This window comes from Amycolatopsis sp. WAC 04182 (assembly GCF_003947465.1).
Taxonomy (GTDB): domain Bacteria; phylum Actinomycetota; class Actinomycetes; order Mycobacteriales; family Pseudonocardiaceae; genus Amycolatopsis.
Window position 1 is genome coordinate 1,234,598 of record NZ_QHJJ01000001.1, and the last position, 55,479, is coordinate 1,290,076.

57 protein-coding genes, 1 tRNA gene and 1 riboswitch (2 of these 59 only partly in view) are annotated in these 55,479 nt (G+C 68.3%); of the genes, 26 read left to right on the forward strand and 32 right to left on the reverse strand.

Going from position 1 to position 55,479, the window contains the following annotated elements; translation table 11 throughout:
- The 5 genes from DMH01_RS06200 to DMH01_RS06220 form a co-directional block, all read right to left on the reverse strand.
- Window positions 1-91, reverse strand: partial view of a lytic transglycosylase domain-containing protein gene (locus tag DMH01_RS06200; RefSeq protein WP_125674100.1) — the beginning only. 1,064 nt of this gene lie to the left of the window's left edge; only the first 91 of its 1,155 coding nucleotides appear in the window; it begins with the start codon at window positions 89-91; the stop codon falls past the left edge of the window.
- A 183-nt stretch (window positions 92-274) separates the two neighbouring features.
- The gene (locus DMH01_RS06205; RefSeq protein WP_034305945.1) at window positions 275-784 is read right to left on the reverse strand and encodes a DUF501 domain-containing protein; all 510 of its coding nucleotides are present in this window, start codon (window positions 782-784) and stop codon (window positions 275-277) included.
- Window positions 785-808: 24 nt separating this feature from the next.
- Window positions 809-1,171: a septum formation initiator family protein gene (locus DMH01_RS06210; RefSeq protein ID WP_125674101.1), complete on the reverse strand. Its 363-nt coding sequence runs from the start codon at window positions 1,169-1,171 to the stop codon at window positions 809-811.
- A 186-nt stretch (window positions 1,172-1,357) separates the two neighbouring features.
- Window positions 1,358-2,644: a phosphopyruvate hydratase gene (gene eno / locus DMH01_RS06215; RefSeq protein WP_038508280.1), complete on the reverse strand. Its 1,287-nt coding sequence runs from the start codon at window positions 2,642-2,644 to the stop codon at window positions 1,358-1,360.
- A gap of 103 nt (window positions 2,645-2,747) precedes the next feature.
- Window positions 2,748-3,224 (reverse strand): glyoxalase/bleomycin resistance/extradiol dioxygenase family protein, encoded by a 477-nt coding sequence (locus DMH01_RS06220; protein ID WP_125674102.1) that lies wholly within the window; start codon window positions 3,222-3,224, stop codon window positions 2,748-2,750.
- Window positions 3,225-3,296: 72 nt separating this feature from the next.
- Here DMH01_RS06220 and DMH01_RS06225 point away from each other — a divergent pair, with 72 nt between their 5' ends.
- The gene (locus tag DMH01_RS06225) at window positions 3,297-3,710 is read left to right on the forward strand and encodes a tetratricopeptide repeat protein (RefSeq protein WP_125674103.1); all 414 of its coding nucleotides are present in this window, start codon (window positions 3,297-3,299) and stop codon (window positions 3,708-3,710) included.
- 30 nt (window positions 3,711-3,740) lie between these two features.
- On the opposite strand, the gene DMH01_RS06230 is transcribed toward DMH01_RS06225, so the two are convergent.
- Complete coding sequence (locus DMH01_RS06230) at window positions 3,741-4,310, reverse strand: helix-turn-helix domain-containing protein (protein WP_125674104.1); 570 nt, start codon at window positions 4,308-4,310, stop codon at window positions 3,741-3,743.
- A 55-nt stretch (window positions 4,311-4,365) separates the two neighbouring features.
- Between DMH01_RS06230 and DMH01_RS06235 the strand changes: the two genes are divergently transcribed.
- A complete protein-coding gene (locus DMH01_RS06235; protein WP_125674105.1) occupies window positions 4,366-5,286 on the forward strand; it encodes an NAD(P)/FAD-dependent oxidoreductase in 921 nt (306 codons plus the stop codon).
- Here the strand turns inward: DMH01_RS06235 and DMH01_RS06240 are convergent.
- The gene (locus DMH01_RS06240) at window positions 5,259-5,963 is read right to left on the reverse strand and encodes a murein transglycosylase (RefSeq protein WP_125674106.1); all 705 of its coding nucleotides are present in this window, start codon (window positions 5,961-5,963) and stop codon (window positions 5,259-5,261) included. The two genes, DMH01_RS06235 and DMH01_RS06240, sit on opposite strands and share 28 nt — an antisense overlap.
- Before the next feature lie 145 nt (window positions 5,964-6,108).
- Between DMH01_RS06240 and DMH01_RS06245 the strand changes: the two genes are divergently transcribed.
- Window positions 6,109-6,519: a PPOX class F420-dependent oxidoreductase gene (locus DMH01_RS06245; protein WP_125674107.1), complete on the forward strand. Its 411-nt coding sequence runs from the start codon at window positions 6,109-6,111 to the stop codon at window positions 6,517-6,519.
- A gap of 61 nt (window positions 6,520-6,580) precedes the next feature.
- On the opposite strand, the gene DMH01_RS06250 is transcribed toward DMH01_RS06245, so the two are convergent.
- From DMH01_RS06250 to DMH01_RS06290, 9 genes are all read right to left on the reverse strand, one after another.
- Window positions 6,581-7,141 carry a hypothetical protein gene (locus tag DMH01_RS06250; RefSeq protein ID WP_125674108.1) on the reverse strand — a complete coding sequence of 187 codons (561 nt, stop codon included), beginning with the start codon at window positions 7,139-7,141 and terminating at the stop codon, window positions 6,581-6,583.
- An 8-nt stretch (window positions 7,142-7,149) separates the two neighbouring features.
- Window positions 7,150-8,523: a hypothetical protein gene (locus DMH01_RS06255; RefSeq protein WP_125674109.1), complete on the reverse strand. Its 1,374-nt coding sequence runs from the start codon at window positions 8,521-8,523 to the stop codon at window positions 7,150-7,152.
- Window positions 8,520-9,323 (reverse strand): ABC transporter ATP-binding protein, encoded by an 804-nt coding sequence (locus DMH01_RS06260; protein ID WP_125674388.1) that lies wholly within the window; start codon window positions 9,321-9,323, stop codon window positions 8,520-8,522. The genes DMH01_RS06255 and DMH01_RS06260 overlap by 4 nt, the downstream gene beginning before the upstream one ends.
- Before the next feature lie 17 nt (window positions 9,324-9,340).
- A complete protein-coding gene (locus tag DMH01_RS06265) occupies window positions 9,341-10,156 on the reverse strand; it encodes a zf-HC2 domain-containing protein (protein ID WP_125674110.1) in 816 nt (271 codons plus the stop codon).
- Complete coding sequence (locus DMH01_RS06270) at window positions 10,153-10,695, reverse strand: RNA polymerase sigma factor (RefSeq protein ID WP_125674390.1); 543 nt, start codon at window positions 10,693-10,695, stop codon at window positions 10,153-10,155. The genes DMH01_RS06265 and DMH01_RS06270 overlap by 4 nt, the downstream gene beginning before the upstream one ends.
- An 80-nt stretch (window positions 10,696-10,775) precedes the next feature.
- Window positions 10,776-11,699 (reverse strand): MazG family protein, encoded by a 924-nt coding sequence (locus tag DMH01_RS06275; protein ID WP_125674111.1) that lies wholly within the window; start codon window positions 11,697-11,699, stop codon window positions 10,776-10,778.
- Window positions 11,696-12,700, reverse strand: coding sequence for a hypothetical protein (locus DMH01_RS06280; RefSeq protein ID WP_125674112.1), 1,005 nt, complete (start codon window positions 12,698-12,700; stop codon window positions 11,696-11,698). Before DMH01_RS06280 ends, DMH01_RS06275 begins: the two co-directional genes overlap by 4 nt.
- A gap of 155 nt (window positions 12,701-12,855) precedes the next feature.
- The gene (gene mfd / locus DMH01_RS06285) at window positions 12,856-16,410 is read right to left on the reverse strand and encodes a transcription-repair coupling factor (RefSeq protein WP_125674392.1); all 3,555 of its coding nucleotides are present in this window, start codon (window positions 16,408-16,410) and stop codon (window positions 12,856-12,858) included.
- A gap of 56 nt (window positions 16,411-16,466) precedes the next feature.
- Window positions 16,467-17,381 (reverse strand): LLM class flavin-dependent oxidoreductase, encoded by a 915-nt coding sequence (locus DMH01_RS06290; RefSeq protein WP_125674113.1) that lies wholly within the window; start codon window positions 17,379-17,381, stop codon window positions 16,467-16,469.
- Window positions 17,382-17,467: 86 nt separating this feature from the next.
- On the opposite strand from DMH01_RS06290, the gene DMH01_RS06295 reads away from it, so the two are divergent.
- Both DMH01_RS06295 and DMH01_RS06300 read left to right on the forward strand, forming a co-directional pair.
- Complete coding sequence (locus DMH01_RS06295) at window positions 17,468-18,232, forward strand: helix-turn-helix transcriptional regulator (RefSeq protein ID WP_125674114.1); 765 nt, start codon at window positions 17,468-17,470, stop codon at window positions 18,230-18,232.
- Between the two features lie 47 nt (window positions 18,233-18,279).
- Entirely contained in the window at window positions 18,280-19,464 is a 1,185-nt protein-coding gene (locus DMH01_RS06300) for a sorbosone dehydrogenase family protein (protein ID WP_125674115.1), read from the forward strand.
- On the opposite strand, the gene DMH01_RS06305 is transcribed toward DMH01_RS06300, so the two are convergent.
- Window positions 19,461-20,186: an SDR family NAD(P)-dependent oxidoreductase gene (locus DMH01_RS06305; protein WP_125674116.1), complete on the reverse strand. Its 726-nt coding sequence runs from the start codon at window positions 20,184-20,186 to the stop codon at window positions 19,461-19,463. The two genes, DMH01_RS06300 and DMH01_RS06305, sit on opposite strands and share 4 nt — an antisense overlap.
- Window positions 20,187-20,218: 32 nt before the next feature.
- Here DMH01_RS06305 and DMH01_RS06310 point away from each other — a divergent pair, with 32 nt between their 5' ends.
- Window positions 20,219-20,740 carry an isochorismatase family protein gene (locus DMH01_RS06310; RefSeq protein ID WP_125674117.1) on the forward strand — a complete coding sequence of 174 codons (522 nt, stop codon included), beginning with the start codon at window positions 20,219-20,221 and terminating at the stop codon, window positions 20,738-20,740.
- Window positions 20,741-20,743: 3 nt separating this feature from the next.
- Window positions 20,744-21,136 carry an NUDIX domain-containing protein gene (locus DMH01_RS06315; protein ID WP_125674118.1) on the forward strand — a complete coding sequence of 131 codons (393 nt, stop codon included), beginning with the start codon at window positions 20,744-20,746 and terminating at the stop codon, window positions 21,134-21,136.
- Between the two features lie 4 nt (window positions 21,137-21,140).
- On the opposite strand, the gene DMH01_RS06320 is transcribed toward DMH01_RS06315, so the two are convergent.
- From DMH01_RS06320 to DMH01_RS06330, 3 genes are all read right to left on the reverse strand, one after another.
- On the reverse strand, window positions 21,141-21,776 hold the full coding sequence (locus DMH01_RS06320) for a hypothetical protein (protein ID WP_125674119.1): 636 nt from the start codon (window positions 21,774-21,776) through the stop codon (window positions 21,141-21,143).
- A gap of 81 nt (window positions 21,777-21,857) precedes the next feature.
- The gene (locus DMH01_RS06325) at window positions 21,858-22,451 is read right to left on the reverse strand and encodes a TetR/AcrR family transcriptional regulator (protein ID WP_037318732.1); all 594 of its coding nucleotides are present in this window, start codon (window positions 22,449-22,451) and stop codon (window positions 21,858-21,860) included.
- Between the two features lie 98 nt (window positions 22,452-22,549).
- Window positions 22,550-23,500, reverse strand: a complete 951-nt coding sequence (locus DMH01_RS06330; protein WP_125674120.1) for an acyl-CoA desaturase — start codon at window positions 23,498-23,500, stop codon at window positions 22,550-22,552.
- A 173-nt stretch (window positions 23,501-23,673) separates the two neighbouring features.
- Here DMH01_RS06330 and DMH01_RS06335 point away from each other — a divergent pair.
- The 5 genes from DMH01_RS06335 (at window position 23,674) to DMH01_RS06355 (ending at window position 29,050) form a co-directional block, all read left to right on the forward strand.
- A tRNA-Gln gene (locus tag DMH01_RS06335) sits at window positions 23,674-23,745 on the forward strand.
- A gap of 43 nt (window positions 23,746-23,788) precedes the next feature.
- Window positions 23,789-25,537: a diguanylate cyclase gene (locus DMH01_RS06340; RefSeq protein WP_125674121.1), complete on the forward strand. Its 1,749-nt coding sequence runs from the start codon at window positions 23,789-23,791 to the stop codon at window positions 25,535-25,537.
- 44 nt (window positions 25,538-25,581) lie between these two features.
- Window positions 25,582-27,069, forward strand: coding sequence for a bifunctional UDP-N-acetylglucosamine diphosphorylase/glucosamine-1-phosphate N-acetyltransferase GlmU (gene glmU / locus DMH01_RS06345; protein WP_125674122.1), 1,488 nt, complete (start codon window positions 25,582-25,584; stop codon window positions 27,067-27,069).
- On the forward strand, window positions 27,066-28,046 hold the full coding sequence (locus tag DMH01_RS06350) for a ribose-phosphate diphosphokinase (protein WP_005155717.1): 981 nt from the start codon (window positions 27,066-27,068) through the stop codon (window positions 28,044-28,046). The genes glmU and DMH01_RS06350 overlap by 4 nt, the downstream gene beginning before the upstream one ends.
- Window positions 28,047-28,174: 128 nt before the next feature.
- Complete coding sequence (locus DMH01_RS06355) at window positions 28,175-29,050, forward strand: TIGR03621 family F420-dependent LLM class oxidoreductase (protein ID WP_125674123.1); 876 nt, start codon at window positions 28,175-28,177, stop codon at window positions 29,048-29,050.
- Here DMH01_RS06355 and DMH01_RS06360 read toward each other — a convergent pair.
- Together DMH01_RS06360 and DMH01_RS06365 are read right to left on the reverse strand one after the other, a co-directional pair.
- The gene (locus tag DMH01_RS06360) at window positions 29,044-29,661 is read right to left on the reverse strand and encodes an NAD(P)-dependent oxidoreductase (protein WP_125674124.1); all 618 of its coding nucleotides are present in this window, start codon (window positions 29,659-29,661) and stop codon (window positions 29,044-29,046) included. The two genes, DMH01_RS06355 and DMH01_RS06360, sit on opposite strands and share 7 nt — an antisense overlap.
- A gap of 96 nt (window positions 29,662-29,757) precedes the next feature.
- Entirely contained in the window at window positions 29,758-30,879 is a 1,122-nt protein-coding gene (locus DMH01_RS06365; RefSeq protein ID WP_125674125.1) for a hypothetical protein, read from the reverse strand.
- 340 nt (window positions 30,880-31,219) lie between these two features.
- Here DMH01_RS06365 and DMH01_RS06370 point away from each other — a divergent pair, with 340 nt between their 5' ends.
- The 4 genes from DMH01_RS06370 to DMH01_RS06385 all read left to right on the forward strand — a co-directional run bounded on the left by DMH01_RS06370 (window position 31,220) and on the right by DMH01_RS06385 (window position 33,286).
- On the forward strand, window positions 31,220-31,831 hold the full coding sequence (locus DMH01_RS06370) for a 50S ribosomal protein L25/general stress protein Ctc (protein ID WP_125674126.1): 612 nt from the start codon (window positions 31,220-31,222) through the stop codon (window positions 31,829-31,831).
- 10 nt (window positions 31,832-31,841) lie between these two features.
- Window positions 31,842-32,438: an aminoacyl-tRNA hydrolase gene (gene pth, locus DMH01_RS06375; RefSeq protein WP_125674127.1), complete on the forward strand. Its 597-nt coding sequence runs from the start codon at window positions 31,842-31,844 to the stop codon at window positions 32,436-32,438.
- Between the two features lie 159 nt (window positions 32,439-32,597).
- Window positions 32,598-32,957, forward strand: a complete 360-nt coding sequence (locus tag DMH01_RS06380; RefSeq protein WP_125674128.1) for a DivIVA domain-containing protein — start codon at window positions 32,598-32,600, stop codon at window positions 32,955-32,957.
- On the forward strand, window positions 32,957-33,286 hold the full coding sequence (locus DMH01_RS06385) for a DivIVA domain-containing protein (protein ID WP_125674129.1): 330 nt from the start codon (window positions 32,957-32,959) through the stop codon (window positions 33,284-33,286). The genes DMH01_RS06380 and DMH01_RS06385 overlap by 1 nt, the downstream gene beginning before the upstream one ends.
- A gap of 61 nt (window positions 33,287-33,347) precedes the next feature.
- On the opposite strand, the gene DMH01_RS06390 is transcribed toward DMH01_RS06385, so the two are convergent.
- The 5 genes from DMH01_RS06390 to rsmA form a co-directional block, all read right to left on the reverse strand.
- Window positions 33,348-35,039, reverse strand: a complete 1,692-nt coding sequence (locus tag DMH01_RS06390) for a fatty acyl-AMP ligase (protein WP_125674130.1) — start codon at window positions 35,037-35,039, stop codon at window positions 33,348-33,350.
- A gap of 51 nt (window positions 35,040-35,090) precedes the next feature.
- Window positions 35,091-36,863 (reverse strand): ABC-F family ATP-binding cassette domain-containing protein, encoded by a 1,773-nt coding sequence (locus tag DMH01_RS06395; RefSeq protein ID WP_125674131.1) that lies wholly within the window; start codon window positions 36,861-36,863, stop codon window positions 35,091-35,093.
- A gap of 67 nt (window positions 36,864-36,930) precedes the next feature.
- Window positions 36,931-37,896, reverse strand: a complete 966-nt coding sequence (locus DMH01_RS06400; RefSeq protein WP_125674132.1) for a 4-(cytidine 5'-diphospho)-2-C-methyl-D-erythritol kinase — start codon at window positions 37,894-37,896, stop codon at window positions 36,931-36,933.
- A 120-nt stretch (window positions 37,897-38,016) separates the two neighbouring features.
- Entirely contained in the window at window positions 38,017-39,027 is a 1,011-nt protein-coding gene (locus tag DMH01_RS06405; protein WP_034305962.1) for a methionine ABC transporter ATP-binding protein, read from the reverse strand.
- A gap of 212 nt (window positions 39,028-39,239) precedes the next feature.
- Window positions 39,240-39,330: riboswitch (SAM riboswitch) on the reverse strand.
- A 244-nt stretch (window positions 39,331-39,574) separates the two neighbouring features.
- The gene (rsmA, locus tag DMH01_RS06410) at window positions 39,575-40,411 is read right to left on the reverse strand and encodes a 16S rRNA (adenine(1518)-N(6)/adenine(1519)-N(6))-dimethyltransferase RsmA (RefSeq protein ID WP_125674133.1); all 837 of its coding nucleotides are present in this window, start codon (window positions 40,409-40,411) and stop codon (window positions 39,575-39,577) included.
- A gap of 40 nt (window positions 40,412-40,451) precedes the next feature.
- Here rsmA and DMH01_RS06415 point away from each other — a divergent pair, with 40 nt between their 5' ends.
- A complete protein-coding gene (locus tag DMH01_RS06415) occupies window positions 40,452-41,036 on the forward strand; it encodes a GNAT family N-acetyltransferase (protein WP_125674134.1) in 585 nt (194 codons plus the stop codon).
- A 145-nt stretch (window positions 41,037-41,181) separates the two neighbouring features.
- Window positions 41,182-42,189: a DUF222 domain-containing protein gene (locus DMH01_RS06420; protein ID WP_125674135.1), complete on the forward strand. Its 1,008-nt coding sequence runs from the start codon at window positions 41,182-41,184 to the stop codon at window positions 42,187-42,189.
- Window positions 42,190-42,247: 58 nt separating this feature from the next.
- On the opposite strand, the gene DMH01_RS06425 is transcribed toward DMH01_RS06420, so the two are convergent.
- The 3 genes from DMH01_RS06425 to metG form a co-directional block, all read right to left on the reverse strand.
- Complete coding sequence (locus DMH01_RS06425) at window positions 42,248-43,627, reverse strand: resuscitation-promoting factor (RefSeq protein ID WP_125674394.1); 1,380 nt, start codon at window positions 43,625-43,627, stop codon at window positions 42,248-42,250.
- A gap of 413 nt (window positions 43,628-44,040) precedes the next feature.
- Window positions 44,041-44,877 carry a TatD family hydrolase gene (locus DMH01_RS06430; protein WP_125674136.1) on the reverse strand — a complete coding sequence of 279 codons (837 nt, stop codon included), beginning with the start codon at window positions 44,875-44,877 and terminating at the stop codon, window positions 44,041-44,043.
- A 7-nt stretch (window positions 44,878-44,884) separates the two neighbouring features.
- On the reverse strand, window positions 44,885-46,678 hold the full coding sequence (metG, locus tag DMH01_RS06435; RefSeq protein WP_199745372.1) for a methionine--tRNA ligase: 1,794 nt from the start codon (window positions 46,676-46,678) through the stop codon (window positions 44,885-44,887).
- A gap of 62 nt (window positions 46,679-46,740) precedes the next feature.
- Here metG and DMH01_RS06440 point away from each other — a divergent pair, with 62 nt between their 5' ends.
- The 5 genes from DMH01_RS06440 to DMH01_RS06460 all read left to right on the forward strand — a co-directional run bounded on the left by DMH01_RS06440 (window position 46,741) and on the right by DMH01_RS06460 (window position 51,280).
- Window positions 46,741-47,334 (forward strand): PadR family transcriptional regulator, encoded by a 594-nt coding sequence (locus tag DMH01_RS06440; protein WP_125674137.1) that lies wholly within the window; start codon window positions 46,741-46,743, stop codon window positions 47,332-47,334.
- 87 nt (window positions 47,335-47,421) lie between these two features.
- Window positions 47,422-48,432 carry an ATP-binding cassette domain-containing protein gene (locus tag DMH01_RS06445; RefSeq protein ID WP_125674138.1) on the forward strand — a complete coding sequence of 337 codons (1,011 nt, stop codon included), beginning with the start codon at window positions 47,422-47,424 and terminating at the stop codon, window positions 48,430-48,432.
- Entirely contained in the window at window positions 48,422-49,186 is a 765-nt protein-coding gene (locus DMH01_RS06450; protein WP_125674139.1) for an ABC transporter permease, read from the forward strand. Before DMH01_RS06445 ends, DMH01_RS06450 begins: the two co-directional genes overlap by 11 nt.
- 86 nt (window positions 49,187-49,272) lie before the next feature.
- Entirely contained in the window at window positions 49,273-49,893 is a 621-nt protein-coding gene (locus DMH01_RS06455) for a glycoside hydrolase family 25 protein (RefSeq protein ID WP_125674140.1), read from the forward strand.
- A gap of 109 nt (window positions 49,894-50,002) precedes the next feature.
- Window positions 50,003-51,280: an aminodeoxychorismate synthase component I gene (locus DMH01_RS06460; protein WP_125674141.1), complete on the forward strand. Its 1,278-nt coding sequence runs from the start codon at window positions 50,003-50,005 to the stop codon at window positions 51,278-51,280.
- Window positions 51,281-51,290: 10 nt separating this feature from the next.
- On the opposite strand, the gene DMH01_RS06465 is transcribed toward DMH01_RS06460, so the two are convergent.
- The gene (locus DMH01_RS06465) at window positions 51,291-52,250 is read right to left on the reverse strand and encodes a zinc-binding dehydrogenase (RefSeq protein WP_125674142.1); all 960 of its coding nucleotides are present in this window, start codon (window positions 52,248-52,250) and stop codon (window positions 51,291-51,293) included.
- 179 nt (window positions 52,251-52,429) lie between these two features.
- Between DMH01_RS06465 and DMH01_RS06470 the strand changes: the two genes are divergently transcribed.
- Window positions 52,430-52,906, forward strand: coding sequence for a QsdR family transcriptional regulator (locus tag DMH01_RS06470; RefSeq protein WP_233621434.1), 477 nt, complete (start codon window positions 52,430-52,432; stop codon window positions 52,904-52,906).
- On the opposite strand, the gene rsmI is transcribed toward DMH01_RS06470, so the two are convergent.
- Window positions 52,903-53,739: a 16S rRNA (cytidine(1402)-2'-O)-methyltransferase gene (gene rsmI / locus DMH01_RS06475; RefSeq protein WP_125674144.1), complete on the reverse strand. Its 837-nt coding sequence runs from the start codon at window positions 53,737-53,739 to the stop codon at window positions 52,903-52,905. The genes DMH01_RS06470 and rsmI overlap by 4 nt on opposite strands.
- Window positions 53,740-53,807: 68 nt before the next feature.
- Here rsmI and DMH01_RS06480 point away from each other — a divergent pair, with 68 nt between their 5' ends.
- Together DMH01_RS06480 and DMH01_RS06485 are read left to right on the forward strand one after the other, a co-directional pair.
- Window positions 53,808-55,379 carry a dolichyl-phosphate-mannose--protein mannosyltransferase gene (locus tag DMH01_RS06480; protein WP_125674145.1) on the forward strand — a complete coding sequence of 524 codons (1,572 nt, stop codon included), beginning with the start codon at window positions 53,808-53,810 and terminating at the stop codon, window positions 55,377-55,379.
- 84 nt (window positions 55,380-55,463) lie between these two features.
- Window positions 55,464-55,479, forward strand: partial view of a hypothetical protein gene (locus tag DMH01_RS06485; protein WP_125674146.1) — the beginning only. The gene runs 1,028 nt beyond the window's last position; only the first 16 of its 1,044 coding nucleotides appear in the window; it begins with the start codon at window positions 55,464-55,466; the stop codon falls past the right edge of the window.

Genomic DNA, 55,479 nt, shown 5'->3' on the forward strand with positions numbered 1-55,479 from the left:
CCCCTCCGGCCACCGCGGCTAGCGTGCGGTGCCGGAGACAGAGTCTCCGCACATGACCGGTCACCGCGCCTGGCACGTGCCTCACGCGCATACCTCAGAACCCTCCCGGCGGATCACGACTCGGCGATCCGGTACTTGCCCACCCCGTCAACCCTCGGCTGTGCCCAGCCTGCCGCATACGGTGACCGGTTTCACCCCATAGCGGAGGACCAGTTGGCCGACATCGGGTGAATTAACCCACCTGGAGGAACTATCTGTATAGCGCGGGCGGGTGTTACCCCTGGCAGTCGCCGGACGGCCAGCCGTTCGCCTTGAGCAACTCGAGCGTTTCGTCCCCGAACGGGTTCACCCCGGGCCCGACGGCCAGCGTGTGCGCCAGGTGGACGTGCAGGCATTTGACGCGGCCGGGCATCCCGCCCGCGCTGACCTCGTGGCCGAGCGAATCGATGGCGTCGCGTTCGGCGAGATAGCTTTCGTGGGTCCGCTGGTAGGCGGCCGCCAGCTCGGGGTCCTCCGCGAGCCGGTCGGTCATCTCCTTCATCAGCCCGGACGCCTCGAGCGTGCCGACCATCGACGTCAGCTTCGGGCAGGTCAAGTAGTAGAGCGTCGGGAACGGCGTGCCGTCGTCGAGGCGCGGGCTGGTCTGCACGACCGACGGGTGGCCGCTCGGGCAGCGCGCGGCGACGGCGCGCAGCGCACGGGGGGCCCGGCCGAGCTGTTCCGCGATGATCTCGCGGTCGGCGTCGGTCACCGGTTCAAAAGAAGACTTTTCCGTGCTGTTCACACCCGTAAGGCTAAAGGGCGCACTTCAGCCGCCCGCGACCTGATCCCACAGCTTCTCGTACCAGGAGCCCGCGGGCACCGGCTGCTGACCTTGCGGCTGCCCCTGCTCGGGCGCCTTGTCTTCGGGGAGCTGCACGATGTACGGCGTCTCGCCGGGCTTCACGAAACCGAACCGCTTACGCGCCTCCGCCTCGATCTGCGCCGGGTCGCTCAGCTCGGCCTTACGGCCTTCCAGCTGGGAGACGCTCCGCTGCAGTTCCGACTGCAACTGCTGCTGCTCGGTCACCTCGGACTTCTGGCTGAGGTACGTGCGCAGCGGGACGGCGATGGTGAACGCGAGCGCGCACACCACGATCGCCACCACCGCGGCCCGGCGGGTGGTGGACATGCCGAGCACCTTCGCGGCACCCGATGCCCGTTTCGCCGCCAGGCTGCGGCGCAGCCGGGTTCGGGCGCGGACCTCCGTCGTCGTCGTGCGACGGGCACGCTCCGGCCGGCGGCCCCTGCCGGAGCCACCTCCGTCCGCGCGCCCGCTACGACGGGTCCGCGCCCTCCCCCGGTCCGCCATAGTTCGTTATCCCTCGGCGCTGAACCGCGGGAACGCGAGGTCGCCGGCGTAGCGCGCCGCGTCGGCGAGGGTCTCCTCGATGCGGAGCAGCTGGTTGTACTTGGCGATCCGCTCGCCGCGTGCCGGGGCGCCGGTCTTGATCTGGCCGACACCGGTCGCGACGGCGAGGTCGGCGATGAAGGTGTCCTCGGTCTCGCCGGACCGGTGGCTCATCATCGACTTGTAGCCGTACGAGGTGGCCAGCGAGATCGCGTCGAGGGTCTCCGACAGGGTGCCGATTTGGTTGACCTTCACCAGCAGCGCGTTGGCGGCGCGGCGGGTGATGCCCTCTTCGAGACGGTCCGGGTTGGTGACGAACAGGTCGTCGCCGACCAGCTGGACCTTCTCGCCGATCTCGGTGGTCAGCTGGACCCAGCCGTCCCAGTCGTCCTCGCTCAGCGGGTCCTCGATGGACACGAGCGGGTAGTCGCGGACGAGCTCGCCGTAGTAGGCCGACATCTGCTCGGCGCTCTTCTTCGCGCCTTCGAAGGTGTACGCGCCGTCGGAGAAGAACTCCGTCGCGGCGACGTCGAGCGCGAGCGCGACGTCGCGGCCCGGGGCGTACCCGGCCTTCTCGATCGCCTGAAGGATCAGGTCGAGCGCCTCGCGGTTGTTCTTCAGGCTGGGCGCGAAGCCGCCTTCGTCACCGAGGCCGGTGGCCAGGCCGCGGCCCTTCAGGACCGACTTCAGCGAGTGGTAGACCTCAGTGCCCCAGCGCAGGGCCTCGCGGAACGACTCGGCGCCGATCGGCGCGATCATGAATTCCTGGATGTCGACATCGGTGTCGGCGTGCGCGCCACCGTTGAGGATGTTCAGCATCGGCACCGGCAGCACGTGCGCGTTCGGCCCGCCGAGGTAGCGGAACAGCTCCAGCTCGGCCGACTCCGCGGCGGCCTTCGCGACGGCGAGCGAAACACCGAGAATGGCGTTCGCGCCGAGGCGGGACTTCGCCGGCGTGCCGTCGAGGTCGACCAGCTTCTGGTCGACGATGCGCTGGTCGACGGCGTCGGTGCCGACCAGGTCCGGGCCGATCTCGTCCAGGACGGCCGCGACCGCGCGCTCGACACCCTTGCCGTTGTACCGGCCGGTGTCGCCGTCACGCAGCTCGACGGCTTCGTGTTCGCCGGTGGACGCACCCGAGGGGACTGCGGCCCGCGCCAGCGTGCCGTCGTCGAGAGCCACCTCCACTTCGACCGTCGGGTTGCCTCGCGAGTCCAGAATCTCGCGAGCGCCTACCTGCTCGATGAGCGCCACGCCATGCTCCTCATGTGGGTTGTGCCTGCGGTGACCGCGCCCAGCCTAGCCGTCACCGCAGTTCACCCGTTGGAGGCACGCGCCACATCAGCCGTCGACCGGGCTATTCCTCGGCCGGTTCGTCCGCCCGGACTTCCTTCCAGCCCGACGGAAGCTCGACGGTGTCGGAGAACTGCTGCCAGAAGGTCCAGCTGTTGCCACCGATGTCGGAGACGGTGAACACCCGGGCGCCGTAGGGCTGGTCCTGGGGCGCGTCGAGGTCGGCGTCGTCGCCGAGCGCGGCGCGGACGCGCTCGTACTGCGCGTCGACGTCGGGGACGTACACGATGTTCAGCTGCCCGACCGGGCCGTCGACGCCTTTCGCCTGCCAGTACTCGGGGCCGACCCCGGCCAGCTGGATCTTGGCCGGGCCGGCGCACAGAGTGGCCTGGAACACCTCTCCGGAGGCGTCGGCGAAGCGCACTTCCTCGGTGAACCCGAACACTCTGACCAGCCACGCGACCGCCTCGGTGGCGTCGGTGTAGTAGAGGTACGGCGCCAGACCGAGGTAGCCGGGCTCGCATTCTTCGGCACTGCTCATGGCAGGACAGTCCACCATGACCGTTTCAGCTCCTCGTGAACGACCCTGCCCAGGCGTATCGTGGAGCGGACCATGATGGATGCCGAACCCGCCCCAGAACCCGGTGAGGACTCGTCCGGTGAGTCTCGGTTCCGCGCCTTCCGACAGGCGGAGGCGCTGGTCGAAAGCCGCAGGCCGCTCGACGCCCTCAAGGCCCTCGAGCCCTTACTGGAAGACGAAACCGACAAACCGAGTGTTCAGTTGCTGGCAGGCCGCGCGTACTTCCACTCCGCACAGTTGCGGCGGGCCGAACGCGCCTTCACCCGGGTGCTGGAGCTGGACCCCACCGATCATTACGCGCGGTTCGTGCTCGGGCGGACCCTTCAGCGCCTCGGCCGGTTGACCGAGGCGCTCGCGCAGATGCGGATAGCGTCGGCGATGCACCCGATCCCGGAGTATCTGGAAGCGATCAGCGAGGTCAGCGCGCGGATCGCGTTGCGCGACTGACCCGGCGGCGGGAGCAAGGGACCTTTGCTCTCACTTCGACCTGGCACGCAGGTGGGCCCGCTCGCCCTGCTTGCCGAACAGCACCAGCAGCTCCACCGGCCCCGGCCCCGCGCTGCCGAACCAGTGCGGCACCCGCGTGTCGAACTCCGCGGCCTCGCCGGGCCCCATCGTGAAGTCGCGGTCGCCGAGCAGCGCCCGCAGCCGTCCGCTGAGGACGTACATCCACTCGTAGCCCTCGTGCGTGCGCTGCACGGGCTCGACGTCTTCGACCGGGATCAACAGTTTGAACGCCTGCGGCTGGCCCGGCTGCGCGGTCAGCGCCCACGCGGTGAACCTGCCGAATTTCTGCGCCTTCATCCGGACTCGCGGGTCGGCGGGTTCGGGTTCGCCGACCAGTTCGTCGAGCGGCACCTGATGCGCCGCCGACAACGTGAGCAACAGCTCCAGCGTGGCCTTCCGGGTGCCCGATTCGAGCCGCGAGAGCGTGCTGGCGGAGATCCCCGTCGCCTCCGAGAGCGCGGAGAGGGTGGTGCCACGTTCCTTGCGGAGCTGCTTGAGCTTCGGGCCGACCTCGGCGAGCCGCCGTTCGATGTCCTGCATGGCTCCCAGTTTGCCAAATCGGCAATGAACTTTGCCAACTTTCGCGAAAATCCGGATGCTCGGCAGCATGAACAACGAATTCGACGTGGTGATCATCGGTGGTGGCGTCGCGGGTCTCAGCGCGGCCCTGGTACTGGGCAGGGCGCGGCGCCGGGTCGTCGTGATCGACGGCGGCACCCCGCGCAACGCGCCCGCCGCGCACGCCCACGGTTTCCTGACCAGGGACGGCATTCCGCCCAAAGAACTGCTGGAAATAGGTCGTGACGAAGTCCGGGGCTACGGCGTCGAGATCGTCGAGGACGTCGTCCACCGGCTACGGCACGACAAGGCGGTGGAACTGGCGAGCGGCCGGGTCATCCGCGGTCGCCGGATCGTGGTGACCACCGGGCTGGCCGACGAACTGCCGGACGTCCCCGGCGTCGCGGAGCGCTTCGGCGCCGATGTCCTGCACTGTCCGTATTGCCACGGCTGGGAGGTCCGCGATCAGCGTTTCGGAGTGCTCGCCACCTCCGAGAAGTCGGTCCACCAGGCGCTGATCGTCTGGCAGTGGAGCAAGGACCTGACCTTCTTCACGCATACGCAGCAGCTCTCGGCCGAAGACCGGGCGAAGCTGACCGGGCTGGGCATCCGGATCGTCGACGGGAAGGTGTCCGAACTCGCCGTCGAAGACGACCGGCTGACCGGCGTCCGGCTCGTCGACGGGGAATTCGTCGAACGCGATGTCGTGTTCGTCGGCCCGAAGTTCGTCCCGCACGACCGGCTTCTCGCCCAGATCGGCTGCGCGCGCACCGAAACCGGCTCGATCGCGGTGGACGCGCAGGGCCGCACGAACGTGGACGGTGTCTGGGCGGCGGGGAACGTCGTCGATCCGATGGCGCAGCTGGTCGTCGCCGCGGGCGACGCCTACCGGATGGCGTCGGCGCTCAACTTCGACCTGGTGCTCGAGGATCAGGGCGCGACGCTGGCGTCCGCGTAGGTGTCGGCCGCGCTGAAGACCTCCTGGACGTAGGGCACCGACGGGTTGAACACCCGCATCGACTTCCACCAGCCGTCCGGGGTGGCGACGTCGTCGCCGGCGGCGCACAGGTAGCGGGCGGTGGCGAAGGCGGCGTCGTCGAGGTCCTTCGGATCCGGTTGCTTCCCGTCGCTCCTGGCCCGGGCGGAGTGCTTGGCCCAGACGTCGGCGGGGAGCGTGATCGGGCCGGGCCTGCCCTGCGCCGTTTCGACGTGGGAGATCCCGGCGAGGGTCGCCCACGAGAGGTGGCAACCCGGCTTCTGCCGCCGGAGCCACATCTCGGCCCGGCCGTAGGCGGACAGGTCGGCGAAGGAGAGCCGCGTCTTCGCCGCCACCCGTTTCGCCCAGGTCTCGAGTTCGGCCGCGTCGGAAACGGTGGGCCGGTCGGGCGGCGCGGCGAGCCCCGCACGCGGAGTCGCCACCCCCGGCTGGGGCTTCTGGTCGGGAACCGCGAGCGCGGGCTGGGGCTGGGCCGGCGGAGGGGGCTCCTCGCCTCCCGGCCGGTTCACCCCGACGGTCATGATCAGCACCACGCCCGTGAGCACGAGCCCGCCCGCGAAAGCGAGCCTGGGCACGTACGGCGGCAGAGGGCGGGCAGCATGCTCCGGGGCTTCGGTGCTCTGGGCGGTTTCGGCCACCCGGTCAGGTTACTTCGCCACACTTCCGGGCGATGCCCCAATCGGCTTACGACCCCGACTGACGGTAGAACCGATCGGCGACCGGCAGCTCGAAGCGGGATTACCTCTTGACCTCCAGTCAAGTGGAGATCACACACTGATTCCCATGTTCAGTGAAGCGGAACTCGACTACCTCGCCACCCAAGGTCTCGGGCGGCTCGCGACGGCGCAGCCGGACGGCACGCTGCAGGTCAGCCCCGTCGGTTACGCCTACAACACCGAGACCCGGACGATCGACATCACCGGCTACGAACTGGCGAAGAGCAAGAAGTTCCGGAACGTGGCCGCCAACGGGCAGGCCGCGTTCGTGGTGGACGACATGCCCTCGCAGGACCCGCCGAGGATCCGCTGCCTCGAGATCCGCGGCCGGGCCGAGGCGCTGACCGGCGCCCGCACCCCCGACGGCCATCTCGACGGCGCGGTGATCCGGATCCACCCGTCGCGGATCATCAGCCTCGGTGTCGACGACCCGGACCACGACCCGCTCGATCTCGTTCCGCACAACCGAAACGTCTGACCGGGGAAAGAAAGGGTCGTTCCTGACGAAAAACGTCGGGAACGACCCTTTCATGACACTTTCAGCGACGGGCACCGTAGACCGCGTAGGTCCCCAAACCGGCCACGGCGAGCACCACGGCGGTCCACGTGGCTTCGGCCACGCCGACGGGCTGGAACGGCCAGGTGATCACCAGGTGCACGGACTCCGTACCCGACGTGGTGGCCCAGACCACGAAGGCGACCGCGAACCCTGCCAGCGGCAACGTCCACCCGAAGACCCCGCCGAACAGCACCGCGGCGATCCCGGCGAGACCGAGCAGGCCACCCGCGTTCCGCACGATGATCTCCACCGGAACCCGCTCCGCTTCCCACAGCCGCGGCAGCAGCACGGCACCGATGCCGAGGCCGCCGATCAGCAGGAGATGCACGACGCGGCGAGGCGCCCAGCGGATCGCGGCGGTCCGGTCGAGATCGACGTCCTGCCCGCTGAGTCCGATGGCGGTCACCGCGATCGCGACGAGGAGCGCCAGGGAAACCGGGATCTCCGACCAGCGGTCCCGCGCCAGGAACCAGATCACCGCCATGCTCGCCGCCACCGCCGCGAACGACGCGGGCATGGCGCGCGAGCGCGCGTACAGCACCGCCCACCTCATCGGGCGCCGCCGAGGAGGATGTCGAGCTGGTTGCCCTGGCAGGTCAGGCCCGCCTGCCGCTGCGCGATGATCCGCTCTCGCTGCACGTCGGGCGGCAGGGCACGGAAGGTCTCCCAGCTCCGGAGGACCTCGTTCTTCTTGTCGTCGCTCAGCCACGACCCCCTGAGCATCTCCCACTCGCCGAGGAACCAGCTCGACGTGATCGACCGCGCGGTGAGTTCGTCCATGAACGACCTGTCGACACCATGAAGGCTGTAACAGGTCGGCGTCCCGGCGCCGGCGACCAGCGTCCGAGTCATGTCGTCCGAATTCAGGACCGAACGGATCGACCAGTCCACCAGGTCCACGTAGACGGTGTCGGCGGCGCGCGGCGGCATCTCGTCGTAGCCCAGCCGCCGGTCCAGTACCGCGACCTTGACCGGCGCGTCCGGCAGTGTTCCCAACAGCCGCAACGCCTCCTTGCCGGGCCCGGCGAGACGGGCGAGTTCGGATTCGAGCATGCGGGGGACGCAGACCGGGCCGTCGCAGACCATCTCCGTCGCGTTCGGGTCGGCGACCTTGGCTTCGGCCGTGCTGCCGGGCAGCACGGGCAAGGCGATCGCGGCCGCCACCAGCGCGGGAACGACGGCGAGCCCTTTCGCCCGCTTGGAGCGGCCCGCCAGCAGGAGGATTCCGGTCGCGGCCAGTCCGGCGAGCCAGATCCCCTGGCCAAGATCCATCCGGCCCGCGGTGGTGTCGAACGGATCCCGCACGACGTCCAAGGCGGGTGAGAGCAAGGAGACCCGGAACGGCACGATCCCGGCCAGCGCGCTGCCCTCCGACCCGGCGAACTGGAACAGGAGCACGGCCACGAACGCGGCGACGGCCACCGCGGGCGCGGTCAGCGGATGTGGCAGCAACCGGCCGATCCCGAGCCCGATCCAGGCGCCCGCGAGCATCGCGAGCACACCGACCACGACGATCGGCAGCCAGCCGAAGGTGAAGAACCCGCCGTTGAGCGCGGCCTGAACGGCGCCGACGGCGAAGATCAGCAGGTAGCCCAGCACCAGCAGGCCCCCCAGCGCACCGGCGAGTTTCGCGGCCCGCTGCCAGCCGGGACGCGGCATGGTGGTCATGAGTTCGGCCGTGCCGGACCGGCTGTCGCGCATCCCTTGGACGACCCCGGCGCCGACCGCGATCGGCCACAGGAACACCAGCAGGAACCGGCTCCACTCCGCGGCGTGCGTCCAGTGTTCGTCCCAGGCGATCGGCGCCTTCGACCACGGACCGCTGAACGAATACAGGAACCCGAACGCGACCACGAGAATGGCGAGCGTCGCCCAGGGGGCGATGGAACGGCGGAGTTCGGTCCGCAGGATACGAGTGTTCACCAGTTCCCCCTCCCTGGCTCGTGCCCGAGCAGCGCCGAGTAACCGCGCTCGATCGGGCTGTCGCCGACGTACTCCTCGGTCCCAGCCGCGGCCAACTCGTCCGGCGTCCCCTGGAAGACGAGTTTCCCGTTTTCGAACAGGACGACGTCGGTGCAGGCCGTCGCGACGTCCTCGACGAGATGCGTCGAGACGACGACGCAGGCGTCTCGGCCGATTTCCTGAAGGAGATCGCGGAACCGCACACGCTGTGCCGGGTCGAGCCCGGCGGTCGGCTCGTCCAGCAGGAGGATGTCCGGATCGTTCACGATCGCCTGTGCGATCCCGACCCGGCGCACCATGCCACCGGACAGCGTCTTCATCCGGTCGTCGGCCCGATCGGCGAGGCCGACCCGTTCGATCGACCGCTGCACCGCGGCCGGGATGTCCTGTTTGGACATCTCCTTCAGCCAGGCGATGTACTCGACGAACTCGCGGACGGTGAACCGCTTGTAGAAACCGAAGTTCTGCGGCAGATAGCCGATACGGCGGCGCAGGCGGCGCTGATCGGTGAACCCCCCGACGGATTCACCGAGCAGCGCCAGCCCTCCCTCCGCCGGCCGGAGCACCGTCGCCAGTGCCCGGATCAGCGTGGTCTTCCCGGCCCCGTTCGGGCCGAGCAGACCGTGCACCCCCGTGCCGAGTTCCAGGTCGAGCCCGTTCACGGCGAACTTGCGTTTGCCGACCCGGACCTTCAGTCCCTCCGCCTTGATCTGCCACGCGTAGATCGTGGGTGCGACCTCCGCGGCCCCGACAGCACGCATCATGTTCTCCCCTTCGTTCATCGTTCGGATCCGGTGAGCAGGCCGAAGACGCTCCGCCGGAGCACCACCACGACCGCGGTCAGCGCGAAGATCGCGCCCCACACCGGGAGAAGCCGGGGTTCGAGCGCGGTGGCGCGCCCTTGCGAAGCCACCGCGGGCGCCAAGATCACCGCCATCCAGACCCCGGTGAGGACATAGGCCGCCCGCACCACCCCGATCACGCCGCCGAGCGCGAGCGTCCCGGTGGTGAAGGCCAGGCTCGGCAGGAGACCGAGCCCGAATCCGCCGCCGCCGAGCCAGCTCGAAAAGCCCTGTATCGGCAACACGACCGCGAGGACCGCGGTCGTCCGGCGCAGCAGCAGGTAGAGCCCGGCCCTCGGCGTGGAAGTGACGAGTTCGTACGCGGGATCGAGCCCCTTCGCCCACGACACCGCGACACCGAGCACCGGCAGCACCGGCGAGAAGAGCTGGACGAACGAGTAGCCCTTGGACCCGGTGAACCCGAGCGAATCCAGCAGGAAGCCCAGTGCCGGGATCAGGACGATCATCACCAGCCACGGCAGCATCACCGGCGTCACCCAGGTGTGCAGCCGTCCGGCCCACCGGCTCCGCATCGGGCTCGGCCCCGCTTCGGCGAGCTTCGGCCCCAGCCCGGCCCAGACGTCGTCCACCAGCACAGATACCGTCGGCAGGCTGAGCGCGGACAGTCTTCCCCGGCATTCCGCGCACGCTTCGAGATGGGCTTCGACCGCCCAGACCTCGTCACCGGCCAAGCCGTCGTCCCCGCGGACGTAACCGGCGAGGAGCTGTTCGGACACGTGTTCCTTGTTCACGACAGCGCCTCCCGCATCGCGATCCGAGCCCGCCTGGCGCGGGTTTTGACGGTTCCTTCCGGCAGGCCGAGCAGGACCGCGGTCTCACGGACGGTCAGCCCGTCGAGCACCATGGCCTGTAGGACTTGACGGAGTTCGGGAGCGAGGCGGCGCAGCGCGTCGCCGACGTGGTCGCCGACCGCACCGGCCAGCGCCTCCTCCTCGGCGGCGGGCGCGACGGTGGTTTCCGCGACCGGCAAAGGCTGCGCGTGCCGCGCCCGGCGGCGGAAGGCGTCGACCAGCCGCCGCGCGGCGATCGTCCACAGCCAGCCCACGGCGCTCCCGCCGACGGCGGAACCGGCGAACGCGCCGGCGGCGCGCCACACCGCGAGGTAGGTCTCCTGCATCACCTCGGCGACGATCTGATCGTCGGCGCAGCGACGGCGCAGGCGCACGGCCAGCCACGGCGACGTGCGGCGGTAGAGCTCCTCGAACGCCGCGCGGTCACCTCGGGCCGTGCGGCGGACGAGCTGCTCTTCGTCCGGTTCCGTTCCTTTCACATCCGGCAAGACGCCGAGATCATCGAAACGGTTCTCATCCGATTGTGTCCCGCGTCACAGCGTCTTGATGGAGGCTTCGCTCAGGAACCCGGCCAGAACTTGCGCCAGCCGTCGGCCTCGAGCGTCGTCGGCTCCAGACCGGCGTCGCGTGCGGCCTGCTCGGCGGCCCGGATATCGCGGGCGAACTGCTTCGCGACGGCGCGGAGCTCGCCTTCGGGATCGATCCCCGCGCGGCGGGCGGTCGCGGCCACCCGGAACAGCTGGGCGGCCGCTTCGGAACCGTCGGGGAACAGGTCGAGCGGGATCCCGGCCCGGCCGCTGCGCTGGCCGAGCTTGCCGGCGAGCGCCACGGCGGGCTGGCCGAGCGCGACACCATCCACAATGGACTGGCGGCTCTTCTCGGCCTGTTTCAGTTCTTCCCATTTGAGGTTCTGGTCGCTGACGGTCTCGACCCGGGGGGCGTCGGCGAAGACATGCGGATGACGTCCGACGAGTTTCGCGACCAATTCCGAAGCGACCTCGTCGATCCCGAACGGATCGTCCGCGTCCTCGACCGCGACGCGCGCGTGGAACAGCACCTGGAGCAGGACGTCGCCGAGTTCCTCACGCAAGGCGACGCGGTCGCCCTCTTCGATCGCGTCGAGCAGCTCGTAGGTCTCCTCGACCAGATATTGACGCAGCGACTCGTGCGTCTGGACGGCGTCCCACGGGCAGCCACCCGGCGAGCGGAGCCGGTCCATCACCTCGGCGGCCTCGACCAGCGGCGGAACGGGCGCTTCGATCACGCGCGCGCCCGACCTGATCAGCGCCGCGGCCTTCGGTTCCCTTCGCGAACCGGCGATGAGCACGAGGTCGCGCGCCTGCGTGTCACCGAGCGCGGGCACCCCGACGACCTCGGGATCGACATCGGAAGCCGCGTACACGGCCGCGCTGGTGCGCAAGATCGGGAGTGCCGCGGCGGGCAGTGTCGCCCCGCGGGCGATCACGACGACGGCAGCGGTCACGGGTTTTGCGGGGCGGCACCGTGCACAGGCAGCACGATGCCCTTCTTCGAAGCTTCGTTGGGCGCGAGGTCCATCTCGACAACATCCCACACGCCGTAGCGCGGGTTCACCTTGAGGTCGACCTGGCCGAGGTCCGGCTGGAGGAGCCGGACACCGATCTTGGCCAGCTGCTGGGCGGTGGGCTGCGCGGCCTGATCCGACGCGACGGGCTTGTCCGCGGTCCGCTCACGCATCACGACGACGACCCAAAGCGGCTGCTGCGGTGTCGGCTTGAAGGCGGCGACGGTGTTGGGCTGGAGACCGAACAGGACGGTGGCCGCGGTCGCGGGCGACTGCATGGCGGGCAGCTTCTGGCCGGTGCCCGCCTGGGTGTCGGAGGTCTGCTGGTCCTGCGCGATCAGTTCGGCGGCCGCGTTCGGCGAGGCGGCGAAGCGGCGGGCCTTCTCGATCGCCTGCTCGCGCAGCTTGTCCGAGTCGGCGCCGGTGGCGTCGGTCGAGGAGACCGAGCTGAAGTCGAACGTGACGCTGAGCTTGTCCATGTACTTCATCGCGAGCTGAGTCTGCAGCGCCGCGTCGATCAGCGCCTCGCGGTGGTCCCGCACCCGCGCCACGAGCTGCTCGACACTGAGCTCGGGATCGTCCTGCGGGTTGGCCTCCATCGGCTTCGCCAGCGGATCGTTCCGCAACGCGTTCACCACGAGGGACTCGTCGACCCCGATGCCTTCCCGCTGAGCGGCACGCTTGGTGAGGTCGTGCAGGATCTCCTGGCGGACGATCTCGCGGCCGACGAGGTCGAGCTTGTGCTCCTTGGCGAGCTGCTGTCCGTACGGGTGCTCACGAACGGCCTTGTCGATCAGCTGCTGCACGCGATCCACCGAAACGGTCCTGCCGTCGACGATCACCGCCGCACCGACCTGCCCGGGTCCGGCGTTGCATCCGGCGAGAAGGAGAGAACCGGCAAGAACCCCGACCAGCGCGCGACGGCGCCCCATGATCCGCATCACAGGGCCTACCCTCTCATACCGGCCCCGGCGAGAGAACCAGGTCGTAAGTCGCGATTCGGGCTCGGCCCATCACGCGAGTCACGCCTCCAAGCACGCGAGTTCTGCTTCCCATCACGCGAGTTACGCCTCCGATCACGCGAGTTCGGAGTTCCTCACGCGACGGGCGCCGGCGACTTCATCAGATTCGTCAGCAGCTTCGCGCACCAGTCCAGCAGTTCCTCGTCTCGCAGCGCCGGGGCGCCCATCCGCCCGCCCGCCGGGCCCTCCGTCGGCTTCGGCACGGAAACCGTGTTCGTCACCGCCTTGTAGAGAGCCTTGGGGTACAAGCGCTTCAGCCGCACCATCTGCGAATCCGCCAGCGGCAGCGGCGCGAACCGGATCGACGTGCCCTGGGCGGAGACCTCGGTGACCCCGGCCGCGCGGCAGGTGTGCCGGAACGCGGCGACCGCGAGCAGCCTCCGCACCGGGGCGGGCGGCTGGCCGTAGCGGTCGACCAGTTCCTCGCGGACGGCGTCGAGCCCGGCCTGGTCGGGCGCGGCCGCGATCTTGCGGTACGCCTCCAGCCGCAGCCGCTCGCCCGGCACGTAGTCGTGCGGGATATGCGCGTCCACCGGGAGATCGACGCGGACGTCGGCGAGTTCTTCCTCCTCCGCCGTGTCCGCGCCCGCGTGCCGGCGGAACGCGTCGACCGCTTCGCCGACGAGCCGCACGTACAGATCGAAACCGACGCCCGCGATGTGCCCGGACTGCTCCGCTCCGAGGATGTTGCCCGCGCCGCGGATCTCCAGGTCCTTCATCGCGACGGCCATGCCCGCGCCCAGTTCGGTGTTCTGCGCGATGGTCGCCAGCCGGTCGTGCGCCGTCTCGGTGAGCGGGGCCTCCGGCGGGTACAGGAAGTACGCGTACCCGCGCTCCCGCCCACGCCCGACGCGGCCACGCAACTGGTGCAGCTGCGCGAGCCCCAGCAGGTCACCGCGTTCCACCAGCAGCGTGTTGGCGTTCGAGATGTCCAGCCCGGTTTCGACGATCGTGGTGCAGACGAGCACGTCGTACTCGTTCTCCCAGAAACCCTGGATGATCTTCTCGAGTTTGTCCTCGTTCATCTGCCCGTGCGCGGTGACGACACGCGCCTCGGGCACCAGCTCGCGAATACGCTTCGCGGCCTTCTCGATCGAGGAAACCCTGTTGTGCACGTAGAAGACCTGGCCGTCGCGCAGCAGCTCACGCCGGATCGCGGCACCGACCTGCTTGTCGTCGTACGCGCCGACGTAGGTCAGGATCGGGTGCCGGTCCTCGGGCGGGGTCAGGATCGTGGACATCTCACGGATCCCGGCGAGCGACATCTCCAGCGTCCGCGGGATCGGCGTCGCCGACATGGTCAGCACGTCGACGTGGGTCCGCAGCGCCTTGATGTGTTCCTTGTGCTCGACACCGAACCGCTGTTCCTCGTCGACGATCACCAGGCCGAGGTCCTTGTACCGGATCCCGGTCTGCAACAGGCGATGCGTGCCGATCACGATGTCGACGTCACCCGAGGCGAGCTGTTCGAGAATCGCGTCGGACTCGGGCTTGTTCGTGAACCGCGAGAGCCCCCTGATCTTGACCGGGAACGAACTCATCCGTTCGGTGAAGGTGTTGAGGTGCTGCTGCGCGAGCAGTGTCGTGGGCACCAGCACCGCGACCTGCTTGCCGTCCTGCACGGCCTTGAACGCCGCGCGGACCGCGATCTCGGTCTTGCCGTAGCCGACGTCGCCGCAGATGACGCGGTCCATCGGGACACCGCGTTCCATGTCCGCCTTGACCTCGTCGATCGCGGCGAGCTGGTCGTTGGTCTCGGTGAACGGGAAGGCGTCCTCGAGTTCGCCCTGCCACGGGGTGTCCTGCCCGAACGCGTGCCCGGGAGCGGCCTGCCGCGCCGCGTAGAGCTGCACGAGTTCGGCGGCGATCTCCTTGACCGCCTTCTTCGCCTTGGCCTTGGTGTTCTTCCAGTCCGACCCGCCGAGTTTGTTCAGCGTCGGCAGCTCGCCGCCGACGTAGCGGGAGACCTCGTCGAGCTGGTCGGTCGGGACGAACAGCCGGTCCCCCGGGTGCCCGCGTTTGGAGGAGGCGTACTCCAGCAGCAGGTACTCGCGGGTCGCGCCGGCGACGGTGCGCTGCACCATCTCGACGAACCGGCCGATGCCGTGCTGGTCGTGCACCACGTAGTCGCCCGCCTTGAGGGCGAGCGGATCGACGGCGTTGCGGCGCCGCGAAGGCATCTTGGTGCTGAAGTCCTTTGTGGACGTCCCGGCGCCGGAACCGCGACCGGTGAGGTCCGATTCGGACAGCACCACGAGGGCTCGCTCCGGCGAGACGAAACCGTCCGAAAGACCGCCGCACGTCACCGTCACGACGCCTGGCGTCAACGGACCGGTGATGCCTTCGGCGAGCGACGCGGGCACGTCCCCCGCCGACAGCTGCTCGACGGCGCGGGCCGCGGTGCCGTGCCCGGCGACGACGAGGACGGCCGTCCCGCCCGCGGCCGTGTGCGCGCGCAGGTCCGTCGTCGCGCGCTCGACCTCGCCGCGGTAGTTCGGCGCGGCTTCGATCGAGACGCGGTAGACGTCGGGATCGTCGCTGGCCAGCTGCGTCAGCGTCCACCAAGGGCGCTTCGTCTCCTGAGCGTGCTTCGCGACCCCCGCGAGGTCCCGGTACGCGGAAGCGCCGAGGTCGATCGGGGCCTGACCGCCCGCGGCGGCCGTGGTCCAGGACGCTTCGAGGAACTCCTGCCCGGTGCGGACCAGGTCGGCCGCGCGGGCCCGGATCTTCTCCGGATCGGCCAGGAGCACGTGCGTGCCCTGGGGCATCGCGTCGGTCAGCAGCTCCAGCTCGCCCTCGCACAGGACGGGGATGAGCGCCTCCATGCCCTCGACGGGGACCCCGCCGGAGAGCTTGGTGAGCATCTCGGTGAGCTGGGCGTCCGCCTCGTACGTCGTCGCCAGCTCGGCGGCCTTCGCGCGCACCGGCTCGGTGAGCAGCAGCTCACGGCACGGCGGCGCGCTGACGTGCCGGATCTCCCCCGGCAGCGACCGCTGATCCGACACCGCGAACGCGCGGATCTCGCTGACCTCGTCGCCCCAGAACTCGATCCGCACCGGATGCTGCGCCGTCGGCCCGAACAGGTCGAGGATGCCGCCGCGCACGGCGAACTCGCCGCGCTTCTCGACCATGTCCACCCGCGTGTAGGCGAGCTCGACCAGCCGCTCGAGCAGCCCTTCGAAACTCTGCTCCTCGCCGACCACCAGGTCGATCGGCGCGAGCGAACCGAGCCCGGGCGCCATCGGCTGGATGAGGCTGCGGACGGTCGCGACGACGACGCGCAGATCGTCGGCCCCCGTCTTGAGCCGGTGGAGCACCTCCAGCCGCCGCCCGACGGTGTCCGCCCGGGGCGACAGCCGCTCGTGCGGCAGCGTCTCCCAGGACGGGAAGTCGGCGACGGCGCCTTCGCCGAGGAAGGACTTCAGCGAAGCGGTCAACTCGTCGGCCTCGCGGCCGGTCGCGGTCACCGCGAGCACGGGGCGGCCGGCGCCCTCGTCCGCGGCGAGGGCGCCCACGACCAGCTGGCGGGTGGCGATCGCGCCCTGGAGTTCGAGCACCGGGGCACCGGCCCGCTCCACGACCCCGCGCAGGGCCGGATCGGGAAGGATGGAATGAAGGAGTCCGGACAATGGAGCGTTTGTCACCGTCACAGCCTACGTGGGGGCACCGACAGTCCGCCGCGCGATTACCGGGGCAAGGCGTCGGCGAGCTTCGGAAGCTGTTCGTCGAACTCGGCTGGTTCCTGGGTCGCGATCCTGATCAGCACGTGTTCGGCGCCCGCGTCCCGGTATTCGCGCACCCTGTCGGCGACCTGCGCCGGAGTGCCCGTGATGTACACCTGGATCTTCTCGACGAAGTCCAGCGGAACGCCGTAATTCCGCTGTGCGTAGTCCTCCAGCCGCTCGCGGGCCCGGACCGGGTCCTCCTCGATGAGCACTGTCGCGAACAACGCGGGCGTCACGGGGCGTACGGCCGCTTCGCGGATCTTCGCGAGCCCGTCGGCGTAGTCCGCGACGTCGGGCGGGTACGGCAGCCACCCGTCGTAAAGCCGTCCCACTCGCTTGAGCGCGCCCGGCGTGTACGCGGCCAGCCACACCGGCGGACCACCCGGACGGTGGGGTTCCGGGTACTCCGGAAGGGTGTCGTAGTGCAGCACCTCGCCGTGGAACGGGCCGCCGTTCCCGCTCCAAACGTGCCGCCACAGCGCGACGATGTCGTCGAGCCGGGCGCGACGGCGTTCCCACGGAACACGGGTGAAGGCGAACTCGGGTTCGCTGCGGCCGGCGAACCCCGCGCCGACGCCGAGCGTGATCCGGCCCTGGCTGAGCAGGTCGAGCGAGAGGATCGTGTTCGCGGAAAGCAGCGGATCCCGCAACGCCGGAAGCAGCGCGGCGGTGCCGAGGGTGATCCGCTCGGTTCTGGCGGCGAACGCGCCGAGCAACGTCAACGGATCGATGGGCGCCTGCGCGAGGGTGTCGCCGACCCAGACCGAATCGAAGCCGAGGCGTTCGGCTTCGACGGCGATCGCGACCATTTCCGGCGCGGTGCGCCCGGCGTCGAGGATGGACCGATAAGTGGGGACGACCAGACCGAATTTCATGCCGGAAGCATCCGCGCGGCGGGGAATCGTCTCAATTCCTTCGAGGGAATGGCGGCGCCGCGCGCGACTCGGCCAAGATGACGACCATGGTTTCCGGATTCGGTCCCGCCCTGCGGGGCTGGCGTGAGCGGCGGCGGCTGTCCCAGCTGGAACTGGCGCTCCGGGCCGGGACCACCCAACGGCATGTGAGTTTCTTGGAAGGCGGCCGGTCGATCCCCGGCCGCGGCCTGGTGCTGCGGGTCGCCGAGTCGCTCGAACTCCCGCTCCGGGAGCGCAACGGCCTCCTGCTCGCGGCCGGGTTCGCCCCCGGTTTCCCCGAAACGGAACTGGACGATCCCAGGCTGAAGCCGGTCCTCGACGGTATGCGGCGGCTGCTCGACGGGCACCGGCCGTACCCGGCCATCGTCGTCGACCGCTACGGCGTGCTCGTCGCCCGCAACGACGCGCTCGACCTGCTCTTCGAGGACGTGGCGCCCGAACTGCTCGAGGAACCGGTCAACACGCTGCGGCTCGCGCTGCATCCGAAGGGGATGGCGCCGCGGGTGCTGAACCTCGCGGATTGGGCGCGGCACATCCTGGAACGGTTGACGCAGGAGATCGCGCACGCGCCCGACGAGCGGCTCACCGCGCTGCTGGCCGAACTCGAAGGTTACGTTCCGGAGCCGGGGCCGCCCGGCCCGGACCACCTCGGGTTCGCCGTGCCGATGCGCCTGTCCACTTCGGCGGGTGAGCTGCGGCTGATCACGGCCATCACGACGTTCGCGACCGCGGCCGACGTCACGGTGTCGGAATTGAAACTGGAGACGTTCCTTCCCGCCGACGCCGAGACGGCCGCGATCCTGACGCGCTGACCGGTTCGTCCCTAGTGGGCGGTCGAGCACGGTGGCATGCTGAGGTCATGCGCACTTCCGCCGTCGTCGTGTTCGCTTCCCTGTCCTTGCTGGTCACGGCCTGTTCAGGGGCGTCGAGCGAGACGGTGCAGAGCGCACCACCGGTCACTTCGAAACCCGCCGTTTCGGCGCTGAAGGTCGAGCAGGTGACGGCCGGGCTCGAACACGGCTGGGACGTCGGATTCCTGCCGGACGGGAAGATCCTCGTCACCCAGCGTCCCGGGAAGCTGGCCCTGGTCGAGGGCGGCACGAAACGCGACGTCGCCGCCGACTTCTCCGACGTGCACGTCCGCGGCGAAGGCGGCCTGATGGGGATGGTGATCAGCAAGGACTTCGCGACGTCGCGCGAGTTCATCACCTGCCAGACCCACAAGGAGGGCGACACCGCCGTCGACATCCGGCTGGTCACCTGGCGGCTGTCGGACGACGGCGCGAGCGCCACGAAGGTCAAGGACCTGCTGACCGGGCTGCCGGTGAACCCCAGCGGCAGGCACTCCGGCTGCCGTCCCGCGTTCGGCGCGGACGGCGCCCTGCTCGTCGGCACCGGCGACACCGCCCGCCCGCAGCATCCGCAGGACCGGACGAGTCTCGGTGGCAAGGTGCTCCGTGTCGACGCGAAGACCGGGAGGGCGTTGCCGGACAACCCGTTCATCAAGTCGGCGAACCCGAACGAACAGCGTGTGTTCACCTACGGGCACCGCAACGTCCAGGGCGTCACGGTCCGTCCCGGCACCGGTCAGGTGTTCACCGCCGAGCACGGGCCGACCATCGACGACGAGGTCAACCTGGAGACCGCGGGCGCGAACTACGGCTGGGACCCGTCCAAGGGCGGCACCGAGACCAGCTACGACGAAAGCGTGCCGATGACCGACAAGCAGCGCTTCCCGGACGCGGTCAGTCCTTTGTGGACGACAGGTGAGATCACCGAGGCGATCTGCGGCGCGGAATTCCTCACCGGATCGCGGTGGGGAGCGCTCGAAGGCTCGCTGGCCGTGACCGCGCTGAAAGGCCAGAAACTCCTGCTGTTCCGCCTCGACGACGCGGGCAAGGTCACCGAAGTGACGCTGCCGCCCGAGTTCGACGACAAGTTCGGCAGGCTTCGCGCCGTCCGAAGCGCGCCCGACGGCTCGCTCTACATCACGACTTCGGAAGGCGAGGACGACAAACTGCTGAAGGTCACCCCGGGTGCCTAACGGCCGAGGTGCGCGCCGCCGTTGACGTGGATGATCTGGCCGGTGACGTGCCGCGCCTCCGGGCTCGCCAGGAAAGCCACCACTTCGGCGACATCCGCGGGCTCGCCGGCGCGTTTGGTCAGCGTGTTGCCGATCAGCCACGCCCGCCGCTCGTCGGAGAGTTTGCCCCGGAAGAACTCGGTGTCCCCGACCAGTCCGGGCGCGACGATGTTCGCGGTGATCCCCCGCGGCCCGAATTCCCTTGCCACGTCGACGTTCCACGCCTCCAACGCGGCCTTGGCCGCACCGTAGGAACCCGCTCCCGTCCGCGCGGCGATGGAGCCGATCGTGACGATCCGCGCGTCGTCGGCGAACCTTTCCCGCAAGGCGCGGGTGACCAGCACGGCGCTGAACACGTTCGCGTCGAAGTTGGCCTGCCAGTTCGCCGCGAAGGCCTTCAGATCCTCGGCAGGCCCGTTCCGGAAATCGGTGTTCCCGCCCGCGTTGTTGACCAGGACGTCGACACGCTCCGGCAGTTCGGCCAGCGCCCGTTCCACCGCGCCCGGATCGGCCGCGTCGAACGGGACCGGGTTCGCGCCGAGCAGCGTGGCCGCCTCGGTCAGGACCTGTTCCCGGCGGCCGGTGATCGTCACCCGGTCACCCCGCGCGGCGAACGCCGCCGCGACCGCGTAACCGATCCCGGTTCCGCCGCCGGTGACCACCACTTCCCTGTTCTGCCCCATGACCTCCAGCATAGGGACACTAGGCTCGCCCCATGACGAAGATCGACCCGGCGACGACGGCGCTCGTCCTGATCGACCTCCAGACGCGGATCGTCGCGCTGGAGACCGTCCCGATCGAAGGCACCGAGGTCGTGTCGAACGCCGGCCTGTTGCGAGACGCCTTCAGCGCGGCCGGCTCACCGATCGTCCACGTGCGCGCGCACCGGCCGGGCGTCGACGAGCAGCCGCCCGGCAGCGAACTGGTCGCCGAGTTGACGCCTCGCGAAGGCGAGCACCTGATCACCAAGCACACGATCGGCGCGTTCTACCGCACCGGACTCGACGAACTCCTGCGCGGACTCGGCGTGAAGACACTGGTGCTCGCCGGGATAGCCACGGAATACGGCGTCGAATCGACGCTGCGGGCCGCGATCGACCACGCCTACGAGACCATCGCCGTTTCGGACGCGATGGCGGGTATCGCCGCCATCTCCCACGAATCGGCGGTCACGAAGGTGTTCCCGCGGCTGGGCGAAGTGCTCACCACCGCCGAAACCGCCGCGGCGCTGGGCTGACCCATGATCGACAAGATCGCTTGGCTGCACCTACGCGACGGCCGGATCCTGAGCACCCGGTCGCGCGGTAAATCCGTGTTCTACCTGCCCGGCGGCAAACGTGAACCCGGCGAAACCGACACGGAGACCCTGATCCGCGAAGTCCGCGAGGAACTGACCGTCGAGATCGTTCCGGCGAGCATCGAGCCCGCCGGGGTCTTCGAAGCGCAGGCCGACGGCCACGCGACGGGGCTCCTGGTCCGGATGACCTGCTACACGGCCGAATTCGGCGGAACGCTCAAGGCCAGCAGCGAGATCGACGAGGTCGCGTGGCTCGGTTACGCGGACCGGGACCGGGTCTCCGCGGTGGACAAGATCATCTTCGATCACCTGCGGGAGACCGGCCTCCTGCGCTGACGATCTACTTCAGTTCGTCGAGGCACAGCACTCGGTCGCGCGGGATCAGCCCTCCCGTGCCCGAGTACGACGTGAGCTTCATGTCCGTTAACGGAACCGAGGCGCATGCCAGGTCTTCGACGGCGAGATCGGACCGGTTTTCGATGGCGAGCACCTTGAAGTGCGCTCCCGCGCAGTCCACCGTCTCGAGCTTCTTCGCCGCGAAGGCATCCCCGGGGAGGCAGTCCCCGACAGCCGGCAATCGCGCGCCCGGATTCTTGAGGTTCTCCAGACAGAGCAGGATGCCGTCGGGAGCCGTCTGCCTGCCCTGGAAGTAGTACAGGTCGGCGGTGGGGTACTCGTCGCATTCGGACCCACCCGAAAGCAGTATCCCGCCTTCCGACTTCCCGCCCTGCTTCCCGACGACCTTGAAGTTCGCTTCCGGCGAACCGCACTCGACGTTCTTGATGCTTTCCGCGTTGTCGACGTTGCCCTTGAGACAGGCGCCGACCGCGGTACGCGACGCCGTCAACGGATTCTCGGCGAAGATCCCCAGCAGGACGATGACAGCGAAGATACCCAGGACGATGACAGGTTTCAGCCACGGTCTCTTCTTCCGCGGCACCATCTGTTCGACGGCGGGCGCGAGATGGTTCTCCACAGTGCTTCCCCCAGTTGAATGACCTCAATGGGGGTCCTAGCGCTCCCTGCCCGGGAAACGTTACGGCGACGCGGCGCCGGCTCAGTACAGCCGCAGCTTGGGCTTGTGCTCCAAATTGGACAGACCGTTCCAAGCCAGGTTGACCAGATGCGCGGCGACCTCGTCGCGCTTCGGCTTCCTGGCGTCGAGCCACCACTGCCCGGTGAGCGCGACCATCCCGACGAGCGCCTGCGCGTACAGCGCGGCGAGTTTCTCGTCGTAGCCCCGCGCGGCGAACTGCTGCGCGAGGATGTGCTCGACCTGGCTGGCGATGTCGTTGAGCACGGTCGAGAACGTGCCCGTCGAACTCGCGACCGGTGAATCCCGCACCAGGATGCGGAAGCCGTCGTGGGAATCCTCGACGTAGGAGAGCAGCGCGATCGCCGCCTGCTCCAGCATCACCCTCGGGTGTCCACCGTGGAGGGTGGAGACCATCCGGTCGAGCAGGAGCTGCGTCTCGCGGTCGACGACGACGGCGTAGATGCCTTCCTTGCCGCCGAAATGCTCGTACACCACCGGTTTGGAGACGTTCGCGCGATGCGCGATCTCCTCGATGGACGTGCCTTCGAAACCCTTCTCCGCGAACAGGGCCCTGGCGACGTTGAGCAGTTGCTGCCTGCGCTCGGTCCCCGTCATCCGCACCCGGGCCACCGGGGCGACAGGACGCGCCCCGGTGACCGCTTCACGTTTGGTCCGCCTTCTCCCCGCCATCGCAGAAGACTAACGCGACCTCGCTATTTGCTTTCAGTGGCGATGCGCGCGAGGCGCTGCGGGGTCGGCCAGCGCACGTCGTAGGCCCAGCCGAACTTCTCGAAGATCCAGATGAGCCGCGCGGAAATGTCGATCTGGCCGCGCTGCACACCGTGCCGCGCCGAAGTCGGGTCGGCGTGGTGCAGGTTGTGCCACGACTCGCCGAAGGAGAAGATCGCCAGCGGCCAGAAGTTGGCCGACTTGTCGCGGGCCGCGAACGGGCGCTCGCCGATCATGTGGCAGACCGAGTTGACCGACCAGGTCACGTGGTGCAGCACGCAGACGCGCACCAGCCCGGCCCAGAAGAACGCGGTGACCGCGCCCCAGAACGACCAGGTGATCAGTCCACCGAGGATCGCGGGCAGCACCAGGGTGAGCAGGCTCCACAGCCAGAACAGGTCGTCGACCTTCTTGATGGCCGGGTCCTTCACCAGGTCCGGCGCGAACCGCTCCGCGTTGGTCTGGTCGCGGTCGAACAACCAGCCCATGTGCGCGTGCCAGAACCCCTTGGCGATGGCGACCGGTGTCGTCCCGAACAGCCACGGCGAATGCGGGTCGCCGTCGCGGTCGGAGAAGGCGTGGTGGCGCCGGTGGTCGGCGACCCAGGTGATCACGGGGCCCTGGACGGCCATGCTGCCGGCGATCGCCATCGCGACGCGCAGCCACGGCTTGGCCTTGAACGAGCCGTGCGTGAAGTAGCGGTGATACGAAACGGTGATACCGAGCCCGCTGATCGCGTAGAAGACCACGAACAGGCCGACGTCGACCCAGGTCAGTCCCCAGCCCCAGGCGAACGGGACGGCCGCGAGCAGCGCGGCGAGCGGGAAGATGACCCCGAGGTAGACCGAGAGCTGCACGCCACTCGATCGATGTCCTTCGATTACCGGCTTGGGGCCCTTCGCGGGCTTCTGGGAACGGTCCAGGGTAGCCGTCATGCAGTCACTTCTTTTCTGTGCGCAACCCCGAGGGTTTCCCTAAGGGTGACCTTACCTACGATGCCGTAAGTTACGGTACAGGAGGTTTCGTCCCCTGTGGAGTGCCCGCGAAGGTGAGACAACCCCCGGGCGCACGGGGACGTCTCCGACATGGCTATCCTGACCAGGATCGATCCGCCGTAGTGTAATCGGCAGCACTTCAGATTTTGGTTCTGACAGTTCAGGTTCGAATCCTGGCGGCGGAGCAGACGAACAGATGACCAGCGGCGTTTTCAACGGTGGGGGTGTGTGCGGCTGACCGAGGACGCGACGACCAGTGGCAGGCGGCCGGCGCTTGCGGAGATGTCCGACGCCTGGCTCCACGGTCGCGCGCGCGAACTCGGAGCGGCCATCCAGCGGGTCAGCTACGCCGAGCAGCTGGACATCGTCACCAGCCTCGACGAACTCCTCGACGAGACGCAGCGCCGCGGCGAACCGTTGCTGGTCGCCCAGCTGCTGCGTTATTCGGCGATGGCCAGGCTGGTCACCCGCGGCCTCGCCGCCGAAGCCGAGCCCCGGCTCGACGAGATGCTCGCGCACACCAGGCGGCACGGTCTCGCGCTGATGCGGGCCGACGCGCACGCCATGCGCGGGCGACGGCTCGTGATCGCCAAACAGGAGGACGCCGCCCTCACCGAGATCGCCAGGGCGCTGGCCATCCTCGACGACTCCGCGGTCCCGGACCGCCAGGTCGGCAGGCGCAACTGGGACCGGATGCTGTCCACGACCCTGGTCGACTGCTGGCTGGTGCTGAACCAGCTCGGCGTCTACGAGGCGGCCGAGGAGGCCATCGCCCGCGCCGCGCAGGCGATCCGCGACAGCGCGAGCCCGCACGAAATCGCGCTTCAGCTGATCAACCGGGTCAAGATGCTGCTGGGCTGGGGGCTGCGGCTCGAACGCATCGAGCGCTACGACGAGGGCGCGGACAAGTTCCGCACCGCCGCGTCGATGGCCCAGGCCGCCGAAGGCCCGTTCACCGAGTCGCTCTTCCCGCGCAAGGCAGGCGTGCCCGCGATCGACCAGGTCGGCGTGCTCGCCGCGGCCGCCGCGCTGGCGTCGCCCGATTCGTCCCATATCGAACGCCTGAACTCGCTGCTGCATCCGGAACTGGTGTTCCCGCACGAACGCGAGATCATCGCCATCGCGCTGGCCCGCTGCCTGGACAACGACGGCCGCCGCGAGGACGCCCTGCAAGTGCTCAAAGAGGTTCGCGAGGACAACGAAGACGGCTCGCTGCCGTCGATGCGGTTGAACCTCGCCCGCGAGCTGGCCAGGCTCGACACCACGCCGGACTACGCGTCCGGGGCGAGCCAGTCGCTGATCGACTACGCGACCATCCTGGAAACGGAGATGTGGTCGCTGCGGGAATCGCAGATCGCCACGCTCAACGCGCGCCGGGAGCACGAACGCCTGTCCGCCGAGCACGGCGCGATCACCCAGCAGGCCCTCCAGGACCCGCTCACCGGGCTCCCGAACCGGCGCGCGCTCGACGAAAAGCTGCGTTCGCTGGCGTCGTCCGCCGACGCCCAGCCGCTCGCCGTCGCGCTGGTCGACCTCGACGGGTTCAAGGACGTCAACGACAAGCAGTCGCACGCCGAGGGTGACAACGTGCTCCGTGTCATCGCGAGCACGCTGCGCGACGCCCTGCGCGGCGACGACGTGGTCGCCCGCTACGGCGGGGACGAGTTCATCGTGCTTCTACCTGGGGCTCCGGCCTCCGCGGCGAAGCAGGCGCTGGGTCGTTCTGTGAATGCCGTCGCATCTCTGCCGCACCATCTTTCGCACGGTGTCACCCTCTCCGTCGGCCTCGTCTCGCTCCGCCCGCAGGAACGGGCCGAGCAGGTCCTCGCCCGCGCCGACGCGGCCATGTACCAGGCGAAACGCGGCGGCGGGAACCAGGTTTCGTCGGTGAACTCAATGGCCATCGACCCGGCGACCGGATGGCCCGGCGAGGATGCTCCGACCGACCCCGCGTGGGACTCCGAGCAGCCCACGTAGGATCAATGCCCGACAACCACCGTTGGTGAAATGTTGGGAGAGCCGTGACCGGCCCGCTGAGCACGTTGATCCTCGCCGCGGGTGAGGGCACCCGCATGCGTTCGTCCACCCCGAAGGTGCTGCACCCGATCGCCGGCCGCCCGTTGGTCGAGCACGCGGTGCGGGCCGCCGCGGGACTCGACCCGGAGCACCTGGTCGTGGTCGTCGGCCATGGTCGCGACTCGGTCGGCGCCCGGCTGGAAAAGGTCGGCGAGGCACTCGGCCGCCAGGTCGTCACGGCCGTCCAGGAAGAGCAGAAGGGCACCGGGCACGCCGTCTCGTGCGCGCTCTCCGCGCTGCCCGGCGGACTGACCGGCACCGTCGTCGTCAGCTACGGCGACGTCCCGCTGCTCGACACCGAAACGCTCGCTTCCCTGGTCGCCGAGCACACCTCCACCGGTAACGCGGTCACCGTGCTGACCGCGGTCGTCGAGAACCCGACCGGTTACGGCCGGATCGTCCGCGACGAGAACGGCGTCGTCACCTCGATCGTCGAGCAGAAGGACGCCACCCCCGAACAGCACGAAATCGCCGAAATCAACTCCGGCGTCTACGCCTTCGACGCTTCGGTCCTCGTCGACGGGCTCTCGCGGCTTTCGACGGACAACGCGCAGGGCGAGCTCTACCTCACCGACGTCCTCGGCATCGCCCGCGGCGACGGCAAGGGCGTCGGCGCGCTGGTCATCGACGACCCGTGGGTGACCGAGGGCGTCAACGACCGCGTTCAGCTCTCCGTCCTCGGCGCCGAACTGAACCGCCGGATCGTCCGCGGCTGGCAGCGGGCGGGCGTCACCGTCGTCGACCCCGCGAGCACCTGGATCGACGCGGGCGTGACTTTGTCCCGCGACGTCGTCATCGAGCCCGGAGTGCAGCTGAAGGGTTCGACGTCGGTCGGCGAAGGCGCGCAGATCGGCCCGGACAGCACTTTGGAGAACGTCACCGTCGGCGCGGGCGCGTCGGTGGTGCGGACACACGGTTCGGATTCGGAGCTGGGCGACGGGGTGAAGGTCGGTCCGTTCACCTACCTGCGTCCCGGCTCCAAACTGGGGACCAAGGGCAAACTCGGCGCTTTCGTCGAGACGAAGAACGCCGACATCGGCGCCGGCACGAAGGTCCCCCACCTGACCTACGTCGGCGACGCGACCATCGGCGAGAACAGCAACATCGGCTGCTCCAGCGTCTTCGTCAACTACGACGGCGTGAACAAGCACCACACCACGATCGGCTCCCATGTGCGGCTCGGCGCGGACAACACGTTCGTCGCCCCGGTGACCATCGGCGATGGCGCCTACAGTGGGGCAGGCACCGTGATCAGGCAAGACGTGCCCCCGGGCGCGCTCGCCGTGTCCACCGGGCCGCAGCGCAACATCGAAGACTGGGTGTCCCGGCGCAGGCCGGGCACACCCGCGGCGGAAGCAGCTTCCGCCGCGAAGCAGGACACCACCGCCGTGTCCGATTCAAATAAGGGAAACGACGGGGAGTCGCCAGCATGAGCTCGAAGTCCGGAACACCGAAGAAGAACCTGATGCTCTTCTCCGGGCGCGCCCACCCGGAACTCGCGGAAGAGGTCGCCAAGCACCTCAACGTGTCGGTCGTTCCGCAGACCGCGCACAATTTCGCCAACGGGGAGATCTTCGTCCGGTTCAACGAATCGGTGCGCGGGACCGACGCGTTCGTGATCCAGAGCCACCCCGCTCCCATCAACGAATGGGTGATGGAGCAGCTGATCATGGTGGACGCCCTCAAGCGCGCGAGCGCCAAGCGGATCACCGTGATCATGCCGTTCTACCCGTACGCGCGGCAGGACAAGAAGCACAAGGGCCGCGAGCCGATCTCCGCGCGCCTGATCGCGGACCTGTTCAAGACCGCGGGCGCCGACCGGATCATGACGGTCGACCTGCACACCGCGCAGATCCAGGGCTTCTTCGACGGCCCCGTCGACCACCTGCTCGCGCAGAACGTGCTGGCCGCGCACATCAACAAGACGTACCAGGACGAGAACATCACCGTCGTCTCGCCGGACTCCGGCCGTGTGCGGCTCGCCGAGAAGTGGGCGGCGCAGCTGGGTGACCGGCCGATCGCCTTCATCCACAAGACCCGCGACCCCGACAAGCCGAACCAGGCCGTCGCCAACCGCGTCGTCGGCAAGGTCCGCGGTCAGCTGTGCGTGCTGATCGACGACATGATCGACACCGGCGGCACGATCGTGAAGGCCACCGAGGCCCTGCTCGACGAAGGCGCGTCCGACGTCGTCATCGCCTCGACCCACGGCATCCTGTCCGACCCCGCCACCGAGCGGCTGTCGAACTGCAAGGCGCGCGAGGTCATCGTCACCAACACGCTGCCGATCCCGGAGGAGAAGCGGTTCCCCGGGCTGACCGTGCTGTCCATCGCGCCGCTGCTGGCGCAGGCGATCCAGCAGGTCTTCGAGGACGGGTCGGTCACGTCCCTCTTCGACGGCAACGCCTGATCCCCGGCGAAGCAAGGGACCTTTGCTATCGCTCTCTCCCGGAGAGTGACAGCAAAGGTCCCTTGCTTCGTTTTCGGCTCGTCGCGAACGACGCGCGGCCGGCCGCCCGGCGTGGCTAGGTTCCGTTCATGGGGAAATTCAAATTCGGCGTGAACCTGTGGGGCGCCGAGAACCGTGAAGACTGGGTCGCGAAGTGCCGCCGCGTGGAGGCCCTCGGATACGACGTCATCTCCGTGCCCGATCATCTCGGGCCGGGACGGAACGCGCCTTTCCCGGCGCTGACCATGGCCGCCGCGGTGACCCAACGGCCCCGCGTCGGCACTCTTGTTTCCAATATGGCCTTTTACAACGCCGCGCTCTTCGCACGCGAAGTCGTCACGACGGTGAAAATGACGGGCGACCGGCTGGACCTCGGGCTCGGCTCCGGCCACATGAAATCCGAATTCGACGACGCCGGGCTGCCGTGGATCCCGGCCAAGGAACGTATCGAGTACCTCGCCAAGAGCCTTGACCACCTGCGCGAACACTTCGCCGGCGAAGGAATCACGCCCCCACCGCTGCTCCTCGCGGGCAACAGCGACGGCGTGCTCTCCCTCGCCGCCCGCGAAGCCGACATCGCCGGCTTCGCGGGCCTTCGTCAAGCACCAGGCAAGCCGCCAGGCACGTTCCGGCTCGACGATGCCGAGCGCATGGACGAACGTGTCGCCTTCTTCCGATCACAGGCGAACGGCCGTGATCCCGAACTGAACATGCTCGTCCAGAAGGTCGTCGTCGCGGATGATCGGCGCGCGGCCGCCGAGGCCTGGCATGAAGAGGTCAAAGACCAGGACGGCCTCGACGTCGACGCCCTGCTCGAAACGCCCCAATTGCTTTTCGGCACCGTCGCCGAGATCGTCCGGCAACTCCAGGAACGTCGCGAACGATACGGCTTCTCCTACATCACGGTGTTCGAGCCGATGCTGGAAACGTTCGCGCCAGTCGTGAAGGAACTATCCGGTCAGTAAGCGACGCAGAAACGCTGGCGGCGGTGTTCCGGCTTGTCGATCTCGTCGACGAACGCGATCGCGTAGTCCGCACCGCCGATCTTCGAACCGCCGTTCTCGTCGGTCAGGAGCACGTCGCCACCGAGCCGGAACTCACCGGTCCGCTCGCCCTCGGCCCACGCGCCGAACTCCGCGGCCGGGCTGACGTAGAACCAGTCGATGTCCTCGGGAAGCGTCTGGAACGCTTCCAGCACCTCGGCGTGCGCGCCCGCTTCACCCTTGTATTCGTCCGGGAACTCGGGGGTGTCGATCAACCGCGGCCCGCCTTCGGCCACGTGCAGGCTGCCCGCCCCGCCGACGACGCCGATCCGCGCGCCGTTGTCCTTCGCGACCTGGGCGATCGAGGGCACCGCGTCGAGCAGGCCGCTCTGCCCGTGAACCGCGATGACCAGGACATCGGCGCCCTTGGCGACATCGGCCAGGAAGGCCTCGTCGTAGAGCGAGCCCGCCCTGGTCCCCTCGCCTTCGGCGTTCCTGGACACCACCAAGACCTCGTGACCGCGGCCGCGGGCCTCCGCGGCGATCTTCCCGCCCGCGTACCCGGTTCCTCCGAACACAACCAATTTCGCCATCGCGTTTCTCCTTTTTCATCGGCGACCACGCCGATGCTAAGAACGCGAGATCGGCTACTTCAACGTATGCAACGCACCCCGAGGTGAGCGTGCAGGTCAGCCGCCCAGCGTGGCGAACTCGGACTTGAGCTTTTCGCGAACGCCGTTGACGTCGACCGGAGCCCGGACCTCACCCTTGGCCGACGGCTTCGCCTGCACCTGATAGCTGGCGTTCCGATTCGGCAGTTTGAACTTGACCTCGCAGGACATGCTCGTCGTCGTGTCCGGCGCCGCGTCGGCGTCCGCAGCGCAGCTCTGCGCGCCGAGGGACTGCGCGGTGAAGTCGACGGTCAGCTTCAGGTGCACGGGCGTCCCGCTCACGCCGCCGATGACGGAGTTGGCGACGTCGATGGTCGCCCGGCAGGTCCCCACGAAATCCGTGCAGTCCAGTTTGTCGTTGACGACACTGACCCTGACCTGGGTCAGCGCGTCGAACGGCTGCCCGATCCCGCCGATCGCGCCGTCCAGATCCGTCTGGAGTTTCTTGAGCGCTTCCCCAGCGAGCGGCTCGACCCGCATCTCGGCGCCGAGCGTCTTGCCACCCGCCGCGGCGACGAGGGAAGGCGCGAAACTCACGACACGGTGCGGCGCCGCCGTGGTCACCCGCAGTGTTCCGAGCCCGCTCCCGACGTCGTAGACCTCGGTCCCGTCGGGCAACTTCGAACGGACCGGATCGGTCAACGGGTTCATCCCGGACACCGCGGTCCTCAGTGTCGACGCGGCCTTGCGCGGGCTGAGCACCTCGACGGCGTTCACCGGCAGATCCGAGCTGTCCGTACGAACCCAGTTGGTGCCGTACTGGTCGCTGTCGCCGAGCCCGTGCGCCTTCCAGTACTCCGGCGTCGCCGAGAGGTACAGCTGCTTGTCGGCGGAAATGACCTGGATGGCCTGGCCGTCGACCGGCAGCGCTCCGTGCGCGCTCCCGTTCCGGGTGATCCGGAACTGCAGTTCCGCGGGCTGGCCCGACGCGTCCTTGATCGTCGTCTTGTAGACGACGGCCGGAGCCTGTTCCAGCGCCTTCAACGCACTCTCGACAGCGCCGCGCTGCTCGGCACGCCGATCCACCCGCTGCTGTTCGGCGGGCGAGATCCCGGCCGCCCCGTCGATCGCGACGTCACAACCGGCCAAGAGGCAGCACAAGGCGGCGATCGCGCCGATCTTCGACCGTCGTGCCGGCATCCCGTCCCCTTAGTCTCGCGTGCGAGCAGATCACACCTTAGAAAAGGGGTCGCGCACCACCGCATCCGCGGGTTCGCGAAGCAGCTGTCACCGACTTGTCACCTGTACGGGCCACCCGGCGGGACCCTCCCACGACCGGTTGGTCTACACTTTCCCGGTCTCGGCGAGGCGGGTTCCGTGAGCACCTGGTGCCCGACGTGATCGACGCGGCGGCTTGAGTGGCCACACGCGGTCGAGCACGCCTGTGGAATTCGCCGCCGAACACCAGAACCGCCCCGAACCATCCCCACCTCAGCATGATTTCGCTGAACATGTTGGTGAATTGAAGGAGTGCTACACCGTGTCCGAGGTACGCCTGTCCGTCGAGCCCCGCACCGAATTCGGCAAGGGTGCCGCGCGTCGCACGCGTCGCGCCGGCAAGATCCCCGCGGTGCTGTACGGGCACGGCTCGGAACCGCGCCACTACGCCCTGCCCGCCATCGAGTTCGCCCGCGTCGTGCGTGAGAACGGCAGCAACGCCGTCATCACCCTCGACCTCGAGGGCAAGAGCGAGCTGGCCCTGACGAAGACCATCGTCGTCCACCCGCTGAAGAACTACATCGAGCACGTCGACCTGCTGGTCGTCATCCGCGGCGAGAAGGTCACCGTCGACATCCCCGTCGTCGTCACCGGCACCCCGGGCCCGGGCACCCTGGTCACCACCGACCTCGACGCCATCCAGATCGAGGTCGAGGCGCTGCACATCCCCGAGCAGGTCGAGGTCTCCGTCGAGGGCGTCGTCGCCGGCACCCAGATCAACGCCTCGGACGTCGTCCTGCCGAAGGGCGCCACGCTGGTCACCGACCCCGACGCCCTCGTCGTCGCCGTGAACGAGTCGCCGTCCGAGTCCGCGCTCGAGGGTGAAGAAGGCGCTTCCGAGGCGGCCGAGACCTCCTCCGAGGACGCCGAATAAAGTCACTGGTGTGACCGAAGCAGTACTTCCCGGGGCCGGCGAGCAGATCCTGCTCGCCGGCCTCGGCAATCCCGGCCCCCAATACGCGGGCAACAGGCACAACGTCGGCTTCATGGTGCTCGACGAGCTCGCCCACCGTGTCGGCGGCAAGTTCAAGGCCCACAAGAGCAGCGCCGAAGTCCTCGAAGGCAGGCTCGCCGGGCAGCGAGTGGTCCTGGCGAAGCCCCGCTCGTACATGAACCTCTCTGGCGGCCCTGTCGTCGGCGCGGCCCGGTTCTACAAGATCCCCCCGGCCGGTGTCGTGGTCATCCACGACGAGCTGGACGTCGACTTCGGCGCGCTCAAGATGAAACTGGGCGGCGGCGACAACGGGCACAACGGTCTCCGCTCGATCACCAAATCGCTGGGCACGAAGGACTACTACCGTGTCCGGTTCGGCGTCGGCCGCCCTCCGGGACGGCAGGATCCGGCGGATTTCGTGCTGAAAGACTTCTCGACGGTCGAACGCAAAGAGCTCGCTTTCGAGATCGATCGTTGCGCCGACGCCGTTGAAGCGCTTATCAGCACCGGTCTCGCCGCTGCCCAGAACACCTTCCACGCTGGGTGAACCCGCTCACATGGCGGTGCGTTACGCCCCGTCACTCGAAGGCGTTTCACCACGCCCCTGATCGAGTCGTCGAATAGCGCGAGCTCTTCCGGGGAACTCTCAAACCCGTTAGGACGGAATGCGGAGATCGCATTCCCCACCGAAACCGGAGAGAGTTTCATGTCGTTTACGGCCGAAGACATCACCGGCGCCACTTTCCCGAACGCCCCGATCGGGCGACGCGGATATGCCAAACACGAGGTCGACGCGTTCCTGGAACGGATCGCCGACACGATCTCGGACCGGGACGACCTGACGGCCGCCGAGGTCCACCACGTCATGTTCTCGCGTCCGTTGATCGGTAAGCGCGGCTACGACGAACGCGAAGTCGACGATTTCCTCGACAAGGTCGAAACGCAGCTCGCCCACCGGACCGGCCAACACGCGCTCGGCGTGCCCGGCGCCCGTGAAGAGGACGAAGCGACCGCCGAACGCGTCGTCCCGGACCGCGGTCCCGTCGAGTTCCTGCGGGAGCGCTAGTGCCTGTCACCGCCTTCGAGGCCAGAACCCGGCAGTTCGACCGGGCGCCGATCGGCGCCCGCGGCTATCACGAACCCGCGGTCGACGCCTTTCTGGAACGGGTCGCGGCGACTCTCGACGGCGATGACGACCTGTCGGTTTCGGACGTCCACAACGTGGCGTTCGCCAAAGCGCCACTGTCGAAGCGAGGCTACGACCCGGCAGCGGTCGACGCGTTCCTGCGAGACGTCGAGGGAACACTGGCCGGTCTGTCCCATTCCGCCGGCTACCACATTGCGCCTGCCTTGGAGCACACCCATACCCGCAAGCCACCCTGGCGACGCCGCTGACCACCGGGAGGTGCAGCGGAAGGGCCGGGTCCGCGATGTTCGCGGACCCGGCCCTTTCGTTTCAGCTGGTCGCCGCGTTCTTGGCGATCTTGTCCGCGAACTGGACGGCGGTCGCGGCCCGCTTCACCTTGCCCGAGGGCGTCTTGGGCAAGCTTCCCGCCGGGAGCACCACGACCGCGAAGGGCCGCATGTCGACGGCGCCGCGTACCTTGGCCGCGACCTCCTTCGCCAGCGCCTTCTCCGTTTCGGGGTCCCCGGCAAGTTTCGATTCGACCACGACTGCGAACCGTTCACGGCGGCTGCCGGCGTCGATCCGGACGGCCACGGCGTTCCCCGCCCGGACTCCCTCGACCGAGGTCGCCGCGCGTTCGATATCGGTCGGGTACAGGTTCCGGCCGCCCATGATGATGACGTCCTTGCGACGGCCGCAGATCACGATCATGCCGTCGACCAGGTAGCCGAGGTCACCGGTGAGCAGCCAGCCGTCCTCGTCCTGCGTCGCGAGCGGACCTTCCATGGTCAGGTACCCCGGTGTCACGGCCTCGCCGCGCAGGCGGATCTCCCCGACCTCGCGTTCTCCGAGCACGGTTCCCTTGTCGTCGACGATCTCGGCCTCGAGCCCGTCGAGCGGCGGCCCGAGCACCGCGAACGACCGGACTTCGTCGGTGCCCCGACGCGGGTCGCCCTCGGGGACCGGCACCGCGCGGTTGTCCGCCTCGAGCGCGTCGGCCTCGACGACGTCCAGCGTCAAGCCGGTGAACAACGGCGCGAACGAAACCGCGAGAGTCGCCTCCGCCATGCCGTACGCCGGGAACACGCATTCGGCGGGCATCTTGAAGCGCGCCCCAGCTTCGACGAACGTCTTCACGGCCGTTTCGTCGATCGGCTCGGCACCGTTCAGCGCGATCCGGAGCTTCGAGAGGTCATACGCGTCGTCGTCCTCGACCCGGGCCATCCGCCTGCCCACGATCGCGTACGCGAAGTTCGGCGCGGCCGTGGTCGTGCCGTTGTACTTGCTGATCAGCTGCGGCCAGATCAACGGACCCGACAGGAACTCGAGCGGCGTGATCTTGACGAGTTCGACGCCGAACGTCATCGGCACCGTCAGAAAGCCGACCATCCCCATGTCGTGGAAGGTGGGCAGCCACGAGACCATCACGTCGACATCGAAATCGAACTCGGCCCGGTCGACCATCGCCTTGACGTTCGAATACAGGTTCCCGTAAGTGATCCGAACGGCCTTCGGGTCGGCCGTCGACCCGCTGGTCAGTTGCAGGAGCGCCGTATCCGTTTCCGCTGTCGGCACGGGCTCCGCCAGCGGTTCGGCCTCGAGCAGCTCGGTGATGACCTGGAATGCGATGCCGTGCTCGGTGAGAACCGGCGCCAGCTGGTCGAACGGCTCACCGAGCAGAACCAGGCCGGACCCGATCATCCGCAGCACGCGAACGGTGTCCTCGGCCCATTCGGCGAGGTCGGTCCGCTGCGTCGGCTGGTGCAGCATCGTCACACTGCCGCCGGCGAGCCAAACCGCCTGAACCGTCGGCGCGATCAACGACGGCGCCGCCGCCAGGACCGCGACCGCTTTGCCGGGCTCCAGCCCAGCCGTCACCAGACCCCCGGCGACCCGCTTGGCCTGCTCGTGAATCTCGGCCCATGTACGCCGAACCGGCTCCTTGGGCTCTCCGGTGACCATTCCTCGCTGCTGACCTCGCCCCGCCGCGGTGGCGACGAGCGTGTCCACGAACCGACTCATGCGCGTCACACTACTGTCCGCGCTGAACCGCCCGCTCGCCGTCGAGTGAACTCATTCGATCGCTTCGGAGGTCTCGAGCCATTGGGCTTCGACCTCCTCCTTCTCCGTTTCGACAGCCTTCAATTCGGTGTTCAGCTCGATGAGCTTCGACGGATCGGTCGCCGCGGCGAGCAGCGCCGCATGCAGCTTCTCTTCCTTCGTATGCAGCTGGTCGAGCTTGCGCTCGAGGCGGGACAGCTCCTTCTGAGCCGCCCGCTGTTCCGCGGCGCTCTTCTTGGGCGCGGAGGCCTGCGCACTGCCGGACTTCCGGTCGCCGCCGGCCTTTTCGAGGCTCTTCGCGCGCCGGTCTAGGTACTCCTCGATCCCGCCCGGCAGGTGGGTCACTTGCCCGTCCCCGAACAAGGCCACGATCGTGTCGCAGACGCGTTCCACCAGGTATCGGTCGTGCGAAACGACGACGAGGCTGCCCGGCCAGGAATCCAGCAGATCTTCGAGCTGCTGCAAGGTGTCGATGTCGAGATCGTTCGTCGGTTCGTCGAGCAGCAGCACGTTGGGCTCGGCCATGAGGAGCCGGCACAGCTGCAGGCGGCGCCGTTCGCCACCGGAAAGGTCCTCGACCGGCGTCCACTGCCTCGCGGCGGGGAACCCCAGCTTTTCGGCCAGCTGTGAAGCGGTGAGCTCCTGTTTGCCGAACACGACCCGGCCGGAGACCTCTTCGATCGCCTGCAGCACGCGCAGATCGCCCGGCAGGTCGTCGAGCTCCTGCCGCAGATGCGCGAGGCTGACCGTCTTGCCCTGGATGCGTCGACCCGTCTCGGGCTCCCTGTCACCGCCGAGCAGCTTGAGGAGCGTCGTCTTGCCGGACCCGTTGACGCCGACCAGGCCGATCCGATCGCCGGGACCGATCCGCCAGGTGACGTGATCGAGAAGGGTACGGTCACCGACGGTCAACGTGGCGTCCTCGATCTCCAGCACGGTCTTCCCCAGCCGACGGCGGGCGAACGCCTGCAGCTCGACCGAATCACGCGGCTCCGGCACGTCGGAGATCAGCGCCTCCGCCGCCTCGACACGGTAGCGGGGCTTCGAGGTCCTGGCCTGCGGGCCGCGGCGCAGCCACGCGAGCTCTTTACGAGCGAGGTTCTGCCGCTTCTCTTCCGCTGTCGCCGCCAGCCTCGCCCGCTCGGCGCGCGCGAAGATCCAGTCCGCGTAACCACCTTCGTACTGCTCGACGCGACCGTTGGCGACCTCCCAGGTCACACTCGCGACCGTGTCGAGGAACCACCGGTCGTGGGTGACGACCACGACCGCGATCTTGCGGTTGAGCAGGTGATCCGCGAGCCAGCGCACACCTTCGACGTCGAGGTGGTTGGTCGGTTCGTCGAGGACGACGAGGTCCAGTTCTCCGGTGAGGGCGGCCGCCAGCGCCACCCGGCGGCGTTCGCCACCCGACAGGTTCGCCGTCTCCTTGTCGATGCCGAGAGCGGTGATGCCCAGACCATCCATAATGGACCTGACACGCGCGTCAGCGGCCCACTCGTGCTCCGCGCCGTAGCGCTCCAGCACGACATCTCCGACAGTGCTGCCTACGGGAAGTTCGGTCCGTTGGGTGACCACGGCCATCCGCAAGCCCCGGACTTGACTGACGCGTCCCGTATCGGGCTCACTGATCCCCGCGAGAACCTCCAGCAACGTCGTCTTCCCACCCCCGTTGAGACCGACGACACCGATACGCTGCCCCTCCGCCACACCGAGCGAAACACCGTCGAGCAGCGGGCGCACCCCGAAGGACTTGCTCACCGACTCCAGGTTGACCAAGTTGGCCATGCCTCAGCCGATCCTTTCCAAAAGCTCGCACCACAAACGAATTAGTCGATGTCCATTTCGGACACCCTCATGCGTGCACCCGAGGCGGCGACGGCCGCGGCGCGTCGTCCCCGCCGACCAGCCGGGCTCCGGGAACGGGCCCATGCGCGACGCGCACTGTGCGACAGACACCCGCGCCGGACAACTCCGCGGCGACCTCGACGGCCGACTGGGCATCCGCGCACAGGAAGGCGCAGGTCGGCCCGGATCCGGACACTGTGCCGGCAAGCGCACCCGCATTGACTCCCGCCCGCAACGTGCGGCGCAGCCCCGGACGCAACGAAACAGCGGCAGCCTGCAGGTCATTGCCGAGAAGCAGCGCCAGTTGCCGCGGGTCGCCGGAGGCCAGCGCCTCCACCACCGGAGCGTGCGAGCCGATCCGCGGCGGGCTGCCCTCTTCACGCAACTTGTCCAGCTCGCCGAACACCCTCGGCGTCGAAAGCCCACGCTGGTCGAAGGCCAGGACCCAGTGGAAGGTGTGCCTCGATAAGACGGGCACCAACTGCTCGCCCCGGCCGGTGCCCAGCGCAGTCCCGCCATAAAGCGCGAAAGGAACATCGCTACCGAGCTTCGCGGCGATACCCGCCAGTTCGTCGCGGGAGATGTCGAGCTTCCAAAGCGAAGCGAGCCCCACCAGGGTCGCGGCCGCGTCGGCACTGCCACCGGCCATCCCGCCCGCGACCGGGATGCCTTTGCGCAGCACGACTCTGACCTTGGACTCGCCGTCCGCCTTGCCGACATGGGCCGCCAACGCCTGCGCCGCCTTCCAGGCGAGGTTGTTGGCTCCTGTCGGTACGGAACCTTCACCTTCACCGTAGACCTCGACGCCGGGGTCCTCGGTGACCGCGACGGTCACCTCGTCGGTCAGGGAAAGCGCCTGGAACACGGTCACCAGCTCGTGGTAGCCGTCCGGGCGTACATCTCCGACCGACAGGTGCAGGTTGACCTTGGCGGGAACCCTGACGGTTACTGGGGGCGGTACGACGGCGAGCACGCGTCAAGCCTACGTGGCCGCTCCACTTGCGCTGTCACCAGGAGAAAGAGAACGGACGGGTCAGACGCGAACGGGCCGCCCCGGACGCGATTCGTCCTGAGCGGCCCGTTCGCGGAGAAATCAGGCGGCGACACCCTGCGGGCCGCGGACCGGGTGGGTCACGTGGCCGCCGCGTTCGGCGATCCAGGCCAGCGCGGCGTCCGCGCGCTCACCGCGCACCCCGAGGCGGAATCGGCCGACCGGCGTGTCGCCGATCCGGGTCAGGCCGCCTCCGATGGTGGCGAGTTCGACGTCGAAGCGACCGGCGGCCTCCGGCAGGAGCGCGCCGACCGAGGCGAAGCCGACGAGCACGACGTCCACCGCGCGGTCGTACTTCGAAGCCTGTGCCCGCCCGGTTTCGATGGCGGGAAGCAGCGCCTGCGCGGTCCTGCTGTTCGGGTCGGAGACCAGGTCGAGCACGGTTCCGCGTTCGATGATCGCGCCGGCCTCCAGAACCGCGACGTCGTCGCAGACACGGCGGACCACGCCGGCGTCGGGCGTGGTGAGCAGCACGGTGACGCCGAGCTCGGCGCGCGCCCGGTCGAGCACGGTCAGAACCGCGCCGGACTCCTCGGGCTGCACGCCCGCGGTCGGGTCGTCGGCCAGGAGCACGGACGGCCCGGCGGCCAGCGCCTTGGCGATGGCCACCCGGCGCAGCTGCCCCTCGGACAGGTCGCCCGGCCGCTGCCCCGCACGGGGGGTGAGCCCGACCAGGTCGAGCAGGTTGCCGACCCGGTTGCGGCGCTGCGGCCCGTCGAGGCCGAGCTGCTCGAGCGGCGAAGCGATGTTACCGGCGATGGTGCGCTCGGCCAGCAACTCCGGCTTGGTGCTCACGACACCGACCTGGCGCCGGATTTCGCGGAGACGGCGTCCGTCGAGAGTCCCGGTGTTGAGTCCGTCGAGGCGGACGACACCGCGGTCGGGCCGCTCCTGAAGACCGATGCACCGAGCGAGGGTCGACTTGCCGGAGCCCGCCGGACCGACGACTCCGAACAGCGAGCCTGCTTGGATGTCCACGCTCACATCGCGCAGAGCGACGACGGGATTTCCGTTGAGGGGAAAGGATTTGGACAGGTTTTCGACAGTGATCACGAAAGGCTCCATGCACATGGGGCGCTGCTTCTTTCGAGCGCGCCAACCGTCACCGAGTAACCGTCCGGGAAACGGACGGATTCAGAGATAAGGGAATGAACTCAGGCAGTAACGGTGGAGCGTCGACACGCACTTACCGTGCGGCGACCTTCATCGACGACACGTCGCCTGGTCAGCAGGAGCGGGTGGGTGACCCTGTTCATTAGGCACAGCCTCCATCGGTCCTGGCTGTAGCACCTGCCCTGTGGAGGGTGGTTGCTGCGACTTCGGCGAGCCAGGTCTCTCAGTCGCTCGGGATGGCTTACTGAGTAAAACCGATCCCACTGGATGAAAGCAAGCGCGTAGGCGCAGATCACACGTCTGGTCGCGTCCATCATACAGGATCGGCTGCCCATATTCTGAGATACTGACGAGATCCCCGCTCGCGGCAAGCGCGCTGCCTGCTAAGACAAGGCCTGCCCGCACGAATCGATAAGAGGATGTGCACACGCATGCATCCATGACCGGCCGCCGCCCGCGCGGCTCCGGTCACACGTGCGGCAGATGGTCAGCCGGCGGCCGCGGCGATCCGGGCGAACTGATGAACGTCCAGTTGCTCCCCGCGGGTCTTGGGGTCGATACCGGCCTTTTCGAGCAGTTCCCCTGCGCGTTCGGCGGAACCGGCCCACGACGCCAACGCGGCGCGCAGGGTCTTCCGCCTTTGCGAGAAGGCGGCGTCGACCACCGCGAACAGCCGCCCCCGATCCACGGACGACACCACATCGCCCCGTTCGAACGCGACCAAGGCGGAGTCGACGTTCGGAACCGGCCAGAACACCGCCCTGGGCACCGCCGCGACCTTGCGTGTCTTCCCATACCAGGCGAGCTTGACGCTGGGCACGCCGTAAGTCCGGCTTCCCGGACCCGCCGCCATCCTGTCCGCGACCTCGGTCTGGACCATTACGAGGCCACTGGTCAGCGACGGCAGTTCGGCGAGCAGGTGGAGCACGACGGGCACGGCGACGTTGTACGGCAGGTTCGCGACGAGCGCCGTCGGCCGTGCGGGCAGGTCGTCCGCGGTGATCCGCAACGCGTCCGCGCCGACGACCGTCAGCCTTTCGGCTCCGCCTCGTTCGGCCACGGTGCTCGGCAGGCGCCCCGCCAGGACGGGGTCGATTTCGACCGCGACGACCTCGGCGCCGGTCGCGAGCAGCCCGAGTGTCAGCGAGCCGAGACCCGGCCCGACCTCCAGGACGACGTCCCCTTCGCCGATCCCCGAGAGGTCGACGATGCGGCGCACCGTGTTGGGATCGTGCACGAAGTTCTGGCCGAGCTTCTTGGTCGGACGTACGTCCAGCTCGGCCGCCAGCGCCCTGATTTCCGCAGGACCGAGCAGTTCAGTCACCCGACGATCGTAACCAGGTCCGGTAAGCCACGATTGGCCGGTGGACGACGTCGTACTCGATGGTGAGAAAGTCCGGTTGCGCGACTGGCGCCCGTCCGACCTCGGGCCGCTCCGCGACCTACTCGATCCCGCGCGGCCTTGGCACGAAACGAACGGCCCTTACTTCGGCACTCCGACCACGGCCGCCGCCGAATCCACGGCGCGCGAACTCACCTCGATCAGAACCGAGCCGCCCGATCCCCGCGCCAGCCTCGCCGTGTGCGACCTGAGCGACGGAAGGCTGATCGGCCGGGTCAGCTGGTATTGGGAAAGCAGGCAGACCGACTGGCGACGGATGGGGCTGGTCATCTACGACGAGCGGTATTGGGGCGGCGGGTTCGGCACCGAAGCTTTGCGCATGTGGACGACATACTTGTTCTCCCGCACCGACGCGCTCCGGCTGGACTTCGCCACGTTTTCGGGTAACCCGGGAATGATCGCCGTCGGGCGACGGCTCGGGTTCGTCGAAGAAGGCCGGTTCCGGCGCGCCCGGCGCTGGTCCGGCGGCGTCCACGACGCCGTCGTCTACGGGGTGCTCCGCGAGGAGTGGGACCAGATGCGTCACCAGGGCAGCGGGCCGACCTGATCCGGCCCCATCATCCGGATGGCTTTCCGTAGCGACACGCATCCCACTCAAGGGTGATCGGCGCAGGTCGGCGCAGCCGGAGCGTAATGATCATCCACCCGATCGATACCGTGCATTCGTTCGAATCTGCCTCGACAATCGAGGGATGACCAGCACAAACATTCCCCAGGCCTTCCCGCTCAACCTGCCGGAAGGTGACGCCGAGCTGCTTCTCGACGAGTTGCAGACGCGGCTACGCGAAGGGCGACGTCTTGTCGCCGAAGTCGGCCAGATCCTGGCCGAGATCGAGTCACGTGGTGTCCGTGATCTCTACGGACACAACTCGATCGCCGTCTTCTACGAGCATGTGGCCCGGGTACCTCGAGCAGAGGCTCAGAGAGTGACCGGCAGAGCGCTGGCGCTCAATTCGAGACGGGCGCGCGACGGCACGTCGATCGACCCCGTCGCGCCCCTGACCGGTACCGCGGCCACCACCGGCGCGCTGGCCGAGGCCAGTATCGACCGGATCGTCACGGTCATGAAGAGGCTGCCCGAGCACGTCACCGCGAGCGCACGCTTCGAAGCCGAGGAAGGTTTGGTCGAGCTTGCGCGCGTCGCGAGACCGCGCGACGTCACGGTGGCGGGCACGGAGGTACTCGCTGAACTGGACCCGGATGGAAAACCCAAAGACGACCCCGCACCGCAAAGCCGACGGACCGAGTTCTGGTTGCGCCAGAAGCGAACCGGCCGCTGGGACATGCGCGGTGACCTCGACGCCGAGACAGGCGCGCGCCTGAACGCGCTCCTGGTGCCACGGGCCTATCCAGCCCCCGATGGAGAAGCAGACGACCGTTCGCCAGCCGAGAGACGCGGCGACGCGTTCGCGGAGATCGTCGAGCTCGCGGAAACCGGCCCGGACATCCCCTTGCCCCGGAAGAGCTCGGAGCACGTCGCCGAGCAGCCTCAGGCTGCCGCGCCCGCCGAGGAGCTCACAAACCGTCCCAAGCCCGCCCAGGCGCCGCCTCAGGGCCACCAAAGCCCGCCTCGCGGCGGTGGAGGTGTTCGAGTGCAGTCCAGGAACGTGACCCACATACGGCCTGCACGCTGGTGGGCGAGACTCTCGAGACCGAGGGCCGGGAACCCGGCTCAGCCTCCGAAGCCCCTAACGGCCTGAAGGCCACCTCGCGGGCGAACCCACACGGTGACCTTCAGGAAAGGAGAATGACCTGGCGTCAGGCCTTCTTGCCACAGTGCGGCCAAGCGCCGTAGCCGCCACGGTCCTCGCGGACCTTCTCGGCGACAGCGATCTGCTGGGCCTTGCTGGCCTGGTGCGGGTACGCGGCGTACTCGTCGCCGCCATAGGCGTCCCAGGTGCTCTTGTTGAACTGCAGACCACCGTAGTAGCCATTGCCGGTGTTGGCGGACCAGTTACCGGTCGACTCGCACTGAGCGATGCGGTCCCAGGCGCCGGCGTCCCCGATGACCGGATCCGCGGGCTTCTTGGTACCGACCTTGACGATCTTGGGCTTGGCCTCGGTGATGACCTCTTCCGAGACCTTCTCGCGGCCGACCTCTTTGCCGTTGCGCTTGGTGACCTTGTAGGTCACGGTCTTCTCGCCCGGAGTGCCCGGGTCCTCCACCTTGGTCTTGCCCTTTTCGAGGTTCGGGTCGTCGACCTTCTGCTCGGGCGGCGCGATTTCCTCGTTCTGCTTGACCATGGTGACGCCGGTCCGGCTGATGTGGACCTCGGCGCCGTCGACCAGCTTGACGTCGAGACCGCCGACGGCCTCGTCGTCCGGGCCGAGGGTCATCCGGAGCTCACCGAGGAATTCCTTGGTGGTGACCGAGTTGGTCTGAACCTTGCGCGGTTCGTTCGCGCCGTCGTAGACCGTGACGTTCTTGAGGGTCTTGACCTCGACGGTGGCACCTTCAAGCGGCAGCTCACCGTTCTGCGGGAGCGAGGTCCAGGTGCCGGCCTTGGCCAGGTCGGCGCGACCGAGCTGGTTCAACGCTTCGCCGAGGTTGGTCGCGCGGACCCAGGACTCCTGCTGCGGCGCGCCGTCGACGATCAGGTTCAGCTTGCGGCCGCGCTCCAGCTTGATGACGCCGCCGTCGCCGACCTCGGCCTGAGGCGAGGGCGAAAGCGAGTCGTGGGCGCCGACCGAGAGGCCGGCGTCTTCGAGGACCTCACCGACGGTGTCGCCGAAGCTGTGGACGGTCTGCTGCTTGCCGTCGACGTCGACCGTGACGCTCTTGTTCATCGCCATCGCGGCCGCACCGCCACCACCGAGGGTGAGCAGCACCGCCATGACGGTTCCCTTGAGGAAACGCTTCTTCCAGACTCGGGTCGAGTTCGCGATGACCTCGTCCTTGGTCGCGGCCTTCATCGGCGCGCCCGCGGTGCGGTCCTCGGCCAGCTCGTCCGGGATGACGATCGGCGGGAGCATGGTGGTCTCGGCGCTGATGAGGCGGATCAGCTCGTCGACGTCGACGTCGATCTCGGCCATCAGGGTGTCGGCGTCGGGGCCGAGCGCGGCCAGGACGTCCTGATGCGTGATGCGCGGATCGTCGGAGTAGTCCAGCTCGCCGTACTGAGTGTCGCGGTCGAGCACGGCAACCGAACCGGAGGAAGCGAAGGTGTTCGTCTCTGCGCCGAGGCGCGAGCCATCCTGCCTACTGCTACCAGTCACTGGGTCGTTCCCTTTCCCAAGACGTCGAGGAGCTCGACAACCACTCCACTACGTCCTTCGTCTCGATGCGCACTTCGGCACACCTCTAGAAGTCCGACACCCCCAGCCAGCGCCATCGTCACGGTTCCAGGCCGTACCGCTCCTGGTTCCGCTTCCCCGACGTGCACTGACGTGACTGTGGGCGTATCAGCCGGAAACCGCATGAGCGGGTACCGACCGGCACGATCACGGGACAGTAACGAACCTCGCCGGGTTGCGCAAACACCGCCCGGAGTGTCGTGACGTTGGTCACTCATCAGAGTGGACCATTGCTGATCACTAATGTCGCAATCCGTTCAACCGGTGGTGACTGTCGGCAAGCGGAAGACCCGCTCAGCGGTCGTTCGCACCGATTCGGCCACCTCGTGGACCGCCTCGCCTCTGAGCGAGGCGAGGTGCCGAACCGTGTAAGCGGCGCAGTAGGGCTCATTCGGGCGCCCACGGAACGGATGCGGGGTCAGGAACGGAGCGTCCGTTTCGACGAGGTACTGGTCCGCCGGAACGATCCGTGCCGCCTCGTGGAGCCCTCGGGCGTTACGGAAGCTGACCGTGCCGGCAAACGAAAGTACGTATCCCGCGTCGACGCACCGGCGCGCGATGTGCTCGTCTCCGGAGAAACAGTGGAAGACCACCTGCTCGGGCGCTCCTTCTTCCTCAAGGATCCGGAGGACGTCGTCGTGGGCTTCCCGATCGTGGATCATCAGCGGTTTGCCGATCCGCTTGGCGAGATCGATATGCCACCGGAAGGCGTCCTGCTGGGCGTCGTGGGGCGAGTAGTCCCAGTAGTAGTCGAGGCCGGTCTCGCCGACCGCGACCACTCTGGACTCTGTCGCGAGACTCTCCACTTCGGATTTCTCGGGCTCGCCGAAATCCTTGGTGCGCGTGGGATGGATCGCGACGGCGGCCCAGACCCGCGGGTCCCAAGTGGACGCTTGCGCGGCCCAGCGAGCGGACGCGAGATCGTCCGCGACGGTGATCACCCGCGAAACACCGGCGCGTTCGGCGCGGTCGACCATGGCTGTCACATCAGCCGCGGTGACCGCGCCGCACGCGTCGAGGTGGGTGTGCGCGTCCACCACCGAGACCGGCAACCTGTCCGGGATCGGCGGCAGTTCCTTCTTCTCCGCACCCATCAGCTGATCACTTGGAGATCGGGGCCCATTCGGGGCCGGTCTCGCCGAGTTCCGGGTCCAGCTTGGCGAACAGCGGAGTCGGCTTCTCCAGCGGCTTGCCGACCTCGATCGGCACGGACTTCCAGCGCGCCTGCTCGGCCTTGTAGTCCCCGGTGATGATGGGGTTGATCCGGCCGGGAATGTCGAGGTCCTCGACTTCCTGAAGCTCGGGCTGGGCCGCCCAGACGCCGGTGCCGCCGAGCGCCTCGTGCACCTTCTGCGCCGAGTGGGGCAGGAAGGGGGTCAGCAGCGTGTTGGCGTCCGAGACGACCTGCAGAGCGGTGTGCAGAACGCTGTCGCGCCGGGCCGGGTCGTCCTTGAGCTTCCAGGGCTCCTGGTCCGACAGGTACCGGTTCGCGGCGGTGACGACGCGCATGGCCTCGCTCGCCGCGGCCTTGAACCGTGACCGCTGCAAGTGGGCGCCGGCGGTGTCGAATGCCTTGCGCGAGAGCGCCTTGAGCTCCTCGTCGGCGGCCGTGGGCGCGTCGGGGCGCGGAATCGCGCCGACGTTCTTGTGGGCCATGGAGATGGACCGGTTGACGAGGTTGCCCCACTCGTTGGCCAGTTCGAAGTTGGTCCGGCGGACGAATTCGTCCCAGGTGAAGTCGGTGTCCTGGGTTTCGGGGCCCGCGACCGAGATGAAGTACCGCAGCGTGTCCGGGCCGAAATCGCGAAGGAAATCGTGGACGTAGATGACCGTGCCGCGCGAAGTCGAGAACTTCGAGCCGCTCATGGTGAGGAACTCGCTGGAAACGATCTCGTCGGGCAGGTGCAGCTTGCCGTACTTGCCCGCCTCGCCGCCTCGATCACCCTCGCCGTTGTGGCCGAAGAGCAGAGCGGGCCAGATCTGGGCGTGGAAGGTGATGTTGTCCTTGCCCATGAAGTAGTAGGAGCGGGCGTCCGGATTGTTCCACCACTCCTGCCAGGCGTCCGGGTTGCCGGAGCGACGCGCCCACTCGACGCTCGCCGAGAAGTAACCGATGACCGCGTCGAACCAGACGTAGAAGCGCTTGAGCGGCTGGTCGCGCCAGCCGTCCAGCGGGATCTTCACACCCCAGTCGAGGTCGCGGGTGATCGGCCGCGGCCGCATGTCGTCGATCAGGTTCTTCGTGAAGTTGAGGACGTTCGGACGCCAGTCGGTCTTGCTGGACAGCCACTTGCCCAGAGTGTCGACGAACGCCGTCAGGTCGAGGAAGTAGTGCTCGGTCTCGACGAACTTCGGCGTTTCGCCGTTGATCCGGGACTTCGGGTTGATCAGTTCGGCGGCGTCGAGCTGGTTGCCGCAGTTGTCGCACTGGTCGCCGCGGGCGCCGTCGTAGCCGCAGATCGGGCACGTGCCTTCGATGTACCGGTCGGGCAGGGTGCGGCCGGTCGAGGGGCTGATCGCGCCCCGGGTCGTCTTGGGGACGACATAGCCGTTGCGGTGCAGCGCGAGGAAGATCTGCTGCGTGACCTCGGCGTGGTTGCCCGTGGTGGTGCGGGTGAACAGGTCGTAGGTGAGGCCGAGCCCCTGCAGGTCCTGGCCGATCTGACGGGTGTACTTGTCGGCCGTCTGCTGGGAGGTCATGCCTTCTTTATCGGCCTGGACGGTGATCGGGGTGCCGTGTTCGTCGGTACCGGACACCATGAGCACCCGGTTGCCGGCCATTCGCTGGTAGCGGGAGAAGACGTCGGACGGGACGCCGAATCCGGACACGTGGCCGATGTGGCGGGGGCCGTTGGCGTAGGGCCAGGCCACCGCAGTCAACACTGGGGTGCTCATGCTTGTTTAGCCTACGGACGTCGTCCAAGGCATTGTTGTCCGGGAGAGGATCGGAGGCCTCGGTGTCCGCCACGCGTCTGCTGGTACTGGGTGTCGTGCGCATGTACGGGAAGGCACACGGCTACCAGGTCCGGCGCGAGCTTCTCTCATGGGCGGCCGACAAGTGGGGCAATGTCCAGCCGGGTTCGATCTATCACGCGCTGAAGAAGATGACCACCGAAGGCCTTCTGGAACAGGTCGAGGACGTCGAGACGGGCGGCGGGCCCGATCGCGTCGCGTACAGGCTGACCGAAGACGGCGAGACCGAGTTCGTCGTGCAACTCGGCAGGGCGTTGTCGAGCGACGACGCCACCGGGTACTCGCTGTCCGCGGCGGTCACGTTCATGCCGACCCTTCCCCGCGCGCAGGTACTGGCCCTGCTGAAACAGCAGCTGGCGAACATGGAAGCGCACGCCCAGTCGACCCATTACGCCCGCGAGCACGCTGTCGACCTGGGGAAACCGCCGCACGTGAGCGAGCTGTACCGCCTGTGGAGCGCGCACGCGGAAGCGAACGTCACCTGGATGCGGGATTTGATCGGCCGTCTCGAAGCCGGCGAGTACGTGATGGCGGGCGAAGGCGACGACGAAGCCGTGTTCGGCGCGCCACCCAAGTAATCAAATTTGACTACGGAACGACTCCTAAGGCACAGTGCGTCCTGCCACTAGTCAAACTTGACTAGTTGAGCACTGAGAGGAGTAGACATGATCAAGGCACGCGGTCTTGAGCGGCGTTTCCGCCGCAAGGGCCGCAATGGGGGTGAGGTCCACGCCGTCAAAGGCGTCGATCTCGACGTGTCGGCCGGGGAACTGGTCGGCTTCCTCGGACCGAACGGCGCGGGTAAGACCACGACCCTGCGCATGCTGACGACGCTGCTCAAGCCGACCGCCGGCGAGGCGACGGTCGGCGACTGCGACCTGCTCGCCGACCCGCTGGGGGTGCGTCGGCGAATCGGCTACGTCGCCCAGGGCGGCGGCACCGCGCCGGCGAGCAAGGTCATCGAGGAGATCGAATTCCAGGGCAGGCTGTACCGGATGAGCAAGGCGGACGCGCTCGCACGCGGGGCCGTCCTCTCCGAACAACTGGATCTCGCCGGGCTCGACCAGCGGACGACCGCGACCCTGTCGGGCGGCCAGCGCCGCCGTCTCGACATCGCGCTCGGGCTGATCCACTCGCCCGGTCTCGTCTTCCTCGACGAACCGTCGACCGGCCTCGACCCGCAGAGCCGGGCGAACCTCTGGGACCACATCCGGTGGCTGCGCGACGAGCAGGGTGTCACGGTCTTCCTGACCACGCACTACCTCGACGAGGCCGACGCGCTCTCGGATCGGCTGATCGTCATCGACGAGGGGAAGATCGTCGCCGAAGGCACGCCGGACTCGTTGAAGGCGAGGGTTTCCGGCGACAGCGTCGTCATCGGGGTCTCACCGGGATCCGCGGCCGAGACCGCGGAGGTCGCGGGCCGTCTCGAAGGGGCACACGAGCTGACCGTCACCGACGGCACCGTGCGGTTCCGGGTTCCACGCGGCGACACCGCGATGCCCGAGCTGCTTCGGGCGCTGGACGCGCGTGGCATCGCGATGGCGTCCATGCAGGTGCACCGGCCGACACTCGACGACGTCTTCCTGGCTCTGACGGGCAGGAGCCTGCGCGACGCCGAAGAGGGCGCGCCGGTCGACGCCGACACTGAGAAAGAGGCCACGCGTGTTGCATGACATTTGGTTGATCTTCCGTCGCGACATGCTCACGGCGTTGCGCAACCCGACGTGGCTGGCCATCGGCATCATGCAGCCGCTGCTCTACTTGTTCTTCTTCGGGCCGCTTCTGGTGAAAATGCTCAACGCGCAAGGGTTGTCCGATGTGGACGGCTGGATGATCTTCACGCCAGCGATCATCGCGCAGCTCGCGCTGTTCGGCGCCTCGTTCGTCGGGTTCGGGCTCCTCGCGGAGTACCACTCGGGCGTGGTGGAGCGGATGCGGGTCACACCGGTGAGCCGGGTGGCGTTGTTGCTGGGCAAGGTGCTCGCCAACGCGCTGCAGACCGTCGTCCAGGCCTTGCTCATCATCGCGCTGGCGTATCTGGTCTTCGACCTGAACGCGCCGTTCGGCGGCGTCGTGCTCAGCCTGGTGATCGTCTTCCTGATGTCGATCACCTTGGCATCGTGCTCGTACGCACTGGCGTTGACGCTCAAGAGCGAAGACACCTTCCCGGCTTTGCTCAACGCGGTTCTCCTGCCGCTGCTGCTGCTTTCCGGAATCCTGATCCCGATCACCGCGCACTCGGCGCCGGAGTGGCTGTACACGATTTCCCGCATCAATCCGTTCCGGCACGTGGTGGATGTCGAGCGGAACAGTTTCCGCGGTGACTTCTCGATGGACGCCTTGTTCACCGGGAGCGTCGTGGTGCTGGTCATGGCCGTTCTGGCCATCTGGTGGGGCTCACGGACGTTCCAACGCGAAAACGCCTGAGACACGCTGAACCGAAAGGTCACCTTGCGGCCGCTCCGCGGACGTAGGGTGACCTTTCGGTCGTACTGGGGCGAAATTCGAGGCAGGTGAGTTCGATCGATCCGGAAGGTGAGCACGGCGTCACCCTGTCCCACCGCGAGACGGTGACGGACTGGGCGGCGGTGCGTGGCGCCGACATCCGATTCGCTTCGGTCACCGTCACCGAAAACACCAACTGGCGGGACTCCGCGGCTGAACGCAATTTGACCGGCGCCCAGCACGCGGGCATCCACACCGGCGCACGGCACTACGCCCGTCCCGGTGCCGTGCACGACCAGGCCGACCATTTCGTGCGGACGGCGAGCGCGCTCGGCGCCTTCGCGCCCGGTTCGCTCGCGCCGGCGCTCGAAGTAGAGGCGCCCAGCGTCGACGACCGGTTCATCAAGGCGTGGATCAAGCACGTCCGGAACGCGGCGCGCGTCGAACGCGTGCTGGTGTACGCGGGGCTCGACTGCTGGACGAACCGCTTGCACCCGGACAAGTGGGCGGACAGCGAAGTGGTCCTGTGGCTGGTCAGGCACAACGAAATCCCGGGAAGACCGGGATGGTTCCACTCGCGATTGGGCCTGCATCAGCACGGTTTCGGTACCGGGTTGCCCGGTGTGGACGGACCGATCGCGCAGGACACCGTGGTCTACCCCTTCAAGCTCACGGATGTGCTTCTGTAGTGCCCACTGCGTGACGAGGGATGTGCAGGATGTCACCCCGTGGTCGCGGATCTCACTTTCCGGCCGACGCGGGTTGCCTTTCCGGCCGTCCGGGCGGTGACAATGTCGCGTGCGGTTGATGTGCCGGAGGCTGCGGACGGACGTCGGGCCCGAACGGGCGCTGGCGGTCCTCGGGCTACGCGCCGAAAAGCTCGGCCTCGCACCGCCCGCCGCGCTGTGCGGAGAGTGGTTCTCGTCGCGCGCGGTCATCGCACTCAACGCTTCCCTGACTCCTGTCCGGGACGTGGCGGAAGCGTTCGCGATCCCCACCCGGCTGCCTGACGTTCGCGACGCGATACCCGGGGCGGTCGGGGGCGGCTGGTTCGGTTACCTGGGTTATGACTTGACCGATCCATCGGGCCGTTTCGGCGCGCTTCCTCCGGCCGCGTGGGGCTGGGTCGATCGGGTGCTGCGGCTGGACACGGACGGTTCGTGGTGGTTCGAAGCCCTGGTTCCCGACGACGCCCCGGATCCGGTCGACGAGGTCGCCGCGGTGGAATCCGCCCTTGCCGAGGTTCCCGAAGCGACGGCTTGGAGTTCCGGCCCGTTGTCGCGCCCGCTTCCCTCCGAGCACTACGACGCGGTCAAAGCGTGTGTGCACGCGATCGAGGCCGGCGAGTTGTTCCAGGCGAACATCTGCGCTCGCTTCAGCGGAAAGTTCACCGGCGACCCGATCGCGTTGTTCGCCGAGGGCGCGCGTCGCCTGGGAGCACGCCGGGCGGCGTTCCTCAGCGGCGACTGGGGCTCAGTCGTGTCGTTCTCCCCCGAGCTTTTCCTTGCCAGGCGCGGGCGGCACGTCCGGTCGACGCCGATCAAGGGCACGCTGCCGCGGCGGAGCGCCGCGGACGCGCATCTCGCGCAGCGGCTGCGGGAATCCACCAAGGACGTCGCCGAGAACGTGATGATCACCGATCTCGTCCGCAACGATCTCGGGCGGGTGTGCGCCACCGGCACCGTACGGGTGCCCGAACTTCTCGCGGTCCGGCCCGCGCCGGGCGTCTGGCATCTGGAGTCCACTGTGGAGGGATCACTCGCCGACGGGATCGACGACGCGGCCTTGCTGGCGGCCACCTTCCCACCCGGCTCGGTGACTGGCGCGCCGAAGATCCGGGCGCTGGACCTGATCGCCGAATTGGAACCGGCCGCGCGTGGTGTCTACACAGGCGCGATCGGACTCGCTTCGCCGATCGCCGGGCTGGAACTGAACGTCGCGATCAGAACCTTCGAAATCCACAAAGGCACGATCGCGCTGGGAGTCGGCGGCGGGATCACCGCCGACTCCGACAGCGAAGCGGAATGGCAGGAATGCCTGCACAAGTCCGCTCCGCTGGAGCGCCTGCTCGACTGACTACTCGGTACTACTTGGCAGGGTCCAGCAGGAGCTTGCCCATCGTGCCGCGCGACCGCAGGGCCTCGTGGGCGGCGCGCGCGTCGGACAGCGCGTACTCGCCGCCGGCGATAGCGCGGACCTGGCCGGCGAGAGCCAGCTCGAAAAGCTCGTCGAGCGCGCGCCCGAAGAGGTTGCCAGGGAGCTTGAAGGCGTGCGGCAGCCACATCCCGGAAACGGTGGTGCTGTGCCCGAGAAGGTTGCGGGCTTCGATCGGCTTCGGGTTCTCGCGGCTGGCCATGCCGTAGAACGCGAGGCGGCCGAACGGCGCGAGGGCCGCGATGCTCTGGTCCGTGACCCTGCCGCCGGTCATGTCGAGCACGATGTCGACGCGCTTGCCGCCGTTCGCCTCACGAAGGGCGTCCGTCATGTTCTCGGCGCGCGAATCGATGGCGACGTCGGCGCCGAGTTCGAGGGCGAGGGCACGCTTCTCGTCGCTGCTGGCGGTGGCGATGACCCGGCCCGCTCCCCAGGCTTTCGCCAGCTGCACGGCGATGGAACCCACCCCGCCCGCCGCCGCGTGCACGACGACGGATTCGCCGGGTTCGAGGTGAGCGCTCTTGCGCAGCAGAAGCGAGGCGGTGGTGCCCTGGACGATGAAGGAGAGCGCGGTCAGATCGTCGACGCCGTCCGGCACGCCGAAACTGGTGACCTCGTCGGCCACCGCTCGCTCGGCATAGCCGCCGCCACCGTTGAGCAACGCGACGACCCGCTTGCCGTCCGCGGTGCGGCCGACGATCTCACCGCCGGGGACGAGCGGCAGCTTGCTCGGGGCGAGGTACGAGTTCTCGGCCTGGTGCGTGTCGGCGTAGTTGATACCGATCCGGTCGACCTCGACCAGCTGCTGACCTGGGCCCGGAACGGGATCGGGGAGGTCGACGAGGTTGAGCACCTCGGGTCCGCCGAACTCGGTCACCTGTACTGCGCGCATCCGCATCCTCCTCGTCGAGAGGTAAGACATTCTTACATATGTCTCATCGGTGAGACATGCCGTGATATGTTTCACTCATCGAAACCGCACTCGAACGCCAGCTGACCTCGCCGCGCCCGGACGCCCTGCGCGCGTTCACGATCGCGCGCGCCCGGTTTCTGGAGGGGCGCCGGGTGGACATGGGTGAACTCGCCGGTGAGCTGGGGATCAGCCGGGCCACTTTGCACCGATGGGTCGGCGGCCGGGACCAACTGCTCGGCGAGATCCTGTGGTCGATGACCGTCGAGGTCTTCGAAGCGCGCGCTTCCGGCAAGCTCGGCCGCGGCGCGGAAGGGATCGCGGACCTAGTCGGCACCTTCGTCCGGACCGTGAACGGCTCGAAACCGTTCCGTGAGTTCCTGCGCAACGAGCCCGAGCGGGCGCTGCGGATCCTGACCACGAAGGCCAGCGTGGTGCAGAGTCGCGCGATCGCGAAAACGCGCGAGTTCCTCGACGAGGAGGTCGCGGCCGGGCGGCTCACCCCGCCGCTGCCGGTCGAGGACCTCGCCTACCTGCTGGTGCGGATCGGCGAGTCCTTCATCTATACGGACGTCATCACCGGCGCGGAGCCTGATGCCGCGAAGGCGCACGCGGCCGTGACGGCCTTGCTGTCCTAGCTCTTACGGGACGCGAGCACGGCGTCGTAAAGCTCCTTCTTCGACACACCGGTCGCTTCGGCGACCTCGGCGGCGGCGGATTTGAGGCGTTCACCGGCCGCGACCCGCGACGAGACTTCCGAGACCAGGTCCTCGACGCTCACCGAACGCGGCGGCGCACCCGAGAGCACGACGGTGATCTCGCCCTTGACCCCATCGGCGGCCCAGGCCGCCAGCTCCGGCAGATTGCCGCGTTTGACCTCTTCGTAGGTTTTGGTCAGTTCACGGCAGACGGCGGCGCGACGGTCGGGCCCCAGGACCTCGGCGGCGTCGGCGAGCGTGCTCGCGAGACGGTGCGGAGATTCGAAGAACACGGCCGTCCGGGGCTCGTCCTTCAGCGAACCGAGCCATTTCGCGCGTTCGCCGGGCTTGCGCGGAGCGAATCCTTCGAAACAGAAACGGTCGCAAGGCAGGCCGGACAGCGCGAGTGCCGTGGTCACCGCCGACGGACCGGGCAGGCAGGTCACCGGCACCTCCGCCTCGACGCAGGCCGCGACCAGGCGGAATCCGGGATCCGAAACACTCGGCATGCCGGCGTCGGTCACCAGGACCACCGTTTCGCCCGATTGGAGCGATTCGAGCAGTTTCGGCAGACGAGCCGTCTCGACGTCCTCGTAGAAACTGACGACGCGCCCGACCGGCGAGACGTCGAGAGCCGCGGTGAGGGAGCGCAGGCGCCGGGTGTCTTCGGCGGCGATCACGTCGGCCGTCGCGAGCGCTTCGGACAGGCGCGGCGAAGCGTCACGGACGTCTCCGAGCGGGGTGGCTGCCAGCACGAGGCGTCCTTCGGTCATTCCCGAAGGTTAACCGGTTCGCAGATCCGGACACCGAGTTCACTCTTCCGCCCGTAGGATCATGCCCCGTGACCGCACTGCTGACCCGGGACAATGAGAGCGTGCGGCCGGATCCGGTCGACGCGCTCAGGCCACCGAGTGACCGGGAGGCCACCCTCCTCGGTCGCGGCATGCCGACCGATCGCCTGCGCGGCTGGATCGTCACGCTGGTGCTGACGCTCATCGGCGGCATCGTCCGGATCCAGAACCTGGGAACGCCCACGGACAAGGGCACACCCGTCTTCGACGAGAAGCACTACGTGCCCCAGGCGTGGCAGATGCTGCGCAACGGCGGTTACGAGGACAACTACGGCTACGAGCTGATCGTCCACCCGCCGCTGGCGAAGCATCTCATCGCGATCGGCGAATGGCTGTTCGGCTACAACGCCTGGGGCTGGCGGATCATGCCCGCGCTGGCGGGCACGCTGATCGTGTTCCTCACGATCAGGATCGCCCGGCGCCTCACCCGCTCGACCCTGCTCGGCGCGGTCGCGGGGATCCTGGTGATCAGCGACGGCGTCCTTCACCTGCAGTCCCGCATGGGGATGCTCGACATCTTCATCGCGTTGTTCGTCCTCGCCGCGTTCGCCTGCGTGCTCTGCGACCGCGACCAGGTGCGGCAGCGGCTCGCCGTGGCCGTCCGCGAAGGCTGGATCGACGAGTCCCGGTTCGGCCCGAAGCTGGGCTTCCGGTGGTGGCGGTTCGCCGGCGGCCTGATGATCGGGCTGACCTTCGGCGTCAAGTGGTCGGCGCTCTACTACATCGCCGCGTTCGGCCTGCTCACCGTTTTCTTCGACGTCGCCGCCCGGCGGGCCGCCGGGGTGCAGCGGCCTTGGGTCGGCACACTGCGCCGCGACGTGCTGCCCGCGCTGTGGGCGATCGTCGTCATCCCGATCCTGGTGTACCTCGCCTGCTACTGGGCCTGGTTCGCGAGCGAGACCGCGACCGACCGCAACTACGTGGCGATCAAGGACATCGATCCCGGTTTCTGGGCCTGGATGCCGCCCGCGCTGCGGTCGCTCGGCGACTACACGATGAACGTCCTCGACTTCCACGCGAACCTGGTGACACCCAAGGACAAACCGCATCCGTGGGAGTCGAAGCCGTGGACCTGGCCGATGGGCCTGCGGCCGATGCTCTACGCGTACGCGGGCGGCACCGACGCGACCGGCTGCGGCGAGTCGACCTGTGTGCGGGCGACGATGCTGATCGGCACGCCCGCCATGTGGTGGCTGGCCCTGCCGATGCTCGGCTGGAGCGTGTGGCGGTCGGTCTTCCGCGCGGACTGGCGCTACGCGGCCGTGCTCGTCGGTTACCTGGCCGGGTTCCTGCCGTGGTTCACCAACCTCGACCGCCAGATGTACTACTTCTACGCGACGCCGCTGGCGCCGTTCCTGGTACTCGGGTTGACGCTGATCCTCGGGCAGATCCTGGGCAGCGCGAAACGCGGTTTCGAACGACGGGGCACCGGCATGCTCGTCGTCGCGCTCTACGTGGGTCTCGTCGTGGCCAATTTCGCCTGGTTGTGGCCGATTCTCAACGGCAACGCGATCACCAACGACCACTGGAACGCCGAGTTGTGGCTACCGTCCTGGAAGTGACCACGACCGGTTGAGCGAAGACCCAGCGAGGCGTCCGGAAGCGACTTAGACTCCCGTCCGAATTGAGGATTTCTGGGGGTCGTCATGTCTCGTTGGCCGG

What these genes read in the sequence shown, in the direction of transcription:
- DMH01_RS06210 (WP_125674101.1), bottom strand. Translation starts at nt 1,171, where the DNA reads ATGTCCACCACCCGCCGGGCCGCGGTGGTGGCGATCGTGGTGTGCGCG.
- DMH01_RS06220 (WP_125674102.1), bottom strand. Translation starts at nt 3,224, where the DNA reads ATGAGCAGTGCCGAAGAATGCGAGCCCGGCTACCTCGGTCTGGCGCCG.
- DMH01_RS06225 (WP_125674103.1), top strand. Translation starts at nt 3,297, where the DNA reads ATGATGGATGCCGAACCCGCCCCAGAACCCGGTGAGGACTCGTCCGGT.
- DMH01_RS06230 (WP_125674104.1), bottom strand. Translation starts at nt 4,310, where the DNA reads ATGCAGGACATCGAACGGCGGCTCGCCGAGGTCGGCCCGAAGCTCAAG.
- DMH01_RS06235 (WP_125674105.1), top strand. Translation starts at nt 4,366, where the DNA reads ATGCTCGGCAGCATGAACAACGAATTCGACGTGGTGATCATCGGTGGT.
- DMH01_RS06245 (WP_125674107.1), top strand. Translation starts at nt 6,109, where the DNA reads ATGTTCAGTGAAGCGGAACTCGACTACCTCGCCACCCAAGGTCTCGGG.
- DMH01_RS06260 (WP_125674388.1), bottom strand. Translation starts at nt 9,323, where the DNA reads ATGCGTGCTGTCGGGGCCGCGGAGGTCGCACCCACGATCTACGCGTGG.
- DMH01_RS06280 (WP_125674112.1), bottom strand. Translation starts at nt 12,700, where the DNA reads ATGCGGATCATGGGGCGCCGTCGCGCGCTGGTCGGGGTTCTTGCCGGT.
- DMH01_RS06290 (WP_125674113.1), bottom strand. Translation starts at nt 17,381, where the DNA reads ATGAAATTCGGTCTGGTCGTCCCCACTTATCGGTCCATCCTCGACGCC.
- DMH01_RS06295 (WP_125674114.1), top strand. Translation starts at nt 17,468, where the DNA reads ATGGTTTCCGGATTCGGTCCCGCCCTGCGGGGCTGGCGTGAGCGGCGG.
- DMH01_RS06300 (WP_125674115.1), top strand. Translation starts at nt 18,280, where the DNA reads ATGCGCACTTCCGCCGTCGTCGTGTTCGCTTCCCTGTCCTTGCTGGTC.
- DMH01_RS06305 (WP_125674116.1), bottom strand. Translation starts at nt 20,186, where the DNA reads ATGGGGCAGAACAGGGAAGTGGTGGTCACCGGCGGCGGAACCGGGATC.
- DMH01_RS06310 (WP_125674117.1), top strand. Translation starts at nt 20,219, where the DNA reads ATGACGAAGATCGACCCGGCGACGACGGCGCTCGTCCTGATCGACCTC.
- DMH01_RS06315 (WP_125674118.1), top strand. Translation starts at nt 20,744, where the DNA reads ATGATCGACAAGATCGCTTGGCTGCACCTACGCGACGGCCGGATCCTG.
- DMH01_RS06325 (WP_037318732.1), bottom strand. Translation starts at nt 22,451, where the DNA reads ATGACGGGGACCGAGCGCAGGCAGCAACTGCTCAACGTCGCCAGGGCC.
- DMH01_RS06330 (WP_125674120.1), bottom strand. Translation starts at nt 23,500, where the DNA reads ATGACGGCTACCCTGGACCGTTCCCAGAAGCCCGCGAAGGGCCCCAAG.
- DMH01_RS06350 (WP_005155717.1), top strand. Translation starts at nt 27,066, where the DNA reads ATGAGCTCGAAGTCCGGAACACCGAAGAAGAACCTGATGCTCTTCTCC.
- DMH01_RS06355 (WP_125674123.1), top strand. Translation starts at nt 28,175, where the DNA reads ATGGGGAAATTCAAATTCGGCGTGAACCTGTGGGGCGCCGAGAACCGT.
- DMH01_RS06360 (WP_125674124.1), bottom strand. Translation starts at nt 29,661, where the DNA reads ATGGCGAAATTGGTTGTGTTCGGAGGAACCGGGTACGCGGGCGGGAAG.
- DMH01_RS06365 (WP_125674125.1), bottom strand. Translation starts at nt 30,879, where the DNA reads ATGCCGGCACGACGGTCGAAGATCGGCGCGATCGCCGCCTTGTGCTGC.
- DMH01_RS06380 (WP_125674128.1), top strand. Translation starts at nt 32,598, where the DNA reads ATGTCGTTTACGGCCGAAGACATCACCGGCGCCACTTTCCCGAACGCC.
- DMH01_RS06390 (WP_125674130.1), bottom strand. Translation starts at nt 35,039, where the DNA reads ATGAGTCGGTTCGTGGACACGCTCGTCGCCACCGCGGCGGGGCGAGGT.
- DMH01_RS06395 (WP_125674131.1), bottom strand. Translation starts at nt 36,863, where the DNA reads ATGGCCAACTTGGTCAACCTGGAGTCGGTGAGCAAGTCCTTCGGGGTG.
- DMH01_RS06420 (WP_125674135.1), top strand. Translation starts at nt 41,182, where the DNA reads ATGACCAGCACAAACATTCCCCAGGCCTTCCCGCTCAACCTGCCGGAA.
- DMH01_RS06430 (WP_125674136.1), bottom strand. Translation starts at nt 44,877, where the DNA reads ATGGGTGCGGAGAAGAAGGAACTGCCGCCGATCCCGGACAGGTTGCCG.
- metG (WP_199745372.1), bottom strand. Translation starts at nt 46,678, where the DNA reads ATGAGCACCCCAGTGTTGACTGCGGTGGCCTGGCCCTACGCCAACGGC.
- DMH01_RS06445 (WP_125674138.1), top strand. Translation starts at nt 47,422, where the DNA reads ATGATCAAGGCACGCGGTCTTGAGCGGCGTTTCCGCCGCAAGGGCCGC.
- DMH01_RS06465 (WP_125674142.1), bottom strand. Translation starts at nt 52,250, where the DNA reads ATGCGCGCAGTACAGGTGACCGAGTTCGGCGGACCCGAGGTGCTCAAC.
- DMH01_RS06470 (WP_233621434.1), top strand. Translation starts at nt 52,430, where the DNA reads ATGGGTGAACTCGCCGGTGAGCTGGGGATCAGCCGGGCCACTTTGCAC.
- rsmI (WP_125674144.1), bottom strand. Translation starts at nt 53,739, where the DNA reads ATGACCGAAGGACGCCTCGTGCTGGCAGCCACCCCGCTCGGAGACGTC.